The following is a 54,287-nucleotide window of genomic DNA, read 5'->3' as shown; positions in this document are numbered from 1 at the left end:
GAGGAGATCGACGTATGAGCGAGAACATTGAGCGCGGCGAGGTTCTGAAGGCACACCACCTTCGTCCCGCAGCCGGTTCGAAGAAGGCCAAGACCCGCGTGGGTCGTGGTGAGGCTTCGAAGGGTAAGACTGCTGGCCGCGGTACCAAGGGCACCAAGGCTCGTTACCAGGTCCGTGCCGGCTTCGAGGGTGGCCAGATGCCGCTGCATATGCGCACCCCGAAGCTCCGTGGTTTCAAGAACCCGTTCCGCACCGAGTACCAGGTTGTGAACGTTGCTAAGCTCGCTGAGCTGTACCCCAAGGGTGGCGACGTAACGATTGCTGATCTCGTTGCAAAGGGTGCAGTTCGCAAGAACCAGCCCGTTAAGGTCCTTGGCGATGGCGACCTCGCGGTCAAGCTCGTCATTGACGTTGACAAGGTGTCGGCTTCGGCACGCGAAAAGATCGTTGCCGCAGGCGGCGAGGTAAAGTAACTTTCTATAAGTAGGAAGTTATTTGCGGGGGAGTCCCTTGTGCGATATTTCGTGCGAGGAATTCCCCCGCTTTTCTTTTGTCATTTGGTTGCCAAACAACCGAATCATTAAGCGAAACGACCCGGCTGCAGTGTAGGCTGTTGAGTCGGTGATCGTCGTGTTGGCGTGAGCCAGTACCGACAGGCCAGGAGGCAGATCTTGTTCAGTGCGATCGGACGAATTTTTCGAACCCCCGATCTAAGGCGGAAGATTCTCTTCACGCTCGGCATTGTCACGCTTTTCCGTTTGGGTTCATTCATCCCCGCACCGTTCGTTGACTTTGCCAACGTTCAGGCCTGCCTCGCGGCAGGGGAGAATGCAAACGGGTTGTACGACATGATCAACCTGTTCAGCGGCGGCGCTCTGCTGCAGCTGTCGATCTTCGCGCTCGGCATCATGCCGTACATTACGGCGTCGATCATTGTGCAGCTGCTTCGCGTGGTCATTCCTCACTTTGAGGCGCTCCACAAGGAAGGCCAGGCAGGCCAGGCGAAGATGACGCAGTACACGCGCTACCTGACGATTGGTCTTGCTGTCCTCCAGTCGACCACGCTGATCACGGTTGCGAAGTCGGGTCAGCTGCTTGGTAACGCGAACCAGGCGTGCGAGAACCTCGTTTCGAACGAGTGGTGGGCAACGCTCATCATGATCCTCACGATGACTGCAGGTACTGGCCTCATCATGTGGTTCGGCGAGCTCATCACTGAGCGCGGTATCGGCAACGGTATGTCGCTCCTGATCTTCACCTCGATTGCCGCAACCTTCCCGAGCGCCCTCTGGGTGATCAAGGAACAGCGCGGTTGGGAGATCTTCTTCTTCGTTATCGCAATCGGCCTCATCATCGTTGCAGCAGTTGTATACGTTGAGCAGTCGCAGCGCCGTATTCCTGTTCAGTACGCGAAGCGCGTTGTTGGCCGCCGTACGTACGGTGGCAGCAGCACCTATATCCCGATCAAGGTGAACATGGCGGGCGTTATCCCCGTGATCTTCGCTTCGGCAATTCTTTACCTCCCGATGTTGATCTCGCAGTTCAACCAGCCCGCTGCGGGTGAAGACCCCAAGGCTTGGGTTGTCTGGATTCAGACGAATCTGGTCACCGGTGACCAGCCCCTGTACATGGTGGTCTTCTTCCTCCTCATCATTGGCTTCACGTTCTTCTACGTTCAGATCACCTTCAACCCTGAAGAGGTCGCGGACAACATGAAGAAGTACAGCGGATTCATCCCAGGCATCCGCGCTGGCCGCCCGACGGCTGAGTACCTCAACTACGTGCTCACTCGTATCACGACGGCCGGTTCGATTTACATCGGCGTCATTGCGCTCATCCCGTTGATCGCTCTGTCGTTCTTCGGAGCGAACCAGAACTTCCCGTTCGGCGGCGCTTCGATCCTCATTATCGTCGGTGTGGGTCTTGAAACCGTCAAGCAGATCGACGCACAGCTGCAGCAGCGTCACTATGAAGGGCTTCTTAAGTAAATGACTTCAACTCGACTTCTCATCATCGGCCCTCCCGGTGCGGGCAAGGGCACCCAGGCTGGCAAGATTGCGGAGACCTACGGCGTCCCCGCAATCTCCACCGGTGACATCTTCCGCGCCAACATTAAGGGCGGTACTGAGCTCGGTAAGCGCGTTCAGGCAATCATCGAATCGGGCGAACTCGTTCCTGATTCGCTGACGAACGAAATCGTCGAGGATCGACTTGGCCAGGCAGACGCAGCAGCAGGCTTCCTGCTCGACGGCTACCCCCGTACCGTTGACCAGGTCACGGCGCTCGATGGCATGCTCGAGGGCGACTCGCTCGACGCGGTTGTCTTGCTCGAGGCAGACGTTGACGCAGTTGTAGCTCGCCTGCTCAAGCGCGCTGAGCTTGAGGGTCGTGCGGACGATACTGAAGAGGTCATTCGCCACCGTCAGAACGTCTACGCGGAGCAGACCGCACCGCTCATCGAGCTCTTCTCGAAGCGTGGCATTCTCGTATCCGTTGATGGCATGGGTACCCCTGACGAGGTCGCGGAGCGTATCGCTTCGGGTCTCACTGCACAGCTGGGGCGCTAGCCAATGGCACGTCGAGGAATCATTCGCCGGTCGATCTATAAGTCGCCCGCACAGCTTCGCCTGATGGTCGAAGCGGGTCGGGTAACTCGGCTGGCGCTCGACGCCCTCGCGGCGAACGCACGAGAGGGTGTCACGACACTTGAACTTGATGCGATCGCTGAGAAGACGATTCGCGATGCCGGGGGAGTGCCAAACTTCCAGTTGGTGCCCGGCTATAGCCATACGATTTGCGCAAACGTGAACGACGACGTTGTTCACGCAATCCCCACGGATCGCCCGCTTCAGCCCGGTGACATTGTGTCGCTCGACGTGGGCGCTGATGTGAATGGTTGGAACGGCGATGCGGCGATTTCTGTCGTGATCCCTGATCCGAAGGATGAAGCTCGCACGAAGCATGCGCAGCGTCTCTCTGAGGTCACCCACAATGCGATGTGGGAGGGCATTGCCCGTTTTGCTCGCGCCTCGCATCTGAACGAGGTCGGCGAAGCTGTCTCGGAATACGTGCACGCAAACAGCAAGTACGGCGTTCTCGAGGAGTACATCGGGCACGGCATTGGTCGTAGCATGCACGAAGATCCCCCCGTGTTCAACGTCCCCAGCCCGGGTCGCGGTCCCGCCGTCAAGGCGGGTCTCTGCGTCGCGATCGAGCCGATCATCTCTGCCGGCACGATTGAGACCAAGATTCAGGACGATGACTGGACCGTCACGATCAAGGACGGCTCGCTGAGTGCGCAGTGGGAACACAGCGTCGCGCGCCACGAGGGTGGCATCTGGGTGTTGACCGCTGAAGATGGCGGCGCCGCAGGCCTCGCACCTTTCGGTATCACGCCGGTCCCGATCGCCTAGTGCATCGCAGTACAGCACGCACTTTTGCAGGAGCCCCGCTTGGAAACAAGCGGGGCTCCTGCTGTTTCTGATACTGGACGGGGGCGGATCCGAAAGCGCGACGCGCCGAAGACTGTCACGCTCGGGTTTACAAACCCGGCGCGCCCGACTATTCTTGTTCCTTGGTGCTTTGCGCCTGTTTTCGTGATCGCGAAAACGGCATGAAGCATTCGCAGACGAGTACATCTACTAAGCGATAGTGAGGCTATGGCGAAAAAAGACGGCGTCATCGAGATCGAGGGCCAGGTTGTCGAGGCACTCCCGAACGCAATGTTCCGGGTTGAATTGACGAACGGCCACAAGGTCCTCGCGCACATCTCCGGCAAAATGCGCCAGCACTACATCCGAATCCTCCCTGAGGATCGCGTGATCGTAGAGCTGACGCCGTACGACCTGACCCGTGGTCGTATCGTCTACCGCTACAAGTAGGTCTCTCGGAAGTAACGGCCTACGAAACCTCGTAGGTACGAAGACAGCGAACCCTTAAGGAAATCATGAAGGTTAAGCCCAGCGTCAAGCCGATTTGCGAGCACTGCAAGGTGATCCGTCGCCACGGCCGTGTCATGGTGATCTGCAAGAGCAACCCCCGTCACAAGCAGCGCCAGGGTTAATTCCCTCGCTGGTTGCGATGCATGATGAGCAATCGTCATTTGCTTTCGTAGACCATTCATAATTCAACATTGAACCGCGCGTTGAAGATCCCGTCCTAGCACGCAAGTGCTGGGGTGGGGGACACCTCGGGTTGGAGGCCCGGACCCCCAACGCGCACCATACCTCCACTACCGCCAAGGAGAGCCAACACATGGCACGTATTGCAGGAGTAGACATCCCGCGCGAGAAGCGCGTTGAGATTGCACTCACTTACATCTACGGCGTCGGCCGCACCAGCGCGCTTAAGACGCTTGCTGAGACCGGTATCGACGGCAACATCCGCGTTCGCGATCTCACTGACGACCAGCTCGTGCTTCTGCGCGACCACATTGAGGGCAACTTCAAGGTTGAGGGCGATCTTCGCCGCGAGGTTGCAGCAGACATCCGCCGCAAGGTTGAGACTGGCAGCTACCAGGGTCTTCGTCACCGCAAGGGCCTGCCTGTGCATGGTCAGCGCACCAAGACGAACGCACGTACCCGTAAGGGTCCGAAGCGTACCGTCGCCGGCAAGAAGAAGTAATAGCCGGTTCACCGGACCATCACAGATAGTTTTCAGGAGAATTCTCAATGGCTGCACCTAAGGCCGCAGCGCGCAAGCCGCGCCGCAAGGATAAGAAGAACGTTGTACAGGGCCAGGCCCACATCAAGTCGACGTTCAACAACACCATCGTTTCGATCACTGACACCACCGGTGCTGTGATCAGCTGGGCATCGTCGGGCGGCGTGGGCTTCAAGGGCTCGCGTAAGTCGACTCCGTTCGCTGCTCAGCTTGCTGCTGAGTCTGCTGCGCGTAAGGCGCAGGAGCACGGCATGAAGAAGGTTGACATCTTCGTCAAGGGCCCCGGCTCGGGCCGCGAGACCGCGATTCGTTCGCTCCAGGCAGCAGGCCTCGAGGTTGGTTCGATCAACGATGTGACCCCTCAGGCTCACAACGGTTGCCGTCCCCCGAAGCGTCGCCGCGTATAAGTAGCGCCTTCCGCTGCGTGCAGCGGATGTGGGTCAACTTCGGTTGACTCACAGCATTACTTACACATTTCCCTCTCTCTTTACCGCGTGAGTCATATAGCGGACTCCGGCGAAAGGATCACACAGTGCTCATTGCACAGCGACCCACTCTGACTGAAGAATCAATCTCTGAGTTCCGTTCGCGGTTCACCATCGAACCGCTGGAGCCAGGCTTCGGTTACACCCTCGGCAACTCGCTCCGCCGCACCCTGCTGTCGTCGATTCCTGGCGCAGCTGTGACGAGCGTTCGCTTCGAGGGCGTTGCCCACGAGTTCACGACCATTCCTGGCGTGACTGAGGACGTCACCGAGATCATCCTCAACGTGAAGGCGCTCGTAGTTTCGAGCGAGCACGATGAGCCGATCACCGCGTACCTCCGCAAGACTGGTGCGGGCGAGGTTACCGCTGCTGACATCTCGGCGCCTGCTGGCGTTGAGGTGCACAACCCGGAACTCGTCATCGCCACGCTGAACGACGATGCACAGTTCGAGCTCGAGCTCACCATCGAACGTGGCCGCGGCTACGTTTCGGCGGCTCAGAACCGTAACGACGATGCAGAGGTTGGCCGTATTCCGGTTGACTCGATCTACTCGCCGGTGCTCAAGGTTACCTACCGAGTTGAAGCAACTCGTGCCGGTGAGCGCACCGACTTCGATCGCCTCGTTGTTGACGTTGAGTCGAAGCCCGCTATCAGCCCCCGCGATGCAATTGCATCGGCCGGTTCGACGCTTGTCGAGCTGTTCGGTCTTGCACGCGAGCTGAACGTGCAGGCTGAGGGCGTCGAGATCGGTCCGGCACCGGTCGAGGTTGTTGCTGAAAGCGAACTGTCGATTCCCATCGAGGATCTCGACCTTTCGGTTCGCAGCTACAACTGCCTGAAGCGTGAGGGCATCAACACCGTGAGCGAACTTGTTGCGCTCTCGGAAGCCCAGCTCATGAACATCCGCAACTTCGGTCAGAAGTCCGTATTCGAGGTGCGCGACAAGCTCACCGAGATGGGCCTCTCGCTGAAGGACGCAGTGCCCGGCTTTGACGGCGCACAGTTCTACAGCTACGAAGACGACGTTAACTAACGATTAAGCGTCTCGCGCTGATCGAAATTTACTTGGAGTACACACATGCCTAAGCCCAACAAGGGCCCCCGCCTCGGAGGCGGACCCGCTCACGAGCGTCTGATGCTCAACCAGATGGCTGCGCAGCTTTTCGAGCACAAGCGCATCCAGACGACTGAGACCAAGGCTAAGCGCCTGCAGCCCGTCGCTGAGCGTCTCGTGACGTTCGCAAAGCGCGGCGACCTGCACGCACGCCGTCGCGTCATGCGTCAGATTCTCGACAACTCGGTTGTGCACGAGCTCTTCACTGAGATTGCACCCCTCGTTGCTGAGCGCCAGGGTGGCTACACCCGCATCATCAAGACCGGTTTCCGCAAGGGCGACAACGCTCCCCTCGCAGTAATCGAGCTCGTCCTCGAGCCCGTCAACCCGAAGCCCAAGGCAAAGAAGGCTGCTCCCGCAGCTGAGGTTGTCGAAGAGGCTCCTGCTGCTGTTGAGGCAGAGGTTGTCGAAGAGGCACCCGCAGCTGAGGCTGCAGAGGAGAAGGCTGAGTAAGCTTTCCCCCTCACACACAGAGGCCGCAATCCTTCTCGAAGGGTTGCGGCCTCTGTGTGTAATACGGAGTGCTTAGCCTGCGGCAGGCAGCTCGACGCCAAACATCTCGGCCGTTGCACGTGCTGAAGGGGTTCCAGCATCCGGATCCGCGCCCCGTGCGATCAGCGCGACAATGACGTCGGCACTGCGCTTGAAAACGGCGCCTGCGAGCGGGCTCTGGCCACGGTCGTTCAGCCGGTTGACATCTGCACCGCGTGCAGCGAGGCCGTCTGTGAGCGCAGCGTGGCCGTTGTAGGCCGCGAGCATGAGCAGCGTATTGCCGCTGGGGTCGGTGAGATCGGCGGGGACGCCCTGGTCGATTGCGGCGAGCAAAAGGTCGGCATCGCCTGCGCGTGCGGCGTCGAAGAGTCGGTGCGCAAACTCGAGCGCATCGGTGGGAAGTGAATCAGCCATGGTGCTATCCAACCACGGCCGAGAATCACTTATCGGCGCGGAACGCTCCAGCCACGAACTTCGCCAGGTGAAAGCATTGCGTCAAACGCCTGCTGGGCAGCGTCAGCGTAGATTTCGCCACCACTCGGGTTCGGGTGGATGTCGTCGCCTGCGAGCGCGTCAGGAACGCCGCTCACCATTTCGGTCCACGGTGCGGTGACCACGCCGGGACGCTCGGCTGCGAAGGCCGCGAGGTCCTGGTTCACTTGGGGGATCCAGTCGCGGTCAGCGTGTGCGTCGACGAAGATGACAAAGCGGTCGTTGCCGGCTGCTTTGGTGATCCGCGCCAAATCGTCATGGTCGACCGGGCCGTTCGTGCCGAGGCCGACAAGTACGACGGAGCGGAGTGTCCCGTTCTCGGCCTGCGCCTCGATGAGATCGGCGCCGACACTCATGCCGCGAGAGACTGCCGCGTCAACTGCGATACCGGGGAATCGTGCGCTGAGTTCGGGCAGGCTTGCGAGCATGACCGAATCGCCGACGGCCGTGATGTCGGCGCCGGTGACCTCGATGGGTACTGGCGCGGGGCGAGGCTGCGGCTTCTTCGGGCCCTTAGGATCCTTTGTGGTGGGCTTGGCGCCCGGCTTCCCCTTGGGCGCCTCTGTCTGGCGGCGCGCGTCCTCAGCGGCCTTGGCTTCCTCCGCTGCCTTCGCATCTGCGATCGCCTGTGCCTCAGCTGCTGCTTGCTGCTGCTTGAGCATTGCTTCACCGCGAGCAATGACGTCGGCGGAGCTGGTGCGCTCAGGCGCGGCCGCAACCGCGACCGCCGTCATGGGCACTGACACGATGACCACGGCCAACACCGCGATGGCGATGATCGACTGGCGGGTCGTGCGTGACGCACGCAGGCGCATGAGGCGGAAGGCGCCACGAATTCCAGAACGACGCACAGGCTGCTCCACGTAGGTGTAAGAAAGGGCGGCAAGGCCGAATGTTGCCGTTGCGGTAATGATAATCACGAGCGCGAGGGGCGCGGATCCGCCAAACACATTCTTCAAGGCAGCCGTCACGATGAGGAGCAGCGGCCAGTGCCACAGGTAAATGCCGTACGAGCGCTCACCGATCCATCGCAGGGGAGCGCAGTCAAGCGCACGGCCGACGATGGCACCGGGTCGCGTGATGGCCCAGATAATCGCGACAGCGAGCAGTGTCGCGAGCTGGAAGCCACCGGTGAAGCTCTCGAGCGAAGCTTCCTTGACGGTGAAGGCAAGATAGAGGAACACGGCGCCGCCGAGCACAGCGATGCTGGTCGTCAGAATTTGTCCGCTACGGCCGATCTGGCGCGCGACGTCGGTACCCTTACGCGGCTCGGCAAACACCGCGAGCGCAGCGCCAAGCAGCAGTCCGAAGCTGTGCGTGTCCGAGCCAAAGTAGATACGGGTCGGGTCGATGCCATCGACGGCCATGCCAGCCATAAAGCCGGCAGAGATGACGCCGAGGATGAGGAGCGGCAGGCCGCGCGTTGCGCGCGAGCGGAGCGTGATCAACAGCAGCGCGAGCAAGGGGAGTACGAGGTAGAACTGCTCCTCGATAGCAAGCGACCAGGTGTTCCTGAAGAGCTCAGGGGTGTCCTGCGTGAAGTAATCGGTACCGTTCGCAATGAACATCCAGTTACTGACGAAGAAGACGGTTCCCAGAATCTGCTTCCCGATATTGACGAGCAGATCGCGATCCACGAGATACGCGAGCGTCGTTGAGACGAGTACCACAAGTGCCAGTGGCGGCAGCAAGCGCCGTGCGCGCCGTTGCCAGAATGCGACGAGGCGGATCTGCCCACTCTTCCGAACCTCACGCAATAGGAGCGTTGTGATTAGGAAGCCGCTGATGACGAAGAAAATGTCTACGCCGAGGAAGCCGCCGGTGAGCGCCTTCGGGGCGAGGTGGTAAATGAGGACCAACAGCACAGCGATTGCGCGAAGACCGTCAAGTCCACCGATGTGGCGGGGGTGCGGGGTGGAAACTCGAAAAATACTCATACAGATGTTTGCCTGGAAAAGACTCACGTCATTCTACGCGATTTGTCTGCGCAAGCGACGCTTCATGTTTGTTCTGGCACTATCGAAGGATGACAGAACTTTCAGCGGGGCTTCATCGCCTCCGACTCGACCTCGCATACGACGGCACAGACTTCTCTGGCTGGGCGAAGCAGCCGGGGCTGCGAACGGTCGAGGGAGAGATTGAGGAGGCGCTTGCGCTCATCCTTCAGGTCGCACCGGGCGACGTGCGGATCACCGTCGGTGGTCGCACCGATGCCGGTGTGCACTCGCGTGGACAGGTTGCGCATATTGATGTGTCATCCGAACAGCTTGCGCAGTGGAATAAATCGAATGCGATGGCCAGGCGTCTGAATCGCGTGCTGTCGCGATCCGCGCCCGATGTCGCGATCCATTCCGTGCGCGAGGTTCCTGCCGCCTTTGACGCCCGATTCGGTGCGCTCCGTCGCCGGTACGAATACCGTGTGCGGCCGGCGCAGTCGCGGCTCGATCCACTCACTGCGCGGTTCACGGCAGACTTCACCCGTGAGCTCGACCTTGGGGTGATGCAGCAGGCGTCGGCTGATCTGCTCGGACTCCAAGATTTCACCACCTTCTGTAAAGCACGAGAGGGAGCCACCGCGGTGCGTGAGCTGCTTGCGTTCGAGTGGCGGGAAACTGCAGATGGCGCATTTGCGGCGCGGATCGAGGCTGACGCATTCTGCCACTCGATGGTGCGGGCGCTCGTGGGCTCGGTCGTCGCGGTCGGTTCGAAGCGGATCAGTGGCGAGCAGCTCCGCGACCTGCGTGATGCGAGAGAGCGGACAAGTAAGTTCACCGTCATGCCGGCGAAGGGACTCTCGCTCGAGGAGATTGCCTACCCGGCTGACGAGGATCTCGCTGCGCGCGCTGAGCAGACGCGTGCCCGGCGTGACTCGCTCGATGACTGATGTGCTAAAGTAGACCCTTGGTGCGTACTGGTATATCCAGTTCGTGCCCGAATGTGAGCCCTCCACCGGCCCAGCACCCCGAGAGAAATCCCGTGGGACTGAGCAGAGGAGTGGGATCCACGAACATCTCCATTTCGACAGAAAGCAGCACGACAGTGACTCGCACTTACTCGCCGAAGGCAGCTGACAAGAAGCACGACTGGATCGTCATCGACGCAACCGACGTCGTTCTTGGCCGCCTCGCATCGCATGCAGCCGCACTCCTCCGCGGCAAGCACAAGACCACCTTCGCTCCTCACATGGACATGGGTGACCACGTCATCATCATCAACGCTGCAAAGGTTGTCCTCACCGGCAACAAGGCAGCGCAGAAGAAGGCGCACCGCCACTCGGGTTACCCGGGCGGCCTCACCTCGGTCAGCTACACCGAGCTCCTCGGCAAGAACCCGGACCGCGCTGTTGAGAAGGCGATCCGTGGCATGCTTCCCAAGAACTCGCTCGGTCGTGACCAGTTCCGCAAGCTGAAGGTATACGTCGGCGCAGAGCACCCCCACGCAGCTCAGCAGCCCACCCCTTACAACTTCGGCCAGGTCGCGCAGTAACGCGCCTCCTACAGAGACTTAAGAGAGAGACTTCACAGTGACTGAAGAGCAGACCGTGGCCGTCGAAAGCTACACCACCGAGACCCCGGCCGATTCGGCCGCAGCCTCGACCCCCCGCCCCGCACTCACCGTTCCCGGTGCAGCTGTAGGCCGTCGTAAGCAGGCAATCGCTCGCGTTCGCCTCATCCCCGGCGCAGGCAAGATGACCGTTAACGGTCGCGACCTTGCTGAGTACTTCCCGAACAAGCTGCACCAGCAGCTCATCACCGACCCCTTCACCGTGCTTGAGCTCGGTGGCGCGTACGACGTAGTCGCACGTATCGTCGGTGGCGGCCCCTCGGGTCAGGCAGGCGCACTCCGCCTCGCTATCGCTCGCGCGCTCAACGAGATCGACGCAGAGCACAACCGCCCGACCCTGAAGAAGGCGGGCTTCCTCAGCCGCGACGCTCGTATCAAGGAGCGCAAGAAGGCTGGTCTCAAGAAGGCCCGTAAGGCGCCTCAGTACTCGAAGCGTTAAGCAGGAGTATTCCCCTTCATGGGACGCCTATTTGGCACTGATGGGGTGCGGGGCTTGGCCGGCGTGGATGTCACTGCCGACCTTGCCCTGCGCCTCGCGCATGCGGCGGCTCTCGTCCTTGGGCGTCACGCCCGGGCCGAGAGCCGTCGTGCTACCGCCGTCGTTGCGCGCGACCCCCGAGTCTCAGGCGAGTTCATCTCGGCCGCAGTCTCGGCAGGCCTCGCGGCGGCTGGCGTCGACGTGCTGGACGCGGGAGTCATTCCCACCCCAGCCGCTGCCTATCTCGTAGCCGACACTGACGCTGATTTCGGCGTGATGGTGTCTGCGTCGCACAACCCTGCGGCAGATAACGGGATCAAGTTCTTCGCCGAAGGTGGCAAGAAGCTCGACGATTCGATCGAGGACGAGATCGAGGCAGCGCTCGCGCAGCCCGCTCCCGCCGCAACCGGTCGTGAAGTTGGGCGGATCCGCCGCTTCGCAGACGCCGAGGATCGTTACCTCGTACATCTGCTCGGCACACTCGACGGTGTGAGCCTCAAGGGCCTCAACGTTGTTCTCGACTGCGCTCACGGCGCTGCATCTGGCATTTCGCCTGACGTCTTTGCTGCTGCTGGCGCGAACGTCACTGTGATCGGTAACGATCCTGACGGCTACAACATCAACGACGGTGTCGGTTCGACCCACCTTGAGCCGCTGCAGGCCAAGGTGCGTGAGATCGGCGCCGACCTTGGCATCGCTCACGATGGTGATGCGGATCGTTGCCTCGCTGTCGACGCTGACGGAAACGTCATCGACGGTGACAAGATCATGGCAATCATCGCGTTGTCGATGGAAGCCCGCGGGAAGCTCAAGAAGCACACTCTTGTAGCAACCGTGATGTCGAACCTCGGCCTGAAGCTTGCGATGGCTGACAACGGCATTGATGTTGTCGAGACCGGTGTCGGCGATCGATACGTGCTCGAAGCGATCAATGAACACGGCTATAGCCTGGGTGGTGAGCAGTCTGGCCATGTGATCATGAGCGAGTTCGCCACCACCGGTGACGGCATCCTCACGGGTATGCACATCGCTGCAGAGCTCGCACGCACTGGCAATACGCTTGCAGAGCTTGCGACCTGCATGACCGTGTACCCACAGGTGCTGGTGAATGTTCGTGGCGTTGACCGCTCGAAGGTTGCTGGCGATGAAGTGGTGCAGCAGGCGGTTCGCGCGGCTGAACTCATCCTCGCCGGTGAAGGCCGTGTGCTGTTGCGACCGTCGGGTACTGAGCCCGTCGTGCGCGTGATGGTTGAGGCAACAACGGAGGAGCAGGCTCATCAGCTCGCTGATGATCTTGCCGCCGTTGTGAAGGAGCGCCTCGCTATCTAGCCTGGTGCTTGCGACTTTGGCGCCGTTTGGTGCTCAACACCTCGAAAGGGGCCGTTTCTCTCGAAACGGCCCCTTTCTTGTGAGTGAAACGTGCGATCTCGCGAAAACGGGCCAATCTCGAGGGGGCGCCCGCCAACAGTGCAAGTAACGCGAATCGCCCCTACAGCTTCCGCAGCAACACCTTCTGCACGCGGTGGTCTCGCTCTTTGCGCAGCACGAGTGTTGCGCGTGCGCGGGTTGGGCGAATGTTGGTCATCAGGTTCGGCTCGTTAATGTCTTTCCAGAATGAGTCAGCAAGCGCGTGGGCGGTCGCATCGTCTACCTTCGCGAACGGGCGGAAGTGTGAACGCGGGTCCGAGAACGCCTTCTCGCGCAACTTCAGGAATCGATCGCGGAACCACGTCTGAATGTCCGACGTGCGCGCATCGACGTAGATCGAGAAATCGAACAGGTCGCTCACGGCAAGCGGATGACGCATCGTGGCGGGCTGCAGTACGTTGAGTCCCTCGACGATGAGGATGTCAGGCTGGCGCACGACCGTGTACTCGTCGGGAACGATGTCGTAGATCAGGTGGCTGTAGTGCGGGGCCTTCACCTCTGGCACACCGGCCTTCACCTGGGTGACGAACTTCAGCAGCGCACGACGGTCGTAGGATTCGGGGAAGCCCTTGCGGTCCGCAATCCCGCGACGCTCAAGCTCTTCGTTGGTGTAGAGGAAGCCGTCGGTTGTGATGAGATCGACATTCGGGGTCTCTGGCCAGCGAGCGAGGAGCTCGCGCAGCAGGCGCGCAACGGTCGATTTACCGACGGCGACCGAGCCAGCGATACCAATGACGAAGGGTGTGGGCTGTTCTTCGTCACGATGCAGGAACGCTTGACGTGTCAATTTGTGTCGTTCGCGCGCGGCGATCGCGTGCAAATTGATGAGTCTCGAGAGCGGACGATAGACATCCGCGACCTCCGCAAGGTCGAGCGGCTCACCGAGGCCGCGAAATGAATCGACCTCTTCCTGGGTAAGTGGCAGCTTGGTTTCGCCGGCAAGTCGGGCCCACTCTGCGCGCCCAATTTCGGTAAATGGCGAGGTGAGATCCGGGCGGATCAGCGCCTGGGTATGCAAGCTCACATCGATGGGCTTGGTTCTCGGGTGTGCGTGCTCATTCATTGTTCACCATCGTGCCATTAAAATAACCGTATGTGTGGAATCGTTGGATACGTCGGACCGAATAGTACGGTCGACGCACTGATCACAGGCCTTCGTCGTCTTGAGTACCGCGGGTATGACTCCGCGGGCGTCGCAGTCATCGACGCGGATGATGGTGTGTCAGTGCGAAAGAAGTCGGGCAAGCTCGCTCGACTCATCGAGGTGCTTGAAGATGATCCGCTCGCTGCAGGCTCGACCGGTATCGGTCACACCCGCTGGGCAACCCACGGTGGGCCCACCGATGTGAACGCCCACCCGCACCTGGGTGACAACGGTCGTCTCGCCCTGATTCACAACGGCATCGTTGAGAACTTCTCAGAACTTCGCGCAGAGGTGCTCGAGGCTGGCTGCGAACTCGCAAGTGAGACCGACTCTGAAGTTGTTGCAGCGCTGCTCGGTCTTGAGTACCAGCGTCAGCATGATCTTGAGGCTGCATTCCGTGTGGTCGTCAAGCGTCTGCACGGCACCTTTACGCTCCTTGCCCTGCACCAGGATGAGCCGGGCAAGATCGTGGCAGCACGCCACCATTCGCCGCTCGTCGTTGGTCTTGGCGAGGGTGAGAACTTCCTCGGCTCTGACGTTGCAGCGTTCGTTTCATCGACCCGTCGCGCAGTCGCGGTTGATGAGGACAACATCGCGATCATCACCGCAGACGAGGTTCGCATCACCGATTTCGAGGGCGCACCCGTCGAATTCAGCGAGTTCGAGGTCGAGTGGGACGCGAACGCGGCAGACAAGGGTGGCTGGTCTTCCTTCATGGCGAAGGAAATCCACGAGCAGCCCGAGGCAATTGCGAACACGCTCCGCGGCCGTATCGAAACGGGCCACGTTGAGATCCCCGAGATTTCTGCGCTCGGCGAAGAAGTCATCACGGGCGTTGATCGCATCATCATCATCGCCTGCGGCACGGCATCGTACGCTGGCATGATCGGCGCGTACGCGATCGAGCAGTGGGCGCGCATCCCGGTTGAGGTGCAGCTGAGCCACGAGTTCCGTTACCGCGACCCCGTCCTCACCCCGAACACGATGGTCATCTCGGTGAGTCAGTCGGGTGAGACCATGGACACGTTGATGGCAGTGAAGTACGCTATCGAGCGCGGTGCGAAGACCGTCTCGGTCTGCAACACCCAGAGCGCGACGATTCCCCGTGAGTCTGACGCTGCGGTGTACACGCACGCCGGCCCCGAGGTTGCAGTGGCGTCGACGAAGGCGTTTGTTGCGCAGATCACTGCGCTGTACCTCATCGGTCTGCAGTTTGGTCACATCCGTGGCACGCTGAGTGCGACTGACGAGGCTGAAGCGCTCGCGCAGTTCGAGGCGCTTCCCGAGAAGATGCAGGAAGCTGTTGCGACGCACGAGCAGATCGCACAGCTCGCACACTGGATGGCAGACACCCGCTCGGTGCTCTTCCTGGGGCGCCACGTGGGCTACCCCGCGGCACTCGAGGGCGCACTGAAGCTCAAGGAGATCGCCTACATTCACGCAGAAGGCTTCGCCGCTGGCGAGCTCAAGCACGGTCCGATCGCGCTCATCGATCACGGGCAGCCGGTGTTCGTGCTCGTACCGAGCCCGCGCACTTCGCCACTCATGCACGCGAAGGTCGTCTCGAACATCCAGGAGATCCGCGCACGTGGTGCACGCGTCATCGCAATCGTCGAGACCGGTGACACCGCGGTGCTCCCGTTTGCTGATGATGTGATTCGCATCCCGCTGTCGGACGCGCTCTTTGACCCGATCCTTCAGGTCGTGCCGCTGCAGTGGTTCGCGCTCGAACTGTCGACCGCGAAGGGCTTGGACGTCGACCAGCCCCGTAACCTCGCAAAGTCGGTTACGGTCGAGTAACTCACGCAAAGGAGAGACGAGTGATTCATGGCATCGGCGTCGACACCGTCGACATCGCTCGCTTCGAGCAGCAGCTTGAGCGGGCACCGAAACTGAACGCTCGTCTCTTCACCGCGCGCGAGGAGGAGCTAGAACTCGCCTCGCGCGCAGCGCGGTTCGCTGCCAAAGAAGCGTTGATCAAAGCGCTTGGCGGATCGCACGACCTCTCGTGGCACGATCTTGAAGTGCCACGCATTCCAAAGACGGCCCCGACGTTCACACGAACGGCGGGGCTCAACCGCGTACTGGCCCAGCGCGGGGCCGACACGGTGCACCTCTCATTGACGCACGATGGTGGCATGGCCACTGCGTTTGTTGTCGTGGAGGGTGGGCAGCGGCCCACAGTTGAAGACTCGGACGGAGACGACGAATGAGAACAGGCTCGATGCGAGTCGCAGAGATTTCGACGTACGCGATCCGCCACAATGTCGCGCGCATGCGGGATCTCACCGGTGGAAACGTCATCGTTGTGGCGAAGGCAGGTGGCTACGGCCACGGCGCGCTGATTGCGGCTGAGGCCGCAATGGCCGGGGGCGCGGTCATGATCGGAGTTGCTGATCTTGAGGAGGCGCTCGCCCTCCGCGAGCAAGGCTTCACCGACCCGTTGCTGTGCTGGTTGCACGGCCCGCGAACGGACTTTTTTGCGGGCGTTGACGCGGGAATCGAACTTGGCGTCAACAGTCTGTGCCAGCTCGAAGCGATCGCGCAGGCAGCTCATGACACTGGAAAGCTCGCGACGGTACACCTCAAGGTCGATACCGGCCTGAGCCGAAATGGTGTGCAGGAACAAGAGTGGCCGGAAGTGTTCGCGCGTGCTGCCGAGCTTGAAGCTGCGGGCACTGTGCGCGTGCGCGGTATCTTCAGCCACCTCGCAAACGCGGGCGACGAGAATGACCGCGGCCAGGCCGCATGTTTCGATCGCGCAATCGCACTGCTTGCAGAGCACGGGGTCGAAACTGACATGCAGCACCTCGCAGCGAGTGCCGCGGCGTTCAGCTCGCCACATCTCCGATACAACACGGTGCGCGTTGGCGTCGCTGCGTACGGTCTGAGCCCGTTCGCAGACAAGACGTCGGCTCAGTTGGGGCTCGTACCTGCGATGACGTTGCGGTCGGAAATTGTCGCATTGCGCGGGGTTCCCGCTGGCACCGGTGTCTCTTACGGGTACAACCACGTGTGTGAGACCGCGACAACGCTCGCGCTCGTGCCCATGGGCTATGCAGATGGCATGCCGCGCGCGCTCAACGGCGCGGGTGCGTGGGTTACCGTTGCGGGGGAGCCGCGACCGATTGTCGGTCGAATCGGCATGGACCAGTTCATTGTCGATGTTGGCCCGCTCGCTGGCCGACTGTCGCTCGGTGATCCGGTGGTGCTGTTTGGCGACCCAGAGCGTGGGCATCCGCCCGTCGAGATCTGGTCGGGACTCATGCGCACGATCAACTACGAAATCATCGCTGGCATCGGCCCCCGCGTCGTGCGGGTAGCGGTCGATGTCGACACAGCAGGGGGCGAAGCGTGAGCGAACAATTCTCAGAGCGAATCGAAATCCCCGAACCCGATGACATGCACGAACTCGGCATCAAGCTCGGTCGTGTGCTGCGTGCGGGAGATCTTGTCCTCCTCACCGGCCCGCTCGGCGCGGGGAAGACGACGCTCACGCGTGGCATCGGTGAGGGGCTTGGCGTGCGCGGTCCCGTGCAGAGTCCAACCTTTGTGATTGCCCGCACGCACCCGTCGCTCGTTGGCGGCGCACCGCTCGTGCACGTTGATGCGTATCGTCTTGGCGATGCCGCAGAGATTGAAGATCTTGACCTTGATTTTGATGGTTCGGTCGTCGTTGCCGAGTGGGGTGCAGCGCTCGCTGGCGAGCGAGACTCGTGGCTCGACATCGTGATTGAACGCCCGATTGGTGGTGCCTCCGATGGGAGCACGCCGGGTGCAAACACGGCCGCACTTGGGTCCGACGATGACGATGACGATGACGATCTCGTCGAGGCACGAACCATTACGATCACCGGGCACGGCCCGCGCTGGGCAGAGGGAGCAATCGCATGAGCGCGCTGGAAATCGCTGGAGTCGAGCGACACGAAGTGGCGCAGGCTGAGCCGCAGAACGGCGCAGTGCTGGCGATCGACACCGCCCTCGGCACGAGCGTCGCGCTCAGCACCGGTGACGGGCGGATCATCGAGTTGACGAGTGAAGATCCGCGCGGACACATTGAGCGGATCGGCGAGCTCATTGCCGCCGTCTTCGCCGATGCCGGGGTCTCACCAGAGCAGGTCACCACCGTTGTCATGGGCGTCGGCCCTGGCCCGTTCACGGGTCTGCGCGTTGGTATGGCGGCCGCGCAGGCGTTCGCGGTCGGCCGTGGTGTTCCGCTGCTGCCGCTCTGCAGCCACGATGCTGTTGCGCTTGCCGCACTTGACGGCGCTGGCGCTCAGGCCGGCGTTCGCGTGGTGCAAGACGCAAAGCGGCGCGAGCTCTTCATTACCGAGTACAGCGGCCTTGACTGGGCGGGAGTGCCGGAACGGAGCGCTGATCCGCACCTCATCGCCCGCGCAGACCTCGTATCACAGCCGAACGATGTCGTCCCCGCGGTTGTGCCTGCGCGCGCGCTCATTCAGCTCGCGGCCCGCAAGCTCGCTGGCGGTGGAGCGTTTGAGACTGAGCGTGCGATGTATCTCCGTGCGCCTGACGTGAAGGAGCCATCGGCGCCGAAGCGGGTCGTTGCGTGACCGAGGCGCTCGCAACACCGGGGGAGCTGACGCTGCGCGTGGCAACTGTCGCCGATCTGCCAGGCATCATGCGCATCGAGCATGCAACGTTTGCGGGGGAGACCTGGAGCGAGAGCGCGATGCGTGACGAACTCGAGTCAGAGTATCGCCACTACCTCGCGCTCGTCGACGACGCACAGACCGTCTACGGCTATGGCGGCCTCCTCGCGGTCGGTCCCGACGGCGATATTCAGACCATCGCTGTTGACGCATCAGCTCGCGGTACCGGGCAGGGGCGGCGGATCATGGCCGAACTGCTCGCAGAAGCCACCAGGCGCGGTGTTGAACGAATCTTCCTTGAGGTGCGGGGCGACAACTCCGTCGCCCAGAAACTATACGAATCACTCGGCTTCGAGCAGATCGGGGTGCGCCCCGGGTACTACCAGCCGGGCAATGTAGACGCGATCGTGATGCGTCTGGAAATGACAGGAAAATGAGCGTGGAGAGCGTAGCAAACGTGGCAGAGCCCGTCGTCCTTGGCATCGAAACGAGCTGTGACGAGACCGGCGTTGGCATCGTGCGCGGGCGCACCCTGCTCGCAAACGCGATTGCCTCGTCGATGGATGAGCACGCGCGATTCGGTGGCGTCGTGCCTGAGGTTGCGGCTCGCGCTCATCTCGAATCGATGACGCCGACGATCGAGCAGGCGCTCACCGAGGCGGGCCTCACCCTCGATGAGGTGGACGCGATTGCGGTGACTGCTGGCCCTGGCCTCGCTGGCGCGCTCATGGTGGGCATCTCGGCGGCCAAAGCGCTGTCGGTTGCGACTGGCAAGCCGCTGTACGGTGTCAACCACCTCGTGGGCCACGTTGGTGCCGATCTCTTGCAGGGCGATGGCCTCCGTGGCGTAGTCGGCATGGAGGGCAAAATTGGCGAGCTTGAGCTTCCGACTATTGCGCTGCTCGTGTCAGGCGGGCATACGTCCCTGTTGCTCGTGCGCGACCTGGTCGGCGACGTCGAGCTGCTCGGCGAGACGATCGATGACGCGGCAGGCGAGGCGTTCGACAAGGTGGCACGTGTGCTCGGCCTGCCGTACCCAGGCGGCCCGCAGATCGACCGTGTGGCTGCTCAGGGGGATCCGAACGCGATCCGCTTCCCCCGCGGGCTCACCAAGAAGAAAGATCTCGAGCGCCATCGCTTCGACTTCTCCTTCTCTGGTCTGAAGACGTCGGTTGCCCGCTGGGTGGAGCAGCAAGCAGACGCCGGCGTTGAGGTGCCAGTTGCCGACGTTGCGGCGAGCTTCCGTGAGGCAGTCGCCGATGTGCTGCTTACAAAGGCGATTGACGCGTGCACGGAGTATGGCGTGCCGCGGCTGCTCCTCGGCGGTGGCGTTGTGGCCAACGCTCGAGTGCGCGAGCTCGCGGCCGAGCGTTGCGCAGCGGCCGGCATTGAGCTGCGTGTACCGCCGCTCTCGCTCTGCACGGACAACGGTGCGATGATTGCGTCGCTTGGCGCACAGTTGGTGATGGCAGGTCACGCGCCTTCGGAACTAAAGTTCAGCGCAGATTCGACGCTGCCCGTTACGGAAATTCGCGTTTCGTAAGTCAGATTGTGACGCGGCGACTCGCTGAAGGCGCTGAAATGATTATCGCGCGTGCCTCAAGGGTTGTATCAAGGTAAAACATTTAGTCAATACAGGATTGAATGTGTCGCATCGGTGTAAGAACCGCGAAATTACGCGGATTAAACCTGTGACTTCAGACGTTTCTTCGGAAAATCGAAATGATTTCGAATCGGGACGGCAGCGCGGATTCTATTCCTAACGGCAATTAGGCGTCAAATTGTCCATGACGGGGATGGCTAACATGGGTGGCATGACACGAGGCCGCCCCAGGGATCAGGAGCTCACCGAGCGTGCACTGCTTGCTGCGCGCGACGTAATGCTCGAAGAAGGATTTGAAGCTCTGAGCTTCGATCGGGTTGCTGATGCTGCCCAAACCAGCCGCAGCGCGATCTACCGTCGGTGGGAAAGCAAAATCGATCTTGCCTACGACGTGCTCGAGTTCTACACGGACTTTGAGCCGATGGAGATCACCGGCAACCTCATTGAGGACCTCGTCACCTACACCATGCGTAACGCGCCCCCGCGCGAAATTGGCGACTCGGCACGGCTGTCTATCTGGGCGCTCATTGTGAGCCCGGATGTGCTTGAGCTGTATGTCGCACGCATCGGCGCGGATCGTCGCAAGCAAGGCCTGCAGATCGTCGGTGGCGCGGTTGAGCGCGGTGAGCTTCCTGTTGGCACCGACGCAAACCTCTTGCTCGACCTGCTGATCGGTCTGCCGATTTTGTCGACTGTCTTGCGAGATACCATCACGCCAGAACCGCGGGTCCGTGCTGCCGTGCTTGCGCTGACAAGTTCGCCGCCGATGAGCGTTGAACCGTCCGCTTCGTAAGGTTGCGTAAACCGACTGCGTAACTCTAGCGCACCCGCTCCGCAAGGAGCGCAACGTGGCGGTCTGCCACGCGCGTGAGAATGATCGTTGCTGACTGGGATCCGCGCAACTTCAAGCGCTTTCGCATGCTCGACGGGTCAACATCGATGCCTCGCTTTTTGATTTCGAGCGTGCCGATGTCGCGCGCGGCGAGCTCCTTGCGAAGTGGTTTCTCGCCTGCTGGCAGCTCCTCCAGCACGCGGAACGCTGTGGCGAACGGTGTCGGCACGAGTGCATCACCCGTGAGGTACGCGATGCCCTCGCGCACCATGCCGGCATGGAGCTGGGTCGCAAGCGTTCCGATCAGGCGAGCGCGGATCACCGCACCGTCTGGCTCGTAGATAAATTCGCCGAGTTCGCGCACCTCGGCATCAGCCGCGTCCTCGGCGCCGGTGAGTTCATGTACTTCGTCCCGGTGAATGATGGTTGCCGCGCGGCGGATGCCTGGCCGCGCTGCCGCGCCGAACCAGACGCCAGTCTCAACGAGCGCGCCGTCGACGGACACCCACTGCGCCTCCGCATCGTTCGGGAGGAGCTCACGGGGGAGACCCGGGCCGAGCTTCACGCCGCCCGCGGCTGCGGATCGTGCCGCATCAAACGCGAAGTCGAGCGAGGGGGAGTAGTCATCGGGCGATACCCGACGCGTATCGCGGTGTCCGGCCGTGCGGCGTGCAGGATCAAGGAACACCGCATCGATTCCGGCGAGGTCCGTGTGTTCAGCATCAGCCTCGGTGACGGTTGCCGATCCGCACCCGGGTTCCGCGGCAACCACGGCAAGATTATGGCGGGCAAAGGCAGCAGTGAGCGGATCGATCTCCACCGCACGCACGTCAAGTCCAGCGCGCAGGAATGACACCGACTCGGCGCCGAGGCCACAGCCCAGGTCTGCGACGGTGTTGCAGCCTGCAACAGCGAAGCGTGCCGCATGAAGGTCGCTCACGATGGCACGGCTCGCCTGCTCGAGGCCTGCCCGAGTGAAGAGTAACGCTGACGCAACGGGGCCGAACTTGCTGGCGGCCTTCGCGCGCAAGTCAGTCTGGGTAAGCGCCGCTGCAATCATGCTCGGTTCGATGCCGTCCTTGCGCAGGCGCTGACCAATGGTGTCGAGCGAGGTGCCGGCCGAGTGCGCTGTTGCGATGCGCGCGAGCAGATCGAGACCCGCAGGTTCAGCCAGTTCGTGCCAGCCAGGGGCAGATGAAGTCGTGTGTGACATGACATCTCTTTCGGTCAATGCTGCGCGTGCAGGAATGCGGATCCTCGATTCTATCGAGGGGGTGTCGTTCGCTGTCCGCGATCCGCGCTCTGAATCATTGGCACTCGTCTTGCGAGAGTGCCAATTCGGCCCGTAGACTCATTACCAGGCGAGCTCCTTCCGGGGCGCGCAGCGTACTAACCACGCTTCCATTGGAGAAAGAGGTCAACCGTGTCGGTTGCTATCAAGCCGCTCGAGGATCGTATCGTCATCAAGCAGGTCGAGGCAGAGCAGACCACTGCGTCGGGTCTTGTCATCCCTGACAGTGCAAAGGAAAAGCCCCTTGAGGGTGAGGTCGTGGCAGTTGGCCCCGGTCGCGTTTCTGATGCAGGCACCCGCCTCCCCATGGACGTCGCAGTAGGCGACAAGGTCATCTACGCGAAGTTCGGCGGCACCGAGATCAAGGTTGGTCTCGAGAGCTACCTCGTGCTCAACTCGCGCGACATTCTCGCGATCATCGAGCGCTAAGCACACTCGCGCTGAAAGGCGGGGCAGTCCGGAGTGGGACTGCCCCGCCTTTTGTATGTTTTCCACCACACCTGCACACTCAAAGCGTCTATAGACTGGTGCAGTGAATGAGACGCGCCGAGGAATAGCATATGGAATCGGCGCATACCTGTTGTGGGGAGCCTTCCCCCTGTACTTCACGCTCATCTCGGTGGTCTCACCGCTCGAGATTGTGTCGTGGCGCGTATTGTCTACGCTCCTGGTGTGCGCTGTGTTGGTCACGATTGCCCGAAAGTGGCAAGAGTTTGCGCGGATCTTCAAAACACCAAAGCTTCTCGGCATGTACACGCTGTCAGCGCTGTTGCTGTACGCGAACTGGCAGATTTTCGTCATTGGTGTTGTCACCGGTCACGTGCTCGAGACCTCACTCGGCTACTTCATCAATCCCATCCTCACGGTGCTGTTTGGTGTGATCTTCTGGCGGGAAAAGCTCAACAAGCTGCAGTGGGCAGCGATTACCATCGCGCTTGTTGGCGTCATTGTTTCGGCAATTGCCTATGGCAAATTCCCTTGGATTGCACTCGGTCTGGCGCTGTCGTTCGGACTCTATGGTGTTGTGCACCAGCGCATCGAGTCGGTCGATGGCATTACGGGGCTCGCAGCTGAGTCAGTGATCTCAGCGCCCATCGGTATCGTGCAGGGCATCATTCTCGCAATGACCGTCGGCCTGAATGCCTTCTCGCATGGCGCTGGCACTTTCGCGCTCGTACTGATTAGTGGCGTCTTCACCGCTGCGCCGCTGATTCTCTTTGGTGAGTCTGCACGCAGGCTCCCGCTCACCTACGTCGGCTTCCTGCAGTTCATCACGCCAATTATTGGCTTCCTGTATGGCTATTTGGTGCTGCACGAATCTGTGTCGCTCGGACGCTGGATTGGCTTTATCGGTGTCTGGATTGCGCTTGTTCTCCTGGTCACGGACATGATTCGCAAAGCCAGAAGCACGCCCTTGGCGGACGCCCAGCCGAGCACAGGCCAGAGTCGTTTAGACTGATACAGGTGAGGAGTGCATATTAGCCTCCTAAATCGGCCCGAGTCTTGGCCACAATTGAGAGAGGTTCTATGGAACAGCGTGACCCCTTCGCGTTCACCGGTCTCACCTACGACGATGTGCTGCTCCTGCCTGCGCACACCGACGTGATTCCGAGTGAGGCTGACACTGGTACCCAGCTCACCCGTCGCATTCGCCTGAACATTCCGCTCATTTCGGCGGCAATGGACACCGTTACCGAGACCCGTATGGCTGTTGCCATGGCTCGTAACGGCGGCCTCGGCATCCTGCACCGCAACCTGTCTATTCAGGATCAGGCAGAGATGGTTGACCGCGTAAAGCGCAGTGAAGCTGGCATGATCACCAACCCGGTGACCACCACGGTTGACGCAACCGTTGCTGAGGTTGATGCGATCTGCGGCGAATACCGCGTATCGGGTCTTCCCGTAGTTGACGCAGCAGGCATCCTGCTCGGCATCATCACGAACCGCGACATGCGTTTCATCGATGTAAAGGATCGTGCACAGGTTCGCGTCGGTGACGCAATGACCCGCATGCCCCTCATCACTGCTCCCGCTGGCATCGCTCGTGAGGCCGCTGCGGAGATCTTCCGTCAGCACAAGATCGAGAAGCTTCCCCTCGTTGACGCGAACGGCAAGCTCACCGGTCTCATCACGGTCAAGGACTTCGACAAGGAAGAGCAGTACCCGCTCGCAACCAAGGACGATGCTGGTCGTCTCCGCGTTGGCGCTGCGGTTGGCTTCTTCGGCGATGCATGGCAGCGTGCTGGCCAGCTCGTTGACGCAGGCGTCGATGTCATCGTTGTTGACACCGCAAACGGTGACAGCAAGGGTGTGCTCGACATCATTGCGAAGATCAAGGCCGACCCCGCATTCGCGGGCGTTGACGTCATCGGCGGCAACGTCGCGACCTACGCAGGTGCGAAGGCACTCGGCGAGGCTGGCGCAGACGCGATCAAGGTTGGCGTTGGCCCCGGCTCGATCTGCACCACGCGTGTGATCGCTGGTGTTGGCGTTCCTCAGGTCACTGCAGTCTACGAGGCTGCGAAGGCTGCAACGCCCATGGGCATCCCCGTGATCGCTGACGGTGGCCTCCAGTACTCGGGCGACATCGCAAAGGCACTCGTTGCTGGCGCATCAGCCGTCATGATGGGCTCGCTCCTCGCGGGCACCGACGAGAGCCCCGGCGACCTCGTCTTCATCGGTGGCAAGCAGTACAAGGGCTACCGCGGAATGGGCTCGCTTGGCGCGCTCCAGACGCGTGGTGAGCGCACCTCGTACTCGAAGGACCGTTACTTCCAGGCAGACGTTCCCAGCGATGAGAAGCTCATCCCTGAGGGCATCGAGGGCCAGGTTCCCTACCGCGGCCCGGTTGGCGCAGTCGCACACCAGATGACCGGCGGACTTCGCCAGTCGATGTTCTACGTTGGTGCACGCACGATTGACGAGCTCAAGGAGCGCGGCCAGTTCGTTCGTATCACTGCAGCGGGTCTGAAGGAATCGCACCCGCACGACATCCAGATGGTTGTCGAAGCACCGAACTACAAGTAGTAATACTTCACCGGCGCTGCGGCGCGGAAAGAAAGAGTGATCGTGAGTAACGAGATCGAGATCGGCCGGGGCAAGCGGGCCCGTCGCGTGTACACCTTCGACGAAATCGGTGTGGTGCCGACCCGTCGTACGCGCGACCCAGAGCTCGTGTCGACCGCATGGTCGATCGACGCATTCCAGTTCGAGATTCCCGTACTCGGTGCCCCCATGGACTCGGTAATGTCGCCCGCAACGGCGATTGAACTGGGCCGACTGGGTGGCCTCGGCGTACTGAACCTCGAGGGCCTCTGGACCCGTCACGAGAACCCCGAGCCCCTGCTCGAGGAGATCGCACGCATTGATGACGAGACCGAGGCAGTACATCGCATGCGCGAGATGTACTCGGCTCCCATCAAGCCTGAGCTGATCCGTGACCGCCTCGCTGAGATCCGCGATGCGGGTGTCACCGTGGCAGGCGCTCTTTCGCCGCACCGCACCGCCGAGTTCGCTGACACCGTCGTAAAGTCGGGCGTCGACATGTTTGTTATCCGTGGCAACACGGTTTCGGCAGAGCACGTGTCGGTTGCCGGTCGCGAGCCGCTCAACCTGAAGGAGTTCATCTACGAACTCGACGTGCCCGTCATCGTTGGTGGCGTTGCGACCTACCAGTCGGCACTCCACCTCATGCGTACCGGCGCAGCTGGCGTTCTCGTCGGTTTCGGCGGCGGCGCATCGTCGACCACCCGCGCAACCCTCGGTGTTCGTGCACCGATGGCAAGTGCAATTGCAGATGTTGCAGGCGCACGTACTGACTACCTCGACGAGTCGGGTGGACGCTATGTCCACGTCATCGCTGATGGTGGCCTCGGCACCTCCGGCGACCTTGTCAAGGCAATCGCATGTGGCGCAGACGCAGTCATGCTCGGTGGCGCTCTTGCCCGCGCAACTGACGCACCGGGCCGCGGCCGTCACTGGGGCCAGGAAGCTCACCACGAGGACTTGCCCCGTGGCAAGCGCATCTCGGTTGAGCCGATTGCACCCTTCGCCGAGATCATCAACGGTCCGGCACACGGTGCCGACGGTCACTCGAACCTCATTGGCGCATTGCGCCGTTCGATGGCAACCACGGGCTACTCCGACGTCAAGGAGTTCCAGCGCGTCGGTGTCGTCTACGCAGAGCGCTAAACAGTGGCTCGCAAAACACCTGAATACCTCGGTGAGCCCACACTCGGGCAGGTGATGCGGCGTCCTCAGTGGATCCTCGCATTCTTGCTCGTAATGGTCATCGCTGCGGCATTTGCGTGGCTCGGTCGGTGGCAGCTTGGCAGTGCGATCCGCACTGACATTTCGGATCTCGCAGATACCGAAACCGTCACGTCACTGACCGAGCTTGCCAAGCCTGGCGGGGGGCTCAACGAGCTCGCCGCCGGCTCGGTAGTGGAAATCGACGGGACGCTGGTGCCCGGTGATTTCAACGTTGTCGAGAAGCGTCAGAATGCTGGCGTTGAAGGCGCGTGGGTGGTTGGCCGATTTGCTACCGAGGATCCCGCGAGTAACCTCTCGGCCGCAATCGGTTGGGCGCCAACGGCATCCGACGCAAGACAGGCAATCGAGATCCTGAACTCGCAAGTTGACCCGACGCAGGTCTTCTCGCTTGAGGGCCGCATGATGCCTGCCGAGGCTCCTGCTCGTCCGGGCTCAGACACTGACCCGAACACCATGACCACGATGGTTCCCGCTCACCTCATTAATACGTGGGGCGAGCTCTCCGAACCTGTTTACGCTGGCTACATGGTGCTGCACCCAGACGCCGACATCACACCGTTGCTTGACGCAGCTGGACTTGATGCGATCGACTCGGTGCCCCCATCGGAACCTGAACAGGTGAACTGGTTGAACCTCTTCTACGCAATCGAATGGGTGGTGTTCGCAGGATTCGCAGTGTTCTTCTGGTTCCGCCTCACCCGCGACGCATGGGAGAAAGAACACGAACTCAAGGCGCTCGCTGAAAAAGCGGCCGCCGACGCAGAATAGAATGGACATCATGCAACTGCAGCCGAAGCCCGAAGATTACCCGCGTATCAAGCGTGCGCTGTCGATCTACAAGGTGACGTCGGTGATCACTGGCATCATGCTCCTCCTGCTGTGCGCAGTGATGGTCATGAAGTACGCAGTCGGAGTACAGCTGTACCTCTTCACGCCGGACGGGTTCGCGGTGTTCCGTGAAATTGCTCCCGAGGGCGTCGAGGCTGACTTCGTCCAGCCCGGGTTCGACCTGTTCAAGGCGATCCTGATCGCTCACGGTTGGTTCTACGTGATCTACCTCATCTCGGACTTCATGCTGTGGAGCCCGATGCGCTGGGGCTTCAGCAAGTTCTTGCTGATTGCCCTCGGTGGCGTTATCCCGCTGCTTTCCTTCTTCCTTGAAGGACGCGTGGCGCGCCAGGTGCAGGACACCCTCACAAGTTTGCAGGCAGCTGACACTTCAGGTGCCAAAGATTCATCAATCGCGGCTTCGTCCGCGACTACCACGGAAGGTCAGTAATGACAGAACAGGCAAGCACTGCGCACCGTCCGGTGCTGGTGGTCGACTTCGGCGCGCAGTATGCGCAGCTGATCGCCCGCCGCGTGCGCGAGGCCGGAGTGTACTCCGAGCTCGTGCCTCACTCGATCACGGCTGCTGAGGTTGCTGAAAAGCAGCCCCTCGCAATCCTGATGTCGGGTGGCCCCTCGTCGGTGTACGAAGAGGGTGCACCCCAGTTCGACCCCGCGATTTTCGAGCTCGGTGTTCCGATGTTCGGCATGTGCTACGGCTTCCAGATCATGGCTCACACCCTCGGTGGCGTTGTCACCGAGACCGGTGACCGTGAGTACGGTCGTGTTGAGGCTGACCTCATCGCAGGTGGCGGCGCTATCCTCGGCGGTCTCCCCGAGACGCAGAACGTCTGGATGAGCCACGGCGACTCCGTTTCGCAGGCTCCGGAAGGCTTCGAGGTGCTCGCAAGCACCGCGCTCACCCCCGTCGCAGCATTCGGTTCGCCCGAGAAGCGCATGTACGGCGTGCAGTGGCACCCCGAGGTAAAGCACTCGGAGTTCGGCCAGGCAATGATCGAGAAGTTCCTGCACGAAGTTGCAGAGATTCCCTCGGACTGGACCCCCGGCAACGTCATCGCTGAGCAGATCGAGTCGATCCGCGCTCAGGTCGGCGACGCACGCGTCATCTCGGCACTCTCGGGTGGTGTTGATTCGGCTGTTTCGACCGCACTCGTGCACAAGGCAATCGGCGACCAGCTCACCGCTGTGTTCGTCGACCACGGCCTTCTCCGCAAGGGCGAGCGCGAGCAGGTTGAGCGCGACTACGTCGCCTCGACCGGCGTCAAGCTCATCACCGTTGACGCGGCAGATACCTTCCTTGGGCACCTCGAGGGCGTCACCGATCCCGAGACCAAGCGTAAGATCATCGGTCGCGAGTTCATTCGCGCGTTCGAGAAAGTCCAGCTTGACCTCGTTGCAGAGGCGAAGGCTTCTGGCGAAAAGGTGAAGTTCCTCGTCCAGGGCACCCTGTACCCCGACGTTGTTGAGTCGGGTGGCGGATCAGGCACCGCGAACATCAAGTCGCACCACAACGTCGGCGGCCTCCCTGAGGACCTCGACTTCGAACTCATCGAGCCGCTTCGCGCGCTCTTCAAGGATGAGGTTCGTGCGATTGGTCGTGAGCTCGGTATTCCCGAAGAGATCGTCGGCCGTCAGCCGTTCCCCGGCCCCGGCCTGGGTATCCGCATCGTTGGCGAGGTGACCCGTGATCGTCTTGAGGTGCTTCGCGAGGCTGACGCTATCGCGCGCGCGGAACTCACCGCTGCTGGTCTCGACCAGACGATCTGGCAGTGCCCGGTTGTGCTGCTCGCAGACGTGCGTTCGGTTGGCGTCCAGGGCGATCACCGCACTTACGGCCACCCCATCGTGCTGCGCCCCGTCTCGTCGGAAGACGCGATGACCGCAGACTGGACCCGCGTGCCGTACGATGTGCTCGCGCGCATCTCGAACAAGATCACCAACCAGGTGCCTGAGGTTAACCGAGTCGTTCTCGACGTGACCTCGAAGCCGCCCGGGACCATCGAGTGGGAGTAATCCCCACGATGGCTTGGCACGACGCTGAGTGAATTGAGGAGCCGCACCTGCTGGTGCGGCTCCTCTTTTTTGCGCCAGGTGCGTGTGGACTCCAACCTCGCGAGGAGGGGCGTTTCTGTCGTGAAGGCGCCTTTCATGCGCGTGTAAGGGCTGTCTGTGTGAGCAAGCGCTGTGCTCGCGATGTAGAGCATTGAGCGCTCGGGTCGGCGAGCTGAATCCGTGAGCATGGGTCCGTGAGCTGTGGTCCGCGCACCGGGCTCCGTGAGGTTGGCACCGCGACCCTGCGCCCCGCCAGCTGACCACCCTTGGACACAGCACAGGGGTGGAGCACCAAAAGGTGCTCCACCCCTGATCCGCGCTCCGCAGAGCGTCAGTATCTAGCTGCGTAGGCGACTGTTAGTCGTTGCCTCGCAAGATCGCGATGATACGGAGGATCTCAACGTAGAGCCAGATCAGCGTCACCATGATGCCGAATGCTGCGCTCCAGCCCCACTTCTCGGGGACGCGGTTCTGCACGCCGTTCTGAATCATCTCGAAGTCCATGACGAGCGAGTAAGCAGCGAGGGCGACCGCAAGCAGGCCGATGACGACACCGAGGGGGAAGCCGAAGATGGTTGCACCGCGGAGGCCCCAAGGGTTGTCATTGATGCCGGTCAGCATGAGGATGAAGTTGATGAGCGAGAAGACACCGTAACCGACCATTGCGATCAGTACGATCTTCGTCATGCGCGGGCTCGTGCGAACCTTGCCACTGCGGAAGAGCAGCAGGGTGACGCCGAACACGGCGAACGTGCCAATAACGGCCTGCGAGACGATACCCGCCCACTGCGCTTCGAAGATCATCGAGATGCCACCAAGGAACAGACCCTGGAACGCTGCGTAGCCGATGATGAGCGGCACGCTCGGCTGCTTCTTGAACGAGTTCACGAGACCGAGCACGAGGCCGACGATCGCGCCAACAAACGGGATGAACGGCATGGAAGGCGTCGCCATCCAGCCAACCGCTGCGCACGCAACAGTCAGGATGAAGAGGAACACCGTCTTCGAGATGGTGTTCTCATAGGTCATCGGTGAAGACGACGCGGGCATCGTGGGCGCGCCGGCGGGTACGCCGGCGCCGGGTGCCGCGCCTGCAGGCGTATCGACGCCAGGACGGTTCACCTCGGCTGCGGGCTGATCGTAAATACGGCGCAGTTCATCAGCGGTGAGGTTCTGCTTGCCGTTCAGCGCGGGGTTCTTCGAGAAGGCGGGATTGCTCATTGTGGTGGTCGAGTCCTTTCCAGGGCTTGTACTACTTATCTAGCGTAGCGAAGGAGGGGTATTGCCGGGCTGAGTTTTTGCCTCAGACTGGTGGCATTTCTGTGAGTGGCGGATCCGCCCCACAGCAATACCTATCCGTCAGAGGGCGAGTGACGCGAGAGGAACTCGAACATCGCAGTGTCGTCGACGCCGGGGAAGGTGCCGGTCGGAAGCGGCGAGAGCACGTGAGCGTGCATGCGGGCGCTGGGCCACGCCTTGCCTTCCCAGCGTGCACGGAGGTCAGTCGGTGCGGTGCGGCAGCATGCAGGATCCGGGCAGGTGGAAACCTCGCGCATGCTCGTATCGCGGCCGCGGAACCAACGGGAATCATCGAACGATACGCCACAAGCGATCGCGAAGTTTCCGGCGTCGGCCTGACCCGTCTGCACGCTCGTCCAGTACGTCCCGTTCGGGGTGTCCGTGTACTGGTAGAACTCGCTCGTGCGGTCGGTGCGGTTGAACGCAGTGCGGCCTCCCCACTTTGCGCAGAGCAGTTCGCCTTCGATGGAGCCGTCCTCGTCGGTGGGGAAGGGGAGGCCGTCGTTCGCGTATCCGCGCTGAAGGGCGCCCACGGCATCGGTGCGATAGTGATGCACCCGGAGGTCGAGGTGACGGGTGGCGAGGTTCGAGAAGCGGTGGGCCGCTGCCTCGTGCGTGACGCCAAATGCGTCGCGAAAATCCTCGATCGCGAGGTTGCGGTTTCGTTTCGCGTGCTGCAGGAACTCCACCGCGCGTGCCTCCGGGATCAAACACGCTGACGCGAAGTAGTTGATCTGCAGCCGCTGCTGCAGGAACTCCGCATAGCTCGCGGGCTTGCCGTGGCCGAGCACGCGGTGGCCCATTGCCTGCAGCGCGAGCGAGCGCAGGCCGTGCCCGCCAGGAATTGAAGCTGGCGGAAGATAGATGCGACCGTTCTCGAGGTCCGTCATACTGCGGGTGTTCTCAGGCAGGTCATCAACAAAGATGAGCGTGAACCCAAGAAGCTCACCGAGCATGGCAACCTCGCGGTGGGTCACGGCGCCATTTCCGTGGCCGATTCGACGCATCAGGTCAGAGGCAAGCAGTTCAACATCGGGCAAATAGTTGTTGCGTTCCTGCATCTGGGTGCGGATCACGGTGTTTGCGCGACGTGCCTCCTCAGAAGTTGAGGCCGCAGCGCGGCTGCGACGTGCGAGCTCTTGGTGCATGCCGACGAGGGTGGCAAGCGTCTCGTCACTCAAGCTGCGTGGTGCACGAACGTGGGGGAGGCCAAGCCGCTGGTACGACGGCGTTGATTGTGCGCGCTCCAATTCAATCTCAAGTCGGCTGCGCTCGTCCGGGGCCTCACGAGACAGCAAATCGCCTGGCTCAATCTTGAGTTCGCGTGCAAGAGCCTGAATCAATACAAGTTTGGGTTCCCGGCGACCGTTTTCGATGTGAGAAATCTGGCTCGCGACGACGCCAACGCGTTCGCCCAATTGTTCAAGCGTGAGGCCAGCATGCGTACGATAGTGCCGAAGTCGCTTGCCGAGGATCATTCGGTCCATATCCGCGCCAGAAAGTGTCGGAGTATCCTGAGGTGCCATGAAATTGACTCTACGTCAAAAAAGCTGAATTTTTACAGCCGATTTGGAAAATGGAGGGTGAACTTGTGGGGGAAGATGGTTGTACACGCCTGAATAAGGTGCGGTTTCACTCCAAGGAGATACATAACTCATGGGTAATGACCTGAACTACGCAGCGCTCGTACGTGCAGAAGCGAAGACCGGCAATGAAGAGGTACTGAGCTGGGTGACAGAAGTCGCCGAGCTTACTCAGCCAGATGCTGTGCTGTGGTGCGATGGTTCGCAGGACGAATGGAACCGCATCACCTCGGAAATGGTCGAGGCTGGCACGCTCATCGCGCTGAACAAGGACATCCGTCCCGGAAGCTTCCTTGCACGTTCGAACCCGAACGATGTCGCTCGCGTTGAGGATCGCACCTTCATCTGCTCGGAGAACGAAGCAGATGCAGGCCCCACGAACAACTGGGCTGCTCCCGATGCTATGAAGGCGGAGCTCATGCCCCTCTTCGAAGGCTCGATGCGCGGCCGCACCATGTACGTTGTGCCGTTCTCGATGGGCCCCGTTGGCGGCGCAATCACGCAGCTGGGTATCGAGATCACCGATTCGCCCTACGCTGTGCTGAACATGCGCATCATGACCCGCATGGGTCAGGCTGCGCTTGACGGCATCACCCCGGGTTCGGAGTGGGTCCGTACCGTTCACTCGGTAGGTGCACCGCTCGTTGACGGCGCTGAAGACGTCGCATGGCCCAGCAACGACACGAAGTACATCACGCACTTCCCTGAAACCCTCGAGGTGTGGTCGTACGGTTCGGGCTACGGCGGAAACGCGCTGCTCTCGAAGAAGTGCTTCGCGCTCCGTATCGCATCGGTCATGGGCAAGAACGAGGGCTGGCTCGCAGAGCACATGCTGCTCCTGAAGCTCACCAACACCGAGACCGACAAGGCATACCACCTGTCTGCGGCATTCCCCTCGGCCTGTGGCAAGACGAACCTCGCAATGCTCCAGCCCACGATTCCGGGCTGGAAGGTCGAGACCATCGGTGACGATATTGCATGGCTTCGCCCCGGCAAGGACGGTCGTCTCTACGCGATCAACCCTGAGGCTGGCTTCTTCGGTGTTGCTCCCGGCACCGGTGAGTCGACCAACCCTGTTGCAATGGAGACCCTCTGGGGACACACCATCTACACCAACGTTGCGCTCACCGACGACGGTGACGTGTGGTGGGAGGGCAAGACCGACGAGGTCCCCGATCACCTCATCGACTGGCTCGGCAACGACTGGACTCCCGACTCGGGCCGTGTAGCCGCACACCCGAACTCGCGCTTCACCGTGCCCATCCAGCAGACCCCGACGCTCGCTCAGGACTGGTACGAGCAGGACGGCGTTCCGCTCGACGCGATCCTCTTCGGTGGCCGTCGCGCGACCAACGTTCCCCTCGTTGCGCAGTCGCTCTCGTGGGAGCACGGCGTATTCGTCGGCGCAACTATCTCGTCTGAGAAGACCGCTGCTCAGGAAGGCACCGTTGGCGAGCTTCGCCGCGATCCCTTCGCAATGCTTCCCTTCTGTGGCTACAACATGGCTGACTACTGGGGCCACTGGCTCGAGATGGGCGAGATCCTTGGCGAGAACGCTCCGAAGATCTTCCAGGTCAACTGGTTCCGCAAGGGTGACGATGGTCGCTTCCTGTGGCCTGGCTTCGGTGACAACTCGCGTGTGATCGACTGGATCATTCGCCGCGTTGAGGGTGAGCATACCGGCCGTAAGACCGCAATCGGTACCGTCCCTGCAGAAGGCGAGCTCAACCTTGACGGCATCGAGGTGCCCGAGGCTGACCTCGAGGAGCTGTTCGCAATCGATCCCAAGTCGTGGCTCGCAGAGGCAGACCTGACCGAAGAGTTCTTCGCTCAGTTCGGCGATCGCGTTCCCGCAGCGCTGAACGACCAGCTCAACGGTCTGCGTGACCGCCTGAGCAACTAAGTCTCAGTACAACGAAGGAGGCCCCCACCGGCTGGTGGGGGCCTCCTTCGTTTATGTCATGTGCCGTACTGGGTTATGGCTGCCAGTGAGCGTTACATCGTGAGTATTACATCGTGAGCGCGATCATCGCGAAGATGGCGAAGGCGATGGCAATGCAGGGGATCGCAGCGGTTGCTATCGAGAGGCCAAGTCCAACGCGTGCGGGGCGCGGATTCGTCGTGGCTTTCAGCGCCTTGCTCGCTACGACGATGCCGATGATGCCAGCGGCCAGTGCTGCGAACGGCATGATGAAGACCAGGCCACTCACGACGATTCCGATGCCCGGAATGAAGGGTGACACCATCGCGGAAACGGTTGCGCAGAACGCGATGAGGCCAAAGCGGAATGCGACGACCTCGGGTGCCTTGCGCTGTGGCGCAGGCTTGTCGGCCTGTGCGAGTGGTGCGCTTGTGGCGACTGTCGCGGGGCTCGGGGTGAAGTGCGTTTCGTTCATGCCCCAATCATTACCCGGAGACTAGCCGAGCGGGGGTACTTGGCTGGTTTCCGCCACCGGGGTGACAACGGTAGCTGCTGTCGCTGCCAGCGAGCCGGCCTGCTGCGCAGGGCCAGCAGAAGGCATTGCACCAGGGGTCGCTGTCGCTGTTGTAGTGGGAAAACGGCCTGTTGTCGTTGCGGGTGAGCTGTTTGCTGCCTGTTTCCTGGAGTTATGGGCTTCCATCGCCTGCTCGTAGCTGTGCTTGCGCAGCGCTGACAGGACTGCGCCGCGGATGATTGCCCAGAGAATCCAAAGGCTGATGATAATTCCAGCGAGCCAAAATGCGTAGGTGCCAATGAGCAAAAGCGTGACTTCGTTCATAGTCGAAGAATAGCGCTTGGCTAGCCAGTATGAGTCTGCCCCAACCGGTGCTCAACACGTACGGTGCTGTGTGCCGTCGCTAGATCTGCACGCCCGTGTCTTGAAAGAAATAGATCACCATTGAAGAGTAGCTTCCCAGCAGCGTCCAGCTGAGCGGTAAGGTCAACATCGCAAAGCCAATCGTGAGGCCTGGCCAGAGCAATCGGTCACCTGCTTTTAGTGCGAGTAGGGCGAGCACGATTGCTGCGATGCTGAGGATCACGCTGAGTACCGGGAAAGCGATCAAGAAGAGGACGAACTCCAGGTCGCCGAGTTCGCTTGGGCTAAAGACCTTGAGCAGCCAAACAACCACCGCCCCGACCGCAAAGATGAACGCCAGGCCGCCTGCGACGACAGCAAAGGCCTCCAGCGGGTGCGAAATCGGACCTGTTTTCTTGATGCTCGACGATGCGGCGGACAACGGAGCGTCAAGAGGCGGTGCTGCAAATCTCGCTGGCAGGGTCGGTGGCATGGCGTCGGTCATGCATTGAGCTTCCATGATCCGCGCCCATCGTGGGGGAGAACGACGTGAAAGGTACGAAACGTGCGGAGAACTGACACTGCGCAGAGCTTTGCGCGCGGGAAAAAGAAAAGTCCCCCAACTGGGATTCGAACCCAGACTTTGCTGATTTTAAGTCAGCTGCCTCTGCCAGTTGGGCTATTGGGGGAGCGCGAGCAACCGCTCGCAACCACCAAAGCATAGTCCTTTCAGAGCCGAGGTGTACTGTGGCTGCGTGGCGTTTGCGAAGATGATTCTGATTGTTGCCCTGCTGATCGCGGCTGGCCTTGGGTTGTTTTTGCGGATCCGCGCCGCGCTCAGGGAACGCGCCCGCGTCCGAGCGGCGTTCCAAGCCGAACTCGAGCGTGATCTGCGCGACCTCTAGGGAGTGATTTTCAACGGCTGTCTGAATATCGCCAAAATGACACAGCGGATTCATGGTCTCGGTGGATAGACTGGCCGCATGAACGGCGGAATGATTGCACTCCTTATCGCAGTGGGCCTCGTGGTGGTCCTTGGCATTTACGTATGGGCGACCTACAACTCGCTCGTCACGCTCAAGGTTCGCGTTGACGAGGCCTGGAGCGATATCACGGTGCAGCTCAAGCGTCGTGCTGACCTGATCCCCTCACTGGTTGAGTCGGTGAAGGGCTATGCCGCTCATGAGGAAGGCGTCTTCGCCGCCGTGACCAAGGCGCGTGCTGAGACGATTTCGGCGCAGGGTCCCGCTGAGGCTTCGGTTGCTGAAGGCCACATGCAGAACGCTCTGAAGAGCATCTTCGCGGTCGCAGAGGCATACCCGCAGCTGCAGGCGAGCCAGAACTTCCTCCAGCTGCAGTCGGAGCTTGTCGACACCGAGAACAAGATTCAGGCTTCGCGCCGCTTCTACAACGGTGGCGTACGCGAGTACAACACCAAGATCCAGGTGTTCCCGAACAACGTCTTCGCAGGCGGTATGGGCTTCAAGCAGCGCGAGTTCTTCGAAGTAGAAGACGTTGCTGCGATTTCGGAGCCCCCGCGCATCCAGTTCTAATCTCCGCACTCTGAAGAGCTAAGAGGGCACCCGCGTGTATAGCGCAATTCGAAAGAACAAGATCAACAGTGTGCTCATCATTCTGTTGTTTTTGGCAGTAATTGGCGGCCTAGGTTGGCTCGCCTCCTACATCTACAACTCGTGGACGATCGTCATCTGGGTGATGGTCTTTGCGTGCGGCTTCGCGCTGTTCCAGTACTTTGCGGCCGGCAAGCAAGCGATCATGATGAGTGGTGCTCAGCGCATCACACAGGCCGATAACCCTCGGCTCTACCGGATCGTTGAGAACCTCGCGATCACCACTGGCACTCCAATGCCTGAGGTGTACATCGTGCATGATCCGGCGCCGAACGCGTTTGCGACCGGTCGTGATCCCAACCACGCGATGGTGGCCGCGACGACTGGCCTGCTCGACATGATGACGGACTCCGAGCTCGAAGGCGTCATGGCGCACGAGCTCGGACATGTCCGCAACTATGACATTCGTGTGTCAATGATCGTGTACGGCCTGGTCGTTGCTGTCGGCATGATCAGTGACATGCTCGTTCGCATGGTGTTCTTCAGCCGGAACAATAACAACAACAATCCGGTCGTGATGATTTTTGGGCTGCTGGCGATGCTGGTTGCTCCGCTCGTGGCGAGCATGGTGCAGCTCGCGGTCTCTCGCCAGCGCGAGTACCTTGCAGACGCGACGGGCGCACTGACGACTCGCCACCCGGAGGCACTCGCGAGTGCACTCCACAAGCTGTCGACCTATGGTCAGCCGATGCAGAAGCAGAATTCGAGCATGGCGCATTTGTGGATCGCGGATCCGCTGAAGCCGGGACTCACGCAGCGACTCTTCGCGACGCACCCACCGATTCCCGACCGCATTCGCCGTCTGCTCGACATGGGGGACAAGTTCTAATCCTTCGTCAGGTCTAGAAACCAGGCACGTCGCGGGCGTAAGGTGGTGGGCAACCGAAGGAGCCCAGCGACGTGTCAACGATGTTCAGATCACTTTCGATTCGGAACTATCGGATCTGGTTCATCGGGGCACTCGTCTCGAACATCGGTGCGTGGATGCAGGCAACCGCCCAGAACTGGGTGGTCCTCACCGAGCTCACCGACAACGACGCAACGGCCGTCGGTATTACGATGGCGCTCCAGTTCGGGCCGCAGCTCCTGCTGGTCCCTCTGAGCGGGGCAGTGGCGGATCGCTTCGACCGACGAAAAGTGCTCTTTGTGACACAGTCGCTCTTGATGCTGCTTGCTTGTGCCCTCGGCCTGTTGCTCGTGCTCGGTACGGCCGAACTCTGGCACCTGTACCTTTTCGCGCTCGGGCTCGGAATCGTCAACGCATTCGACACTCCTTCGCGTCAGGCTTTCGTCTCAAACCTCGTCGATCAGTCCGAGCTGTCCAATGCGGTCGCGCTGAACTCGGCCTCCTTCAATTCGGCCCGACTTGTGGGCCCAGCGGTCGCTGGCCTGCTCATCGCCGGCGTTGGCTCAGGCTGGGTATTCATCATCAACTCGGCATCGTTCGTTGCGATGTTGATCGCGCTTGCCGCGATCCGCGTCCCCGCCATTTCGCAGGCGACCGTCAAGGCACAACGGGGCGAGGGAAACCAGCTCATTGCCGGCTTCAAATACGTGTGGATGCGGCGCGACCTGCTCGTGATTTTCATCATCGTGTTCCTGGTCGGGGCGTTCGCGATGAACTTCCCCGTGTATTCCTCAACGATGGCCGTGGAATTCGGCCGCGGCGCAGGCGAGTACGGTGTGCTCTCGTCTGTGCTCGCGATCGGGTCGCTGTCTGGCGCACTGCTCGTTGCGCGGCGTCCTGAGGCTCGTATGCGCGTTGTGGTGCTCTCAGCAGGCGGTCTCGGCCTCGCTGCCCTCATCGCCGCGCTCATGCCCACATTTTGGACGTTCGCCCTCTCGCTCGTGCTCCTCGGCTACTGCACATCAACCCTTCTCTCGACCGCAAACGGTTTCGTGCAGACGACGACCGACCCTGCCGTGCGCGGCAGAGTGCTCTCCCTCTACTTCGCTGTGCTCATGGGCGGTACCCCGCTCGGTGCGCCGGTCGCGGGAGCCGTCGCCGACCGTTTCGGGCCACGCTGGGCGCTCGGCGTCGCTGCGCTCGCGGGATTGCTCGCATGTCTCATCGGAGTCGGCTGGTGGTTCATCGGTCGTGGGTTGCGCGTGCGGGTGCGGATCGGATCCGCGCCCCACCTCGTGGTCACGCACGCGGGCCGACCCGCCACAGCGGAACCGAGCGCGCCACAGGATGAAACGCTCACCGCACCGCTCGAAGTGCTTCGGCGTCATCCACTTCCGGTTGGTGACGTGAGTTCGGTTCCGGAGAACGGGCCGCTTGCCGACGGTCTGACCGGGCCAATTCCGCTTCCGAAATTGCCAGAATCTGACATTGAAGATCCTGGCGCGCCCGGTAAAAAATAGAGACATTCGTGAATAAAGCTGAGGTTCCTGCGACTCGCAGATGATTCCTTGGATTTATGACTGCTTTTTACGGTGACGGGAGTAAGGTTATGCGTGGTACTTCGGCGGGTCTCCGCCGTCTGATTCTTCGAATACACCGGAGCGATACAAGTGAGCGATTTCCTCGCATCTGAGACGCGTACCGAGACCGATTCTCTCGGCAGCGTCGAAATTCCCGCACAGGCCTACTGGGGCGTGCATACCGCGCGTGCAAACGAGAACTTCCCGATTGCTCGTCGACCGATCTCGGTTTACCCCGACTTCGTTCGTGCGTTCGCTTGCGTCAAGCAGGCAGCTGCTCGTGCGAACAACGAGATTGGCGCACTGGATGACGAGCGCACGAAGCTCATCGACCAGGCGTGTGAAGAGATCAAGAGCGGCATGTTCCACGACCAGTTCGTCGTGGGCGTCGTTCAGGGTGGCGCTGGCACCTCGACGAACATGAACGCGAACGAGGTTATTACCAACCGCGCGCTCGAGCTCGCAGGCCACGTAAAGGGTGACTACTCGTTCATTAACCCGAACGATCACACCAACCACAGCCAGTCGACCAACGACACCTACCCGACCGCAATCAAGATTGCGCTCGCGTTCTCGCTGACGTCGCTGCTTGACGAGCTCACGCTCCTCGCAGACTCGTTCCAGAACAAGGGTCGCGAGTTCTCGCACATCGTCAAGGTTGGCCGCACCCAGCTGCAGGACGCAGTCCCCATGACCCTCGGCCAGGAATTCAACGCCTTTGGTGTGACCCTGCGCGAGGACGTTGACCGCCTGAAGGAAGCAGTTTCGCTCCTCCGCGAGGTCAACATGGGCGCTACCGCTATCGGCACCGGCATCAACGCTCCCGTTGGCTACAAGGAATCGGTCATCAAGCACCTCGGTGAGATCACCGGTCTTGACCTGGTAACCGCAGGCGACCTCATCGAGTCGACCAGCGACACCGGCGTATTCATCACCTTCTCGGGCGCGCTCAAGCGCACCGCGATGAAGCTTTCGAAGATCTCGAACGACCTTCGCCTGCTCTCGTCGGGCCCGCAGGCTGGCCTCGGTGAGATCAACCTCCCCGCACGCCAGGCAGGCTCTTCGATCATGCCCGGTAAGGTCAACCCCGTCATCCCCGAGTCGGTCACCCAGGTGGCATACTCGGTCGCTGGCTGTGACGTGACCGTTTCGATGGCAGTTGAGGCTGGCCAGCTCCAGCTCAACGCTTTCGAGCCGATCATCGCTCACTCGCTGTTCCAGTCGATCGTGTGGCTCGAGCGCGCATGCCAGACGCTCCGCGTCAACTGCGTCGACGGCATCACCGCGAACGAGGATCGCCTCGAAGACATCGTTGGCCGTTCGGTCACCGTCATCACGGCACTCGCACCGGTAATCGGTTACGCATCGGCTGCAAAGCTCGCGAAGGAAGCACTCGCAACCAACGCAAAGGTTTCGGACCTCGTACTCGCTGCTGGTCTGCTTGATCAGGAGCAGCTCGACGACCTGCTCCAGCCGGCAAAGCTTGCTGGTCTGTCTGACTAACTCAGGCACGCACATAGCTCAACGCTAGGTGCAAGCCGCGTGTGGGGCCCGGGACGTATGTCCCGGGCCCCACACGCGTTTGAGGGGAGTGCGCGCCGCAGGGGGTTCGTGTGGTGGCCGCCAGGCTCGAGTCGCAGTGTGTGCTGCCGTCTCGCCAGCCCGAACACCCCTCACCAGTCACTGCCATATCCGGACCGGCGCCCCAACTCCGCGCCCGCGCACACGCTCCGCGAAGATGAGAAGTGCAGCCGTTGCCCCGATCCGCCAACGAAAAATGGCCCCCGGCCTGATGCCGAGAGCCATTATCACCGCGGGAATCCCGCGTGGGGCGTGCGTTAGTCTGCTTCGACGCAGTACGAACGAAGCTCGCCGATCTTCTCGATCGTGACCGTCACGGTCGCGCCGGGGGTCAAGTAGAGCGGTGGCTTGCGAGAGCGGCCTGCGCCGCCGGGCGAACCGGTCGAGATGAGGGTGCCAGGCAGCAACGTGAGTTCCTGCGAGAGCGACGCGATCAGCTCAGCAACCGTGCGAATCATGAATCCGGTAGTCGAGTCCTGGACGCGCAGATCGTCGACATCAGTGGTGATGGCGAGTGCCTGGGGATCAGGGATCTCGTCAGCGGTGACGACAACGGGGCCGACCGGAGTGAACGTATCGAACGACTTGCAACGTGCCCACTGGGGCTCCTGGAACTGGATGTTGCGTGCCGTGATGTCATTGACCGCGGTGTAGCCGAAGACGTAGTCGAGCGCCTCTTCTGGGGTGACGTTCTTTGCGGGCTTGCCGATGATGACACCGAGCTCTGCCTCGTAGTCAACCTCTCGGCTGACGTTGAGGGGGAGCTTCACCTCTGCCTCGTGGGCGTTGAGGGAGTTCGGGAAGAGCGAGAACAGCACTGGGCCGGAATCGTTGTCGAGGCTCAGCTCGCTCGCGTGCTCGTCGTAGTTGAGGCCAACCGCGAGAATACTCGGCGGATTGATGGTGCCGGGACCGTATACAGCGTCATCGACTGCGATGCCTGCGTCGTCGGGAGCCTTTGCGATCGCGTCAGCAAGTCGGGCCTGGGCGTCTGCGCCGAGTTCAATGAACTCCTGCAGCGTGTTCGCCTCGAAGCCGAGGTCTGCGACACGTACATAGCGGTCGCCGTGCTGAACAACCAACACGGGCGAAGAGTCTGGGGTCATAGCTATATGCGCGAATCTCACCAACCCAGGGTATCGGACGAATGTGCCGCTTGCTGAATGGCTCGTCGGAAGCCGTCAAACTGATGTGGTTCGAGATTTCCTGTCAGCGAAATCGGTGACAGTTCAGGTCGAATGCAGTAAGAATGGTGGCATGACGAATTCGCTCAACAAGCCTGAAATTGACGCACCTGAGGGTCCGGCTCCCGCAACGCTCGAGATCATTGATCTCGTTGAGGGTGACGGTGCTGAGGCGCTTGCTAGCTCGACCGTCGACGTGCACTACCTTGGCGTCGAATACGACTCGGGCGAAGAGTTTGACTCTTCGTGGGGTCGTGGTGAGTCGATCAACTTCCCGCTGCGCGCGCTCATCCAGGGCTGGCAGGTCGGTATCCCCGGCATGAAGGTCGGCGGTCGCCGTAAGCTCATCGTTCCCCCCGCGCAGGCGTACGGCACCGCAGGTGGCCACCCCCTCGCAGGCAAGACCCTGATCTTCGTGATCGATCTTCTCGGTGTGAGCTAAGCCTCAGCCCGTGGCGCAACGCCCCATTCGTTCTATTCGAGAGCGGATGGGGCGTTTTTGTTATGGCATTGAAATCGGCGAACGATATCAGAGATCGTTGATTCTGAGTTTTACCTGATAACGTGTGTCTGTTAAATAGTTGCGAATTCATATACCGAAGCCGTGACTCATCAGCGTTCTGACCAAGTAACTCAAGGAGTACGCAGTGGCTCAAGCCTCCGCTCAGCAGACTGAACCGAAGGGCGCGCTCGACCGCTTCTTCAAAATTTCCGAGCGTGGATCCACCATCGGCACCGAGGTGCGCGGCGGTCTCGTGACGTTCGTCACGATGGCCTACATCGTGATCCTCAACCCGATCATCCTCTCGGGAAAGCCTGACGTCGCAGGCAACATGCTCGACTTCGGCCAGGTCAGCGCGGTCACCGCACTCACCGCCGGCGTCATGACGATCCTCTTCGGCCTGGTTTCGCGTCTGCCCTTCGGCTTCGCAGCTGGCCTCGGTATTAACGCGTTCCTCGCGTTCTCGGTCGTGCAGGAAGTCACCTGGCCCGAGGCAATGGCAATCGTTGTGATCAACGGTGTGCTCATCGTGCTCCTCGCAGCTACCGGCCTGCGCCGTATGATCTTCGACGCGGTTCCCGTTGAGCTCAAGCTCGCGATCACCGTCGGTATCGGCTTCTTCATCGCGTTCATCGGTTTCGTGAACGCAGGCTTCGTGACCGCAACCGGTCAGAACTCGCCCCCCGTTGGTCTTGGCCAGGGCGGCTCGATCGCTACCATCCCGACGCTTATCTTCGTCATCACCCTCGTGCTCACCGGCGTGCTCGTCGCGGCAAAGGTTAAGGGTGGCCTGCTCATTGGTCTCGTTACCGGCACCATCATCTCGGTCATCGTTGAGGCGATTGCTCACCTCGGCCCGCAGGTTGGCGCTGACGGCGAATTCAACGCTGGCGGCTGGGGCCTCACCGTTCCCGAGCTCGGCTCGGCACCCTTCAGCGTCCCCGACCTGAGCCTCGTCGGCGCAGTGAGCTTCGACTTCAGCAAGGTCGGTACCATCACCGTCATCATGCTGGTCTTCACGCTCCTCTTCACGAACTTCTTCGATGCAATGGGCACCATGACTGGTCTCTCGCGCGAGGCAAACCTCGCTGACGAGAAGGGCAACTTCCCCCGCCTGAAGTCGGCACTCGTTGTCGAGGGCGTTGGCGCTATCGCCGGTGGCCTCACCTCGTCGTCGTCGAACACTGTGTTCGTTGAGTCGGGCGCAGGTATCGGCGAGGGCGCACGTACCGGTTTCGCGAACATCGTGACTGGTCTGCTCTTCTTCGTTGCAATGTTCTTCACGCCGCTTACCGGCATCGTTCCGACCGAGGTCGCTGCTTCGGCACTTGTCATCGTCGGCGCGATGATGATGGCACAGGTCAAGAACATCGATCTCACCGACTTCCGCATCCTGCTCCCGGTCTTCCTGACGGCAGCGGTTATGCCGATGACTTACTCGATCGCGAACGGCATCGGCGCGGGCTTCGTCTCGTACGTACTCGTGAACGCGCTCAGCGGCCGCGCAAAGAAGATCCACTGGCTCCTGTGGATCGTCGCGGTTGGCTTCATGATCTTCTTCGCACGTGCTCCGTTCGAAGCGATGATCGGCCTGTAAGCATTCAGGTGCCCGTTTGGGCGTAGCTGAAGACGGCCCCGGACTCATTGAGTTCGGGGCCGTCTTCGTTTCTGACGGCCGAGTTGTCGACGCTGGTGTGCGGTGACTCGCGCGATTCGTGCGCGGATCATGTCATCTGCGGCGCAGACAGGCACGGAGTGTGATCCGTAATGCAGACCATAACGGCCCGCTCGCACGCGGGAATGTGACCGTCGAGCACGGAAGGGTGTGGATTCTCTACTGCAATTCTGATTGCTGTCTTCTTCCCATGGACTCGCGAAAGTAACTTTTCACCTGTCCACTTTTCTGCATACGGGACGGAAGGCCGTTACACAAAGATGAATACCGAGCTCGAAACAAGCGACGTGTCTGCAACGCAGCACAGTCGACACCGCTTGAACTGGGGTGCACGCACACCGACCCAGACTCCGATCGATTTTCATCGCATGTTTCAGCTGTTCCCGCGCGATGGCGACCCAGGCCGCGTCGCAATCAACGCGCTCCTCTTTGACTCATTCACCATCGCGCAGTTTAAGTGCGGCCCGGTGTCCATGCTGCGTGAGCGGCGCGCGGAGGGGAGTGGGGAGCGTTTCTGGTTGATCCTGTGCACCAAGGGACGACTTGATGTATCGATGGCGGGCAAGCCGCTCGCGGCGTTTAGCGAACAGTTCTTCGTGATTCCTCCCGGGAGTGAACGTCTCACCTTCATGGTGCCCGAGTACTGCGAGGGGATGCTGTTCACATTTCACCGGAGCGAGGTTGAACCACTGCGACCCGAGGCCGCGAAGCTGCGTGAAGAGACGCTCCGGGCGCCGCTTGGACGTGCCTCGTTTGGCTACCTAAAAGGGATTCTCGACAGCGACAGCGGCACGATCGGTGATGACACCACCACGCTGCGCACGCTCGTGCGGGAGGTTGCGCGTGCGATCGTGCGCACCTCAACGGTCGTCGATCCAGCAACGGAATGCCTCTTTGAATCGGCGCAGTGGGTGCTCCAGGCCGAATTTACGAACCCAGAGTTCAACGCTGCGCAGCTGGCCCAACGGCTGGGAGTGTCCCGCAGTACGCTCGATCGTGCGTATTCCGCACGCGGTTGCCGGATCGCGCAAGAGATTCGCCGGGCACGTGCAGAGTACGCGAAATCGCGTCTCGACCAGTACCCCAGCTGGAGTCGCAGCTTGGTCGCACACCTCGCGGGCTTTGGATCAGGGGTATCCCTGCGACGGGCGCTTGAAGAATTTGACCTCAAGCCGTCGCGCTAACCGCCAGGCAGCGGGTTAACGTGCCGAGTGCTGACCGCGTGGGGTGCCTGAGCGTTGCCCGAGCATGTGCTCAAGTACCTCGGCAAGTACCGCGAGACCGTCACGCACGCCGCCAGGCGAACCCGGCAGCGTCATGATGAACGTTTCGCCGGCGAACCCTGCGACCCCGCGGGTGAGCGCAGCATTCGGCGTGACCGCAGCGCCTCGCGCCCGCAGCGACTCAATCAATCCGGGAAGCTGCACCTCGAGCAGCGGCCCAACCTGCTCAGGGGTGTTGTCGGTTGGTGAAATCCCAGTGCCGCCGGTGGTCAGCACGATCGCGACTTCTGAGTCGATTGCTGCGCGGACGGCGGCGCCAACGGGGTCGCCGTCGGCGACGACCGCTGCTGGCGGCGTGCTGAACCCTCGATCACTGAGCCATTGCACGATGCTCGGCCCCGTGCGATCTGCGGCGGTGCCAGCAGCTGCGCTCGTTGAAGACACGATGACGCGTGCCTCGCGCGCTCCCTGCGCAGTCGCGGAGCTCACTCGACCGACCAGTTGCCGCTCTTGCCGCCCGACTTCGAGAGCACGCGGGTACTCGAAATGACTGCCTGATGGTCGACTGCCTTGATCATGTCGTACAGGGTGAGGGCGGCAACGCTTGCGGCGGTGAGTGCTTCCATCTCCACGCCGGTGACGCCGCGAACGGTTGCCGAAGCGATAATCCGCACACTCGTCTCGCGCGGTTCAAAATCGATTGCGAGCTTCGTGATGGGAAGCGGGTGGCAGAGGGGAATGAGCTCCCAGGTGCGCTTAGCGGCCATGATGCCCGCGATCCGTGCGGTGCCAAGTGCCTCTCCCTTGGGGAGATTGCCGGAGACGAGCTGTTCGATGACGTCTGCGCGGGTTTCCAGAATCGCTTCTGCCTGGGCGGTGCGCTTGGTGACTGCCTTCTCGGTGACATCGACCATGTGTGCGCTGCCGTCCTCACGAATATGGGTGAGGTGCTGCTGGGGTTCGTTAGTCATGGAGTCTCCAGATTTCGACGTCGTCGCCGGTCGAGAGCGCAGAGACTCCCACCGGAATGTGAACAAGAACTTCGGCTGCGGCAAGATCGGCGAGCAAATGGGAGCTCGGCGGCGTGACGCGCACCCGGCCATCTGGCAGCAGGCGTCCGCGGCGAAGCTGATGCTTGTGCGCTGGCGAGACCGTATCGTGCGCGAGCTGGCGCACCTCTGTCGCGGCCCGGCCAGGCCGGCCAGCATACTCGCGCAATGCGGGCAGCACGAAGCACTCTGCCGACAGCGCGCAGCTCACCGGGTTCCCCGGGAAGCAGATCGCGGTAATGGTTGCGGTCTCGCCATCGGCGGTCGGCAACGTCAGCTGGCCTGCGCCCTGCGGCCCGCCTGGCTGCATTGCGACACCGGTGAAGGTGACGCCGTAGTCGGCGAACGCATCGCGCACGACTTCGTAGGCACCCGCGCTGATACCACCGGAGGTGAGCAGCAGATCGTTCGCAGCGGCGTTGGCGGCGACCACATCGCGCAGTCGCTCGGCGTCGTCGGGCACACGCTGATGTACGACCTCGGCGCCCGCTTCGCGGAACAGGGCGCTCAGCATCGGGGTGTTTGCATCGAAGATCGCACCGGCGGGCAGTTGCCCCGTTGCGGTTGCGGACACCTCGGCGGCCGCGGCAACCTCATCACCCGTCGAGACAAGGAGCACGCGCGGGCGTTGGCGCACCGCCACCACCTGAACGCCTGCGTTCGCGAGCAGACCGATGACTGGTGGCGTGATCCGCGTCCCTGCAGCGACCAGCTGCTCGCCGAGCGGGAGATCAGACCCCGCGCGCCTGACAAACTGGTTGGCAGGCGGAGCTTCCGCGAACGAGACGGTACCGGTCGCCGCTGGCTGACCGGCGCGCTGCAGCTCGGTGAAGCGTGGCGGTACCGCGGCCTCGATCGGAATGACCGCGTCGGCGCCCATCGGTACCGGTGCCCCGGTCATGACCGGCGCGGCAGTACCTGCGACATGTGTGTGCGGCGGATCGCCAGCAGCCGTCGTCTGACCAATCGTGAGAGTGAACGGTGCTTGGCCGACGAAGTCAGCCGTGCGTACGGCATAACCATCCATTTGCGAGTTGTCGAACGGTGGCAGCGGGATCGTGCTCGTAAGCTGCTCCGCGATCACGCGTCCGTTGAGCGCAGGGTCGAGCACCGACAGCAGCTCCGGCGCAGCGGACGCGCGGGCGGCGAGCACGGGGGACAGCAACGCACGCACGATCTCCGCGTGCTCGGTGAGCGACCGCGGCCCGGCGCAGGTATCAGCAGCGGACATCACTACCCGCCTGCAAACGCGGGAAGTACGTCAACGGTGTGCTGGTCGTTGGGATCGGCGACGACACTGGCATCAATGAGAGCGCCGCCGTCGCGGCGAACCGTGCCGTTCACGAGGAATGATCCGGAGGCGAGCACGCGTGCAATGGCGTCGCCGTAGCGAGTGATGAGATCTGCACGGAGGTCGTCGAGGGACGGGAGCTCACTCGCGAACTCCAAGACCTCTTCATCGCGGCCTGCCGCTTCCGCTGCGGCGGCGAAGTATCTGACGGTGATCTTCGACATGCTGCCATCGTACTGTGCCGACCAAGGCAAACGAGCGCTCGCCGCAGTGCGTGCCGCAGGTGTGAGCAGCAGTGCCGCGCACACCTAAGATGGGGACATGAACACCGCAAGGATCGCGCCGCTCGTTGAGCCGACCCCTGCGCTCACCGATGAGGCGCGAGCACGCGCGCACCGCCAAATCATCCTGCCGGGTTTCAACGAACTCGCTCAGCGGCGCCTTGCAGCGGCGCGGGTGCTCGTGATCGGCGCCGGTGGTTTGGGCAGCGCGGTGGTTCCGTATCTGGCTGGCGCAGGTATTGGGCGGATCGGACTCATCGACGACGACCTCGTCGAGCTGTCGAATTTGCATCGCCAGGTGTCGCACGGCACGGCAGATATCGGCCGTCCGAAGGTGACGTCGCTCGCCGAGACCGTGCGCACGCTCGATCCCGCAATCGTGGTTGACGAACACAACTTGCGCCTCACCGCGGCAAACGCTCTCGAGATCTTTGCCGACTACGATCTCGTGATTGACGGTAGTGACAACTTCGCGACGCGCTATCTCGTGAACGACGCTGCACAGCTCGCGGGCATCCCGCTCGTGTGGGGTGCAATTCTTCAGTATTCCGGGCAAGTGAGTGTCGCGTGGCATGCGCACGGCCCCGGGTACCGAGATTTGTTCCCGGAGCCACCAGGCCCTGACACCGTGCTGAATTGCGCTGAGGGCGGCGTGCTCCCTGGGCTCTGCGGCACGGTGGGCTCATTGCTCGCGACCGAGGCCATGAAGCTCATCGCTGGCATCGGTGATCCGCTCATCGGGCGAGTGCTTACTTACGATGCGCTCAGCGCTCGCACCCGAGAGATCCCGTACGGCCGTGACCCACAAGCCGCAGCGATCAGCGTGCTCGTCGACCTCGACGTCACGTGTGCCGTCACTGCTGCTGGAACGCCCGAGGGCAGCGCACCTGATGACGCATCAATCAGTTCCACCGATCTGGCGCGCCTCCTCACGGACGCTCACGAGCGCGCCAGCATTGACTTCATCGACGTCCGCAGCGCGGCAGAGTATGCGGGCCGCCGGGTCACCGGCGCGCGTCACCACGACGTCGACCTCATCGATGCCGGAGTGCTTCCCACGGCACACAACGGGCGCCGAGCCATCGTCTACTGCGAACGGGATCCCCGCTCGATCCGCGCAGCTGGCGCGCTCGCCGCAGCCGGCTGGGAGAACGTGACCTACCTGCGCGGCGGTATCGACGCCTTCGCGCGATCCGCCCCCGACTGGATCGTGCGCGGATCAGCCACACCCACGAAAGGCTACTGACGTGTCAGCTTCAGAAACTCAGGCAGCGGTCTACGCCCGCGTCACCGAGGATCCGCTTGATGAAGCGGCGATCCGTGCTGCGGTGAACGCGGATGAGTGCGGTGCGCTTGTCATGTTCCACGGCATTGTGCGCGACCACGATGGCGGGAAGGGAGTCGACGCACTCGACTACCAGGCGCACCCTGACGCCGATCGCTTCCTCCGGGAATGCGTTACTGAGGCCTCGGCACGCACCGGCCTGCGGCTCGCAGCAGCGCACCGCGTGGGCCCGCTCCAGATCGGCGATGCGGCGCTCGTTGCTGCGGCATCAGCTCCGCACCGTGCAGAGGCCTTCGCCGCGATCGAAGAGCTCGTCGAACGCATTAAGGCGGAGGTGCCGATTTGGAAGCGCCAGCACTTCGCCGACGGCGTTTCCGAGTGGGTCGGGCTCTAAACCACACCAGCCACTCAATAGCCACGGGCGCCGGGTCACACCGGGCTAGCCCCCGATGTACGACATCTCAATGCGGTCGCGGCTGCCAGAAAGTTCAGCCCGCTGCTCGGAGTAGCGGTCGTCCCGCACCGCCCACAGCTTCGCGAGGGCCGCGACGATGGTCTGGTGATCCGCGCCCCCGCGTACGAGCGCGCGGAGGTCGAATCCGTGATCGGCGAAGAGACAGGTGAAGATCTGGCCGTCTGCCGAGATGCGAGCGCGTGTGCAGGTTCCGCAGAACGCCCCGGTGACGCTCGAGATCACGCCGATCTCACCGGCGCCGTCACGGTACTTCCAGCGCACAGCGGTCTCGCCGGGGCGCTCGGCGCCGATGCGTTCGAGCGGATGCACCGCGTCAATCGCACGCACGACCTCGGACGAGGGCACAACCTCATCGAGTTTCCAGCCGTTGGACGCGCCAACATCCATATATTCGATGAAGCGGAGCGTCTGGCCGGTGCCGCGGAAGCGTTCCGCGAGCGGCACAATCTCCGACTCGTTCACGCCGCGCTTGATGACGGCATTGATCTTGATCGGTCCGAGGCCGGCATCGGCGGCGGCTGCGATGCCGTCAAAGACACGGTCGAGCGGGAACCCGACGTCGTTCATCTCCCGGAACTTCGCATCATCGAGCGAATCCACTGAGACCGTCACACGATCAAGTCCGGCAGCCTTGAGCGCCGCGGCCTTCACTGGCAGCGCGGCACCGTTGGTCGTGAGTGCAAGATCTGGCTTGCGTCCGTCAGGGGTGCGGATCGCGGCAAGCCGCTCAATCAACCCCTCGATGCCGCGCCGCAGCAGCGGCTCGCCACCGGTGATGCGCAGCTTGTCGACGCCGAGTTCGACCGCGGCGCGCGCCACGAGTTCGATCTCCTCGAATGTGAGCAACTCTGAGCGCTCCATGAACTGGTAGTCGCGGCCAAAGATCTCCTTTGGCATGCAGTACACACAGCGGAAGTTGCAGCGATCCGTCACCGAGATGCGCAGGTCACGCAGCCCGCGTCCGCGCGCATCGACCAGGCCGGTTGAGGGCAGCTGTGCGATGCGTCGTTGGGAAGTCACGTTGCCATCCTGTCAGGCGTGGTGCGACCGCGCAGCACGACAAGCGCAATGACCGAGACCGAGACGAGCACGAGTGACAGCGCGAGCGCGATGTCTTGCGTCACACCGGCGCCGTTAAACGCGGTGTAGATCGCGAGTGGCACGGTGCGAGTGGTGCCCTCGGCGTTGCCTGCGAAGAGTGCGGTCGCGCCGAATTCGCCGAGTGCGCGCGTGAACGACATGATCGTGCCAGCAATGAGTCCGGGCGCGATGAGCGGCAGGGTGACATGCCAGAGCACGGCAGTGGGGGAGGCACCGAGCGTAGACGCGGCCTCCTCATAGGCAGGATCGAGCGAGCGCAAAGCTCCCTCCACCGAAATGACCAAGAACGGCAGCGCAACAAACGTCTGCGCAATTACGACCGCGGTCATGGTGAAGGGGATGCGGATCCCCAGCTCCGCCAGCCAGCCGCCGATGAGGCCGTTTCGGCCGAGGAGCGAGAGCAGCGCGAGGCCGCCCACCAGCGGGGGCAGCACAAGCGGGAGCGTGACAATCGCCCGCAGACCGGCGGCAAGCAAACCGGAGGTGCGTGCAAGTACGATCGCGAGCGGGACCCCGAGGACGAGACAGCACACGGTTGCGGCGAGCGCGGTCACGATGGAGATGCGCAGCGCGGAGAGCGTTTCTGGTTGTGCGAGGATCGCGGGCAGCGCTGCCCAGTCGATTCGCGCGAGGAGTGCGATGAAGGGCAGCAGCAGGAGCGCGCCCGCAAGGACCGCCGGCGCGATGATGATCGCGGGCAGGTCCTTGCGGGCGCGGCTGTGCTGGTGGGTCACGCTGCTGGGCCGAACCCGAGCTTTTCGAAGAGCTGCTGCGCTGCGGTGCTGTTCATGAGTTCAGCGAACGCGAGTGCTGCTTCGGGTGATGCGGAGGAGGTGAGCGGCGCAATGAGGTAGCTGCCAGCGGCTTCGTTCGAGCCTGCGATCTCGATGCCGTCGACGCCGCCCTCTGAACGGAGCACGTCGGAACGGTAGATGAGGCCGGCGTCGGCTTCGCCAGCTGCCACCTTCGTGAGGACAGCGGTGACGCTCTGCTCTTCGCTCGCGGGGGTGATTGCGACGCCGTCGCGGTCGAGCAGCTTGTGCGATGCCGCGCCACAGGGCACCTCGGCCGCGCAGAGCACGACGACGGGCGCCTCACCCGAAGCGGTCGGTTTTGCGAGCGATGCGAGGTCGGTGATGCCGAGCGGGTTGCCTGGCGCGACTGCGATTTCGAGGCTGCTGGTTGCGAAGGTGATGGGTTCTGCTGCGTTGAGCTTTTCGTCGGTCACCTTGAGCATGTTTGCTTCGTCTGCCGAGGCGAACACATCAATCGGTGCGCCCTCGAGAATCTGGGTGGCGAGTACCGAGGAGCCATCGAACGAGAGCGTGATCTTCACGTCGGGGTGCTCGGCGGTGAACTGCTCGCTGAGTTCTTCGAACGCCGGCTGCAGTGATGCTGCCGCCGCAACGTTGAGCTCGCCGGTGAGGGAATCTGTCGATTCTGCTGCGGGCTGATCCGCGACCTTTTCGGTGTTTGCGCAGGCGGTGAGCGAGCCGATTGCAACCGCGATGGCAGCGGTAGCGGTGAGCGCGCGGCGGACAGGACGTGAGATGAAACGACGTTGGGTCATGCCTCGCAGTATATCGACGTCCGTCATACCATTGACTATGCTCGCCACCCTCGATAGTTTCGAGGCAGGTGAGAACCTCGGCGAAGGAGCCGGCCCCGCAACAGCGTGACTTGTGGTCACGCAGAAAGGCGTGAGAATGCCGAATTACAGGTTTCGTTGTCAGGCGGGGTGCGAGTTTGATGCCCTCTACGCGATGGCTGAGGTGCCGCGCGAGACGAAGTGCCGTGTGTGCGATGGCACCGCGACCAGACTGGTTTCCGCGCCACACCTCTCCGGTGCTGGAACTGCGGCGTACGGACTCATTGATCGTGCTGCGCAAAGCGCGCACGAGCCCCAGGTGGTGACCGGTCTGCCGACGTCATCTGCGGGCCCGCCGAAGCGTCAGCCGGTGACCCACAACCCGCTGCATGCGAAGTTGCCGCGCCCATAAGGGGTGGCAGCTTCACTCACTGTGACTTCCGCGTGCAACGACGCCCGCGGGGAATTGAAGGAAGAAGGTTAGCGCAATGCCCGAACATGTATTTCAGCTGGACTCCAATAAGAAATTTGTCGACCAGGACAAGCTGGGACACAACCGATGGCACCCCGAGATTCCGCCTGTTGCGACGGTGAAGCCGGGCGACAGCTTCCGTGTTGATTGTCGTGAGTGGTTCGACGGTGCGATCAAGAATGATGACTCTGCGCAGGACATCCTGGATGCACCACTGCTTACCGTGCACACGCTCAGTGGCCCCTTCAAGGTGGAAGGCGCCAAGCCCGGCGATCTGCTCATCGTTGACATCCTCGATGTCGGCCCAATTCCGCAGGAGGAAGGTCCGCTCGCTGGCCAGGGCTGGGGTTACACCGGTATCTTCGCGAAGCGGAACGGTGGCAGCTTCTTGACCGATCAGTTCCCTGACGCGTACAAGGCAGTCTGGGACTTCTCTGGTCAGACTGCGACCTCGCGTCACATCCCCGGTGTCTCGTTCACCGGCATCATCCACCCGGGTCTCATGGGTACCGCGCCCTCGGCGCAGCTGCTCCAGAAGTGGAACAAGCGTGAGGGTGACCTCATTGCGACCGATCCGCTGCGCGTTCCGCCGCTCGCCCTGCCGCCCGAGGCAGAGCACGCGATTCTCGGTGGACTGCCCCGCGACCAGTGGGCACGCGTTGGCTCCGAGGCTGCGCGCACCGCTCCGCCGCGTGAGAACGGTGGCAACCAGGACATCAAGAACCTCAGCAAGGGCGCTCGCGTGTTCTATCCGGTCTTCGTTGACGGCGCGAACTTCTCGGTGGGTGACCTGCACTTCTCGCAGGGCGATGGCGAGATCACCTTCTGTGGCGCGATTGAGATGGGCGGCTTCATTGACCTGCGCGTCGACATCATCCGCGGTGGCATGGAGACCTACGGCGTGAAGGAGAATGCGATCTTCATGCCGGGCAACGTTGAGCCACAGTACAGCGAGTGGCTCGCGTTCTCGGGTACGTCGGTCACCCTCGAAGGTGAGCAGCGCTACCTCGACTCTCACCTCTCTTACCAGCGTGCGTGCCTCCACGCGATCGATTACCTCACCAAGTTCGGCTACAGCCCTGAGCAGGCGTACCTCCTGCTCGGTGCGGCACCGATCGAGGGTCGCCTGTCGGGCGTTGTCGACATCCCGAACTCGTGTTCGACCGTCTATCTGCCCACCGCGATCTTCGACTTCGACATTCGTCCGTCGGCGTCTGGTCCCGTGCAGATCGATCCGGGCATCGGTGCACCGCGCGCGAACGCGTAAAGCCAGAGTTAAATCCAAACCAGGTGTGCCCAGGGTTACGGCCCTGGGCACACCTGTTTACGTTTACATAGTATTGTGAAAAGATTCACAAAGCAGTTTCAGTGTCGGGTGTAGTGCCGGGCGCAGTGTCGGGTGTCTTGGAAAGTGTTTCATGTCAAGAATTCTTATGCGCAGTGGTAAGTCGCCGCTCATACCTCTGACGCCTGAGGCGTCACTTGCCGCTG

At 61.8% G+C, this 54,287-nt stretch carries 61 protein-coding genes and 1 tRNA gene (2 of these 62 only partly in view); 44 read left to right on the top strand and 18 right to left on the bottom strand.

Translation table 11 applies throughout. The annotated features are described in order from the left end of the window. The 11 genes from rpmD to rplQ form a co-directional block, all read left to right on the top strand. Positions 1–18: the 3' portion of a 50S ribosomal protein L30 gene (gene rpmD, locus ICM05_RS06830; protein ID WP_188023832.1), read on the top strand. 171 nt of this gene lie to the left of the window's left edge; 18 of the gene's 189 nt are visible here — the last part of the coding sequence; its start codon lies off the left edge, out of view; it ends in the stop codon at positions 16–18. Next, positions 15–473 (top strand): 50S ribosomal protein L15, encoded by a 459-nt coding sequence (rplO, locus tag ICM05_RS06825; protein WP_188023831.1) that lies wholly within the window; start codon positions 15–17, stop codon positions 471–473. The genes rpmD and rplO overlap by 4 nt, the downstream gene beginning before the upstream one ends. A 198-nt stretch (positions 474–671) precedes the next feature. After that, complete coding sequence (gene secY / locus ICM05_RS06820; RefSeq protein ID WP_188023830.1) at positions 672–1,988, top strand: preprotein translocase subunit SecY; 1,317 nt, start codon at positions 672–674, stop codon at positions 1,986–1,988. Continuing rightward, complete coding sequence (locus ICM05_RS06815) at positions 1,989–2,567, top strand: adenylate kinase (protein WP_188023829.1); 579 nt, start codon at positions 1,989–1,991, stop codon at positions 2,565–2,567. A 3-nt stretch (positions 2,568–2,570) separates the two neighbouring features. After that, entirely contained in the window at positions 2,571–3,413 is an 843-nt protein-coding gene (map, locus tag ICM05_RS06810) for a type I methionyl aminopeptidase (protein WP_188023828.1), read from the top strand. 246 nt (positions 3,414–3,659) lie between these two features. Continuing rightward, complete coding sequence (gene infA / locus ICM05_RS06805) at positions 3,660–3,881, top strand: translation initiation factor IF-1 (RefSeq protein ID WP_017885304.1); 222 nt, start codon at positions 3,660–3,662, stop codon at positions 3,879–3,881. A gap of 65 nt (positions 3,882–3,946) precedes the next feature. Beyond that, positions 3,947–4,063, top strand: coding sequence for a 50S ribosomal protein L36 (gene rpmJ / locus ICM05_RS06800; protein WP_188023827.1), 117 nt, complete (start codon positions 3,947–3,949; stop codon positions 4,061–4,063). 191 nt (positions 4,064–4,254) lie between these two features. Beyond that, the gene (rpsM, locus tag ICM05_RS06795; protein WP_188023826.1) at positions 4,255–4,623 is read left to right on the top strand and encodes a 30S ribosomal protein S13; all 369 of its coding nucleotides are present in this window, start codon (positions 4,255–4,257) and stop codon (positions 4,621–4,623) included. Positions 4,624–4,670: 47 nt separating this feature from the next. Then, on the top strand, positions 4,671–5,069 hold the full coding sequence (gene rpsK, locus ICM05_RS06790; protein ID WP_188023825.1) for a 30S ribosomal protein S11: 399 nt from the start codon (positions 4,671–4,673) through the stop codon (positions 5,067–5,069). Between the two features lie 125 nt (positions 5,070–5,194). Then, on the top strand, positions 5,195–6,181 hold the full coding sequence (locus ICM05_RS06785) for a DNA-directed RNA polymerase subunit alpha (RefSeq protein WP_188023824.1): 987 nt from the start codon (positions 5,195–5,197) through the stop codon (positions 6,179–6,181). 45 nt (positions 6,182–6,226) lie between these two features. Next, on the top strand, positions 6,227–6,715 hold the full coding sequence (gene rplQ, locus ICM05_RS06780; protein ID WP_188023823.1) for a 50S ribosomal protein L17: 489 nt from the start codon (positions 6,227–6,229) through the stop codon (positions 6,713–6,715). 72 nt (positions 6,716–6,787) lie between these two features. Here rplQ and ICM05_RS06775 read toward each other — a convergent pair whose 3' ends face one another. Both ICM05_RS06775 and ICM05_RS06770 read right to left on the bottom strand, forming a co-directional pair. Next, positions 6,788–7,168: an ankyrin repeat domain-containing protein gene (locus tag ICM05_RS06775; protein ID WP_188023822.1), complete on the bottom strand. Its 381-nt coding sequence runs from the start codon at positions 7,166–7,168 to the stop codon at positions 6,788–6,790. 29 nt (positions 7,169–7,197) lie between these two features. Next, positions 7,198–9,183: an acyltransferase family protein gene (locus ICM05_RS06770; RefSeq protein ID WP_188023821.1), complete on the bottom strand. Its 1,986-nt coding sequence runs from the start codon at positions 9,181–9,183 to the stop codon at positions 7,198–7,200. An 89-nt stretch (positions 9,184–9,272) separates the two neighbouring features. Between ICM05_RS06770 and truA the strand changes: the two genes are divergently transcribed. The 4 genes from truA (at position 9,273) to glmM (ending at position 12,617) form a co-directional block, all read left to right on the top strand. Continuing rightward, on the top strand, positions 9,273–10,130 hold the full coding sequence (gene truA / locus ICM05_RS06765) for a tRNA pseudouridine(38-40) synthase TruA (RefSeq protein WP_188023820.1): 858 nt from the start codon (positions 9,273–9,275) through the stop codon (positions 10,128–10,130). 155 nt (positions 10,131–10,285) lie between these two features. After that, positions 10,286–10,732 carry a 50S ribosomal protein L13 gene (gene rplM / locus ICM05_RS06760; protein ID WP_188023819.1) on the top strand — a complete coding sequence of 149 codons (447 nt, stop codon included), beginning with the start codon at positions 10,286–10,288 and terminating at the stop codon, positions 10,730–10,732. A 37-nt stretch (positions 10,733–10,769) separates the two neighbouring features. Beyond that, the gene (gene rpsI / locus ICM05_RS06755; RefSeq protein ID WP_188023818.1) at positions 10,770–11,249 is read left to right on the top strand and encodes a 30S ribosomal protein S9; all 480 of its coding nucleotides are present in this window, start codon (positions 10,770–10,772) and stop codon (positions 11,247–11,249) included. 18 nt (positions 11,250–11,267) lie between these two features. Beyond that, positions 11,268–12,617, top strand: a complete 1,350-nt coding sequence (gene glmM / locus ICM05_RS06750) for a phosphoglucosamine mutase (RefSeq protein ID WP_188023817.1) — start codon at positions 11,268–11,270, stop codon at positions 12,615–12,617. A gap of 160 nt (positions 12,618–12,777) precedes the next feature. Here the strand turns inward: glmM and coaA are convergent, their stop codons facing one another. Then, positions 12,778–13,779, bottom strand: coding sequence for a type I pantothenate kinase (coaA, locus tag ICM05_RS06745; protein WP_188023816.1), 1,002 nt, complete (start codon positions 13,777–13,779; stop codon positions 12,778–12,780). 30 nt (positions 13,780–13,809) lie between these two features. Between coaA and glmS the strand changes: the two genes are divergently transcribed. From glmS to ICM05_RS06705, 8 genes are all read left to right on the top strand, one after another. Continuing rightward, the gene (gene glmS / locus ICM05_RS06740) at positions 13,810–15,660 is read left to right on the top strand and encodes a glutamine--fructose-6-phosphate transaminase (isomerizing) (RefSeq protein ID WP_188023815.1); all 1,851 of its coding nucleotides are present in this window, start codon (positions 13,810–13,812) and stop codon (positions 15,658–15,660) included. A 20-nt stretch (positions 15,661–15,680) separates the two neighbouring features. Beyond that, positions 15,681–16,073, top strand: a complete 393-nt coding sequence (locus tag ICM05_RS06735) for a holo-ACP synthase (RefSeq protein ID WP_188023814.1) — start codon at positions 15,681–15,683, stop codon at positions 16,071–16,073. Further along, complete coding sequence (gene alr, locus ICM05_RS06730) at positions 16,070–17,218, top strand: alanine racemase (protein WP_251364548.1); 1,149 nt, start codon at positions 16,070–16,072, stop codon at positions 17,216–17,218. Before ICM05_RS06735 ends, alr begins: the two co-directional genes overlap by 4 nt. Positions 17,219–17,262: 44 nt before the next feature. Beyond that, on the top strand, positions 17,263–17,754 hold the full coding sequence (tsaE, locus tag ICM05_RS06725; RefSeq protein WP_188023973.1) for a tRNA (adenosine(37)-N6)-threonylcarbamoyltransferase complex ATPase subunit type 1 TsaE: 492 nt from the start codon (positions 17,263–17,265) through the stop codon (positions 17,752–17,754). Continuing rightward, positions 17,751–18,434 carry a tRNA (adenosine(37)-N6)-threonylcarbamoyltransferase complex dimerization subunit type 1 TsaB gene (tsaB, locus tag ICM05_RS06720; RefSeq protein ID WP_188023813.1) on the top strand — a complete coding sequence of 228 codons (684 nt, stop codon included), beginning with the start codon at positions 17,751–17,753 and terminating at the stop codon, positions 18,432–18,434. The genes tsaE and tsaB overlap by 4 nt, the downstream gene beginning before the upstream one ends. Then, complete coding sequence (rimI, locus tag ICM05_RS06715; RefSeq protein ID WP_353055839.1) at positions 18,431–18,910, top strand: ribosomal protein S18-alanine N-acetyltransferase; 480 nt, start codon at positions 18,431–18,433, stop codon at positions 18,908–18,910. The genes tsaB and rimI overlap by 4 nt, the downstream gene beginning before the upstream one ends. Next, positions 18,907–20,016, top strand: a complete 1,110-nt coding sequence (gene tsaD / locus ICM05_RS06710; RefSeq protein WP_188023812.1) for a tRNA (adenosine(37)-N6)-threonylcarbamoyltransferase complex transferase subunit TsaD — start codon at positions 18,907–18,909, stop codon at positions 20,014–20,016. Before rimI ends, tsaD begins: the two co-directional genes overlap by 4 nt. A gap of 244 nt (positions 20,017–20,260) precedes the next feature. Further along, a complete protein-coding gene (locus tag ICM05_RS06705; protein WP_188023811.1) occupies positions 20,261–20,869 on the top strand; it encodes a TetR/AcrR family transcriptional regulator in 609 nt (202 codons plus the stop codon). A 25-nt stretch (positions 20,870–20,894) separates the two neighbouring features. Here the strand turns inward: ICM05_RS06705 and ICM05_RS06700 are convergent, their stop codons facing one another. Further along, positions 20,895–22,121, bottom strand: a complete 1,227-nt coding sequence (locus tag ICM05_RS06700) for a methyltransferase (protein ID WP_188023810.1) — start codon at positions 22,119–22,121, stop codon at positions 20,895–20,897. 210 nt (positions 22,122–22,331) lie between these two features. On the opposite strand from ICM05_RS06700, the gene groES reads away from it, so the two are divergent. The 7 genes from groES to guaA all read left to right on the top strand — a co-directional run bounded on the left by groES (position 22,332) and on the right by guaA (position 29,333). Continuing rightward, a complete protein-coding gene (groES, locus tag ICM05_RS06695; protein ID WP_188023809.1) occupies positions 22,332–22,628 on the top strand; it encodes a co-chaperone GroES in 297 nt (98 codons plus the stop codon). Positions 22,629–22,731: 103 nt separating this feature from the next. After that, entirely contained in the window at positions 22,732–23,658 is a 927-nt protein-coding gene (rarD, locus tag ICM05_RS06690) for an EamA family transporter RarD (protein ID WP_188023808.1), read from the top strand. Positions 23,659–23,726: 68 nt separating this feature from the next. Continuing rightward, positions 23,727–25,226, top strand: coding sequence for an IMP dehydrogenase (gene guaB / locus ICM05_RS06685; protein ID WP_188023807.1), 1,500 nt, complete (start codon positions 23,727–23,729; stop codon positions 25,224–25,226). 42 nt (positions 25,227–25,268) lie between these two features. Further along, positions 25,269–26,390, top strand: coding sequence for a GuaB3 family IMP dehydrogenase-related protein (locus tag ICM05_RS06680; RefSeq protein ID WP_188023806.1), 1,122 nt, complete (start codon positions 25,269–25,271; stop codon positions 26,388–26,390). 54 nt (positions 26,391–26,444) lie between these two features. Continuing rightward, complete coding sequence (locus ICM05_RS06675; RefSeq protein ID WP_188023971.1) at positions 26,445–27,239, top strand: SURF1 family cytochrome oxidase biogenesis protein; 795 nt, start codon at positions 26,445–26,447, stop codon at positions 27,237–27,239. A gap of 10 nt (positions 27,240–27,249) precedes the next feature. Next, positions 27,250–27,750, top strand: a complete 501-nt coding sequence (locus tag ICM05_RS06670) for a DUF3817 domain-containing protein (protein WP_188023805.1) — start codon at positions 27,250–27,252, stop codon at positions 27,748–27,750. Next, positions 27,750–29,333 carry a glutamine-hydrolyzing GMP synthase gene (gene guaA, locus ICM05_RS06665; protein ID WP_188023804.1) on the top strand — a complete coding sequence of 528 codons (1,584 nt, stop codon included), beginning with the start codon at positions 27,750–27,752 and terminating at the stop codon, positions 29,331–29,333. Before ICM05_RS06670 ends, guaA begins: the two co-directional genes overlap by 1 nt. A gap of 396 nt (positions 29,334–29,729) precedes the next feature. Here guaA and ICM05_RS06660 read toward each other — a convergent pair whose 3' ends face one another. Continuing rightward, on the bottom strand, positions 29,730–30,593 hold the full coding sequence (locus ICM05_RS06660; protein WP_188023803.1) for a Bax inhibitor-1/YccA family protein: 864 nt from the start codon (positions 30,591–30,593) through the stop codon (positions 29,730–29,732). Between the two features lie 131 nt (positions 30,594–30,724). Next, the gene (locus ICM05_RS06655) at positions 30,725–32,197 is read right to left on the bottom strand and encodes a helix-turn-helix domain-containing protein (RefSeq protein ID WP_188023802.1); all 1,473 of its coding nucleotides are present in this window, start codon (positions 32,195–32,197) and stop codon (positions 30,725–30,727) included. Positions 32,198–32,327: 130 nt separating this feature from the next. Here ICM05_RS06655 and ICM05_RS06650 point away from each other — a divergent pair, with 130 nt between their 5' ends. Next, positions 32,328–34,157, top strand: a complete 1,830-nt coding sequence (locus ICM05_RS06650; protein WP_188023801.1) for a phosphoenolpyruvate carboxykinase (GTP) — start codon at positions 32,328–32,330, stop codon at positions 34,155–34,157. Between the two features lie 106 nt (positions 34,158–34,263). Here ICM05_RS06650 and ICM05_RS06645 read toward each other — a convergent pair whose 3' ends face one another. The 4 genes from ICM05_RS06645 to ICM05_RS06630 form a co-directional block, all read right to left on the bottom strand. After that, on the bottom strand, positions 34,264–34,650 hold the full coding sequence (locus ICM05_RS06645; protein ID WP_188023800.1) for a hypothetical protein: 387 nt from the start codon (positions 34,648–34,650) through the stop codon (positions 34,264–34,266). A 21-nt stretch (positions 34,651–34,671) separates the two neighbouring features. After that, the gene (locus tag ICM05_RS06640; RefSeq protein WP_188023799.1) at positions 34,672–35,013 is read right to left on the bottom strand and encodes a hypothetical protein; all 342 of its coding nucleotides are present in this window, start codon (positions 35,011–35,013) and stop codon (positions 34,672–34,674) included. Positions 35,014–35,092: 79 nt separating this feature from the next. Next, positions 35,093–35,536, bottom strand: a complete 444-nt coding sequence (locus tag ICM05_RS06635) for a hypothetical protein (RefSeq protein WP_188023798.1) — start codon at positions 35,534–35,536, stop codon at positions 35,093–35,095. A 110-nt stretch (positions 35,537–35,646) separates the two neighbouring features. Beyond that, a tRNA-Leu gene (locus ICM05_RS06630) sits at positions 35,647–35,720 on the bottom strand. A 66-nt stretch (positions 35,721–35,786) separates the two neighbouring features. Here ICM05_RS06630 and ICM05_RS06625 point away from each other — a divergent pair. From ICM05_RS06625 to ICM05_RS06605, 5 genes are all read left to right on the top strand, one after another. Beyond that, a complete protein-coding gene (locus tag ICM05_RS06625; RefSeq protein WP_188023797.1) occupies positions 35,787–35,936 on the top strand; it encodes a hypothetical protein in 150 nt (49 codons plus the stop codon). Between the two features lie 78 nt (positions 35,937–36,014). Further along, a complete protein-coding gene (locus ICM05_RS06620; RefSeq protein ID WP_251364547.1) occupies positions 36,015–36,584 on the top strand; it encodes a LemA family protein in 570 nt (189 codons plus the stop codon). Between the two features lie 34 nt (positions 36,585–36,618). After that, complete coding sequence (locus ICM05_RS06615) at positions 36,619–37,491, top strand: M48 family metalloprotease (protein ID WP_188023796.1); 873 nt, start codon at positions 36,619–36,621, stop codon at positions 37,489–37,491. 80 nt (positions 37,492–37,571) lie between these two features. Next, positions 37,572–39,029 carry an MFS transporter gene (locus ICM05_RS06610; RefSeq protein WP_188023969.1) on the top strand — a complete coding sequence of 486 codons (1,458 nt, stop codon included), beginning with the start codon at positions 37,572–37,574 and terminating at the stop codon, positions 39,027–39,029. A 150-nt stretch (positions 39,030–39,179) separates the two neighbouring features. Further along, entirely contained in the window at positions 39,180–40,592 is a 1,413-nt protein-coding gene (locus tag ICM05_RS06605) for an aspartate ammonia-lyase (protein WP_188023795.1), read from the top strand. Between the two features lie 335 nt (positions 40,593–40,927). On the opposite strand, the gene ICM05_RS06600 is transcribed toward ICM05_RS06605, so the two are convergent. After that, positions 40,928–41,797 carry a fumarylacetoacetate hydrolase family protein gene (locus ICM05_RS06600; RefSeq protein WP_188023794.1) on the bottom strand — a complete coding sequence of 290 codons (870 nt, stop codon included), beginning with the start codon at positions 41,795–41,797 and terminating at the stop codon, positions 40,928–40,930. 130 nt (positions 41,798–41,927) lie between these two features. On the opposite strand from ICM05_RS06600, the gene ICM05_RS06595 reads away from it, so the two are divergent. The 3 genes from ICM05_RS06595 to ICM05_RS06585 all read left to right on the top strand — a co-directional run bounded on the left by ICM05_RS06595 (position 41,928) and on the right by ICM05_RS06585 (position 45,215). Then, entirely contained in the window at positions 41,928–42,296 is a 369-nt protein-coding gene (locus ICM05_RS06595; protein ID WP_188023793.1) for an FKBP-type peptidyl-prolyl cis-trans isomerase, read from the top strand. 205 nt (positions 42,297–42,501) lie between these two features. After that, a complete protein-coding gene (locus ICM05_RS06590; RefSeq protein WP_188023792.1) occupies positions 42,502–43,953 on the top strand; it encodes an NCS2 family permease in 1,452 nt (483 codons plus the stop codon). Positions 43,954–44,318: 365 nt separating this feature from the next. Then, positions 44,319–45,215, top strand: a complete 897-nt coding sequence (locus ICM05_RS06585) for a hypothetical protein (RefSeq protein WP_188023791.1) — start codon at positions 44,319–44,321, stop codon at positions 45,213–45,215. A 15-nt stretch (positions 45,216–45,230) separates the two neighbouring features. Here ICM05_RS06585 and ICM05_RS06580 read toward each other — a convergent pair whose 3' ends face one another. Genes ICM05_RS06580 through ICM05_RS06565 form a run of 4 tightly spaced genes read right to left on the bottom strand, consistent with a single transcriptional unit; the run spans position 45,231 to position 47,818 of the window. Beyond that, complete coding sequence (locus ICM05_RS06580) at positions 45,231–45,743, bottom strand: MogA/MoaB family molybdenum cofactor biosynthesis protein (protein WP_188023790.1); 513 nt, start codon at positions 45,741–45,743, stop codon at positions 45,231–45,233. After that, entirely contained in the window at positions 45,740–46,225 is a 486-nt protein-coding gene (moaC, locus tag ICM05_RS06575; protein WP_188023789.1) for a cyclic pyranopterin monophosphate synthase MoaC, read from the bottom strand. The genes ICM05_RS06580 and moaC overlap by 4 nt, the downstream gene beginning before the upstream one ends. Continuing rightward, the gene (glp, locus tag ICM05_RS06570; RefSeq protein ID WP_188023788.1) at positions 46,218–47,534 is read right to left on the bottom strand and encodes a gephyrin-like molybdotransferase Glp; all 1,317 of its coding nucleotides are present in this window, start codon (positions 47,532–47,534) and stop codon (positions 46,218–46,220) included. The genes moaC and glp overlap by 8 nt, the downstream gene beginning before the upstream one ends. A gap of 2 nt (positions 47,535–47,536) precedes the next feature. Then, the gene (locus tag ICM05_RS06565; RefSeq protein WP_188023787.1) at positions 47,537–47,818 is read right to left on the bottom strand and encodes a MoaD/ThiS family protein; all 282 of its coding nucleotides are present in this window, start codon (positions 47,816–47,818) and stop codon (positions 47,537–47,539) included. 97 nt (positions 47,819–47,915) lie between these two features. Here ICM05_RS06565 and ICM05_RS06560 point away from each other — a divergent pair, with 97 nt between their 5' ends. Both ICM05_RS06560 and ICM05_RS06555 read left to right on the top strand, forming a co-directional pair. After that, complete coding sequence (locus ICM05_RS06560) at positions 47,916–49,121, top strand: ThiF family adenylyltransferase (RefSeq protein WP_188023786.1); 1,206 nt, start codon at positions 47,916–47,918, stop codon at positions 49,119–49,121. A 1-nt stretch (position 49,122) separates the two neighbouring features. Beyond that, a complete protein-coding gene (locus ICM05_RS06555; protein ID WP_188023785.1) occupies positions 49,123–49,554 on the top strand; it encodes a molybdenum cofactor biosynthesis protein MoaE in 432 nt (143 codons plus the stop codon). Positions 49,555–49,599: 45 nt separating this feature from the next. On the opposite strand, the gene moaA is transcribed toward ICM05_RS06555, so the two are convergent. Genes moaA through modA form a run of 3 tightly spaced genes read right to left on the bottom strand, consistent with a single transcriptional unit; the run spans position 49,600 to position 52,306 of the window. After that, the gene (moaA, locus tag ICM05_RS06550; protein ID WP_353055837.1) at positions 49,600–50,655 is read right to left on the bottom strand and encodes a GTP 3',8-cyclase MoaA; all 1,056 of its coding nucleotides are present in this window, start codon (positions 50,653–50,655) and stop codon (positions 49,600–49,602) included. After that, positions 50,652–51,470 carry an ABC transporter permease gene (locus ICM05_RS06545; protein WP_353055836.1) on the bottom strand — a complete coding sequence of 273 codons (819 nt, stop codon included), beginning with the start codon at positions 51,468–51,470 and terminating at the stop codon, positions 50,652–50,654. The genes moaA and ICM05_RS06545 overlap by 4 nt, the downstream gene beginning before the upstream one ends. Next, entirely contained in the window at positions 51,467–52,306 is an 840-nt protein-coding gene (gene modA, locus ICM05_RS06540; protein ID WP_188023784.1) for a molybdate ABC transporter substrate-binding protein, read from the bottom strand. Before modA ends, ICM05_RS06545 begins: the two co-directional genes overlap by 4 nt. A 136-nt stretch (positions 52,307–52,442) precedes the next feature. Here modA and ICM05_RS06535 point away from each other — a divergent pair, with 136 nt between their 5' ends. The 3 genes from ICM05_RS06535 to ICM05_RS06525 form a co-directional block, all read left to right on the top strand. After that, on the top strand, positions 52,443–52,736 hold the full coding sequence (locus ICM05_RS06535; protein WP_188023783.1) for an FmdB family zinc ribbon protein: 294 nt from the start codon (positions 52,443–52,445) through the stop codon (positions 52,734–52,736). A gap of 76 nt (positions 52,737–52,812) precedes the next feature. Then, positions 52,813–54,063: a formamidase gene (fmdA, locus tag ICM05_RS06530; protein ID WP_188023782.1), complete on the top strand. Its 1,251-nt coding sequence runs from the start codon at positions 52,813–52,815 to the stop codon at positions 54,061–54,063. Positions 54,064–54,214: 151 nt separating this feature from the next. Then, positions 54,215–54,287: the beginning of a polysaccharide pyruvyl transferase family protein gene (locus ICM05_RS06525; RefSeq protein WP_188023781.1), read on the top strand. The gene runs 1,415 nt beyond the window's last position; 73 of the gene's 1,488 nt are visible here — the first part of the coding sequence; its start codon is at positions 54,215–54,217; its stop codon lies off the right edge, out of view.

Source organism: Leucobacter sp. cx-42, from assembly GCF_014529985.1.
GTDB lineage: Bacteria > Actinomycetota > Actinomycetes > Actinomycetales > Microbacteriaceae > Leucobacter.
The sequence above is the reverse complement of the archived record's forward strand: the minus strand, read 5'-3'. Positions and strand labels throughout refer to the sequence as shown.

What these genes read in the sequence shown, in the direction of transcription:
- tsaD (WP_188023812.1), top strand. Translation starts at nt 18,907, where the DNA reads ATGAGCGTGGAGAGCGTAGCAAACGTGGCAGAGCCCGTCGTCCTTGGC.
- ICM05_RS06770 (WP_188023821.1), bottom strand. Translation starts at nt 9,183, where the DNA reads ATGAGTATTTTTCGAGTTTCCACCCCGCACCCCCGCCACATCGGTGGA.
- ICM05_RS06635 (WP_188023798.1), bottom strand. Translation starts at nt 35,536, where the DNA reads ATGACCGACGCCATGCCACCGACCCTGCCAGCGAGATTTGCAGCACCG.
- ICM05_RS06565 (WP_188023787.1), bottom strand. Translation starts at nt 47,818, where the DNA reads ATGTCGAAGATCACCGTCAGATACTTCGCCGCCGCAGCGGAAGCGGCA.
- ICM05_RS06775 (WP_188023822.1), bottom strand. Translation starts at nt 7,168, where the DNA reads ATGGCTGATTCACTTCCCACCGATGCGCTCGAGTTTGCGCACCGACTC.
- ICM05_RS06815 (WP_188023829.1), top strand. Translation starts at nt 1,989, where the DNA reads ATGACTTCAACTCGACTTCTCATCATCGGCCCTCCCGGTGCGGGCAAG.
- ICM05_RS06610 (WP_188023969.1), top strand. Translation starts at nt 37,572, where the DNA reads ATGTTCAGATCACTTTCGATTCGGAACTATCGGATCTGGTTCATCGGG.
- alr (WP_251364548.1), top strand. Translation starts at nt 16,070, where the DNA reads ATGAGAACAGGCTCGATGCGAGTCGCAGAGATTTCGACGTACGCGATC.
- ICM05_RS06645 (WP_188023800.1), bottom strand. Translation starts at nt 34,650, where the DNA reads ATGAACGAAACGCACTTCACCCCGAGCCCCGCGACAGTCGCCACAAGC.
- guaB (WP_188023807.1), top strand. Translation starts at nt 23,727, where the DNA reads ATGGAACAGCGTGACCCCTTCGCGTTCACCGGTCTCACCTACGACGAT.
- ICM05_RS06640 (WP_188023799.1), bottom strand. Translation starts at nt 35,013, where the DNA reads ATGAACGAAGTCACGCTTTTGCTCATTGGCACCTACGCATTTTGGCTC.
- ICM05_RS06700 (WP_188023810.1), bottom strand. Translation starts at nt 22,121, where the DNA reads ATGTCACACACGACTTCATCTGCCCCTGGCTGGCACGAACTGGCTGAA.
- map (WP_188023828.1), top strand. Translation starts at nt 2,571, where the DNA reads ATGGCACGTCGAGGAATCATTCGCCGGTCGATCTATAAGTCGCCCGCA.
- rpsM (WP_188023826.1), top strand. Translation starts at nt 4,255, where the DNA reads ATGGCACGTATTGCAGGAGTAGACATCCCGCGCGAGAAGCGCGTTGAG.
- glp (WP_188023788.1), bottom strand. Translation starts at nt 47,534, where the DNA reads ATGTCCGCTGCTGATACCTGCGCCGGGCCGCGGTCGCTCACCGAGCAC.
- ICM05_RS06650 (WP_188023801.1), top strand. Translation starts at nt 32,328, where the DNA reads ATGGGTAATGACCTGAACTACGCAGCGCTCGTACGTGCAGAAGCGAAG.
- glmS (WP_188023815.1), top strand. Translation starts at nt 13,810, where the DNA reads ATGTGTGGAATCGTTGGATACGTCGGACCGAATAGTACGGTCGACGCA.
- rplO (WP_188023831.1), top strand. Translation starts at nt 15, where the DNA reads ATGAGCGAGAACATTGAGCGCGGCGAGGTTCTGAAGGCACACCACCTT.
- modA (WP_188023784.1), bottom strand. Translation starts at nt 52,306, where the DNA reads ATGACCCAACGTCGTTTCATCTCACGTCCTGTCCGCCGCGCGCTCACC.
- ICM05_RS06655 (WP_188023802.1), bottom strand. Translation starts at nt 32,197, where the DNA reads ATGGCACCTCAGGATACTCCGACACTTTCTGGCGCGGATATGGACCGA.
- truA (WP_188023820.1), top strand. Translation starts at nt 9,273, where the DNA reads ATGACAGAACTTTCAGCGGGGCTTCATCGCCTCCGACTCGACCTCGCA.
- ICM05_RS06620 (WP_251364547.1), top strand. Translation starts at nt 36,015, where the DNA reads ATGAACGGCGGAATGATTGCACTCCTTATCGCAGTGGGCCTCGTGGTG.
- ICM05_RS06660 (WP_188023803.1), bottom strand. Translation starts at nt 30,593, where the DNA reads ATGAGCAATCCCGCCTTCTCGAAGAACCCCGCGCTGAACGGCAAGCAG.
- fmdA (WP_188023782.1), top strand. Translation starts at nt 52,813, where the DNA reads ATGCCCGAACATGTATTTCAGCTGGACTCCAATAAGAAATTTGTCGAC.
- ICM05_RS06595 (WP_188023793.1), top strand. Translation starts at nt 41,928, where the DNA reads ATGACGAATTCGCTCAACAAGCCTGAAATTGACGCACCTGAGGGTCCG.
- tsaB (WP_188023813.1), top strand. Translation starts at nt 17,751, where the DNA reads ATGAGCGCGCTGGAAATCGCTGGAGTCGAGCGACACGAAGTGGCGCAG.
- ICM05_RS06560 (WP_188023786.1), top strand. Translation starts at nt 47,916, where the DNA reads ATGAACACCGCAAGGATCGCGCCGCTCGTTGAGCCGACCCCTGCGCTC.
- tsaE (WP_188023973.1), top strand. Translation starts at nt 17,263, where the DNA reads ATGCACGAACTCGGCATCAAGCTCGGTCGTGTGCTGCGTGCGGGAGAT.
- ICM05_RS06535 (WP_188023783.1), top strand. Translation starts at nt 52,443, where the DNA reads ATGCCGAATTACAGGTTTCGTTGTCAGGCGGGGTGCGAGTTTGATGCC.
- guaA (WP_188023804.1), top strand. Translation starts at nt 27,750, where the DNA reads ATGACAGAACAGGCAAGCACTGCGCACCGTCCGGTGCTGGTGGTCGAC.
- moaC (WP_188023789.1), bottom strand. Translation starts at nt 46,225, where the DNA reads ATGACTAACGAACCCCAGCAGCACCTCACCCATATTCGTGAGGACGGC.
- rpsK (WP_188023825.1), top strand. Translation starts at nt 4,671, where the DNA reads ATGGCTGCACCTAAGGCCGCAGCGCGCAAGCCGCGCCGCAAGGATAAG.
- ICM05_RS06670 (WP_188023805.1), top strand. Translation starts at nt 27,250, where the DNA reads ATGCAACTGCAGCCGAAGCCCGAAGATTACCCGCGTATCAAGCGTGCG.
- ICM05_RS06675 (WP_188023971.1), top strand. Translation starts at nt 26,445, where the DNA reads ATGCGGCGTCCTCAGTGGATCCTCGCATTCTTGCTCGTAATGGTCATC.
- ICM05_RS06705 (WP_188023811.1), top strand. Translation starts at nt 20,261, where the DNA reads ATGACGGGGATGGCTAACATGGGTGGCATGACACGAGGCCGCCCCAGG.
- coaA (WP_188023816.1), bottom strand. Translation starts at nt 13,779, where the DNA reads ATGAATGAGCACGCACACCCGAGAACCAAGCCCATCGATGTGAGCTTG.
- rpmJ (WP_188023827.1), top strand. Translation starts at nt 3,947, where the DNA reads ATGAAGGTTAAGCCCAGCGTCAAGCCGATTTGCGAGCACTGCAAGGTG.
- rplQ (WP_188023823.1), top strand. Translation starts at nt 6,227, where the DNA reads ATGCCTAAGCCCAACAAGGGCCCCCGCCTCGGAGGCGGACCCGCTCAC.
- infA (WP_017885304.1), top strand. Translation starts at nt 3,660, where the DNA reads ATGGCGAAAAAAGACGGCGTCATCGAGATCGAGGGCCAGGTTGTCGAG.
- glmM (WP_188023817.1), top strand. Translation starts at nt 11,268, where the DNA reads ATGGGACGCCTATTTGGCACTGATGGGGTGCGGGGCTTGGCCGGCGTG.